The sequence below is a fragment of the Mesorhizobium sp. CNPSo 4661 genome, assembly GCF_057784215.1.
The window spans coordinates 54821-108543 of the sequence record NZ_JBWGIO010000013.1 but is presented as its reverse complement, the minus strand read 5'-3'; the positions used below and the strand labels follow the sequence as shown (position 1 = coordinate 108543).

Below are 53723 nucleotides of genomic sequence, written 5' to 3'. Positions count from 1 at the left end.
CGATCATAGAGAGCTTCCCGGTCCCAGGTCTTGCTGCCCATATCTCCCGCCGCCTCGCGCGCAAGCCTCAGCAGCGCCTGCCGCGCCTCGTCCTTCGCCTGGCGTTTCGCCGCCACCTCGGCAAAAAACTCCCGCACCATACCGTTGACCGTCGTCCGCTGTTCGGCGGCCGTCAGCTTGACCTGCTCCAGGATGACTTCCTCGACCGCCAGGGTGATATTCTTCATGTCACTTTCTCCTGCAATTCCACACAGTATATGTGTGACTGTGTGGTCATCGCAAGTTACAGCCGCTTCAAATCGGTAACGGTGAGGTCACTCTTGGCGTTGCCGGTGTTCAAGGTCGTCGCCGGCTCGAACATCAACACCACGGGCTCCGGCGTCAGCGAGCGCGGCCGGTGCTCGACGCCACGTGGCACGACGATGAAATCGCCCTCGCCGAGCTCGACCGGCCCGTCGCGGAAGTCGATGGCGATCCTGCCGCGCAGCACCAGGAAAGCCTCGTCCTCATTGTCGTGCGCGTGCCAGTCGAAGGCCTCGCCGAACTTGGCGACCTTGGCCTGGCTGTCATTGACGTCGCCGGCGATGTGCGGATCGAACACCTTGGTGATCGTCCGATCAGCCGCCTCGACCAGGTTTATCTTGCGCGGAGGCATCCGCTCAGCCCTTTACCGCCTTGACGATCTTCTTGGCCGCGTCGTCGAGGTCGTCGGCCGAGACGACGTTGAGGCCGCTGTCGTTGATGATCTTCTTGCCAAGCTCGGCATTGGTGCCTTCCAGACGCACGACCAGCGGCACCTTCAGGCCCACTTCCTTGACCGCGGCGATCACGCCCTCGGCGATGACATCGCACTTCATGATGCCGCCGAAGATGTTGATCAGGATGCCCTCGACCGCTGGATCCTTGGTGATGATCTTGAACGCTGCCGTGACCTTTTCCTTGGAGGCGCCACCGCCGACGTCGAGGAAGTTAGCCGGCTCAGCACCGTAGAGCTTGATGATGTCCATCGTCGCCATGGCAAGGCCGGCGCCGTTGACCATGCAGCCGATATTGCCGTCGAGCGCGACATAGGCGAGGTCGTATTTCGACGCCTCGATCTCCTTCTCGTCCTCTTCGGTGGTATCGCGCAGCTCCATCACGTCCGGGTGGCGGAACAGCGCGTTGTTGTCGAATGACACCTTCGCGTCGAGCACGCGCAGATGGCCGTCCTTCATGACGATCAGCGGATTGACCTCGAGCAGGCTCATGTCCTTCTCGACAAAGGCCTTGTAGAGGATCGGGAACAGCGTGCCGCCGTCCTTGGCGGCATCGCCGTCGAGCTTCAACGCGGCATTGAGCTTCTTAACGTCGTCGGCACTCACGCCCTTTTCCGGGTCGATGGCGACGGTGACGATCTTTTCCGGCGTGTCATGCGCAACCGTCTCGATGTCCATGCCGCCCTCGGTCGAGACGACGAAGGCGATGCGGCCGACCGAGCGATCGACCAGGATCGACAGATAGAGCTCGCGGGCGATGTCGGCGCCGTCTTCGATATAGAGGCGGTTGACCTGCTTGCCGGCGGGGCCCGTCTGCTTGGTGACCAGCGTGTGGCCGAGCATCTCGTTGGTGTTGGCGACCACTTCGGCCGCCGACTTCGCCAGCCGCACGCCGCCCTTGGCGTCGGGGCCGAGCTCCTTGAACTTGCCCTTGCCGCGGCCGCCGGCATGGATCTGGCTCTTCACGACATAGAGCGGGCCGGGCAACGCCTTGGCGGCCGCTTCCGCCTCGCTTGCCTTGAACACCGGAACGCCGCTTGCGACCGGCGCGCCGAATGTCTTCAGCAGCGCCTTGGCCTGATACTCATGGATGTTCATGCGCTTGGTCTCCGAGGAGGTCAATTACTTGCCGGCCAGATTATTTGCCGGCGAGGTGCGGGGCGATCTTGGTGCAGGCCTCGGTCAGGCCCTGGACGGCCGCGACCGAGGAATCGAACATCTTCTGCTCGGCCTTGGACAGGTCGATCTCGATGACGCGCTCGACGCCGCCGGCGCCGATCACCACTGGGACACCGACATAGGTGCCCTTGACGCCGTATTGGCCCGACAGATGCGCGGCGCAGGGCAGCACGCGCTTCTTGTCCTTGAGATAGGCTTCGGCCATCGAAATCGCCGACGCTGCCGGGGCGTAATAGGCCGAACCGGTCTTCAGCAGACCGACGATCTCGGCGCCGCCGTCGCGGGTGCGCTGCACAATCTGGTCGAGCTTTTCCTTCGAGGTCCAACCCATCTTGACGAGGTCGGGCAGCGGAATGCCGGCCACCGTCGAATAGCGGATCATCGGCACCATGGAATCGCCGTGGCCGCCGAGCACGAAAGCGGTGACGTCCTCGACCGAAACCTTGAACTCCTCGGCCAGGAAGTAGCGGAAACGCGAGGAGTCGAGCACGCCGGCCATGCCGACGACATGGCTGGTCGGCAGGCCGGAGAACTTCTGCAGCGCCCAGACCATCGCGTCGAGCGGGTTGGTGATGCAGATGACGAAAGCCTTGGGCGCATACTTCTTCAGGCCGGCGCCGACCTGTTCCATTACCTTGAGGTTGATGCCGAGAAGGTCGTCGCGGCTCATGCCGGGCTTGCGCGGCACGCCGGCTGTCACGATGCACACATCCGCGCCCTCGATGCCGGCATAGTCGTTGACGCCGGTCAGCCTGGAGTCGAACCCATCGACGGGGGAAGACTGCGCGATGTCGAGGCCCTTGCCCTGCGGAATGCCCTCGGCGATATCGAACAGCACCACGTCGCCGAGATCCTTGAGGCCGATCATATGGGCGAGCGTGCCGCCGATCATGCCCGAGCCGATGAGCGCTATCTTGTTGCGTGCCATGTGAGGATGTTTTCCTTTGTCTGTGACGAGGTCGTGACGGGGCCGGGAGGCCGAAAGGATGCGAGAAACCGCGAGATTTAGCCGCACCGAATAACTCCGGTGCAAGTGAAATTCAAACGATTATTTTGGGTCCAACATTTTCAATCGGTTAGATGCATCGGGAATTACGTAAACGTCAAAGTTTGTGAACCGACTGAGGGGAATTTACACAATGAACGTCGAAATCAGAAGGCTTCATCCCGGCGATGACGCCCTTGTGATGCGAGGACCCGAAAGGGGGAGATGCTCGGCAGGCCAGAGGGGGGCGCTGTCCCGCCGACCCTTCCTTCGTCATTCTAGGGCGAAGCAAGGAGCGAAGCGACGCGCGTAGACCCTAGAATCCATGCCGTGACAGTTGAGCGCCGCCACGGTGCAGAACGTTCACCAGCCAATACCGCGAAACAGCTCGAACCAGTCTGGATTGGTCTTCTCGATCAAATCAATCTTCCATTGCGTGGCCAGCGCTTCAATGACGTCTCACGCTGGATGGCGTCGGTGATGTCGACATACTCCTCATACCAGACCAGACGCTTGGCCTGTCTTGTTCTCGGGCATCCGGCGAGCAAGGTCGTTGGTGACACCGATATCGATCGTGCCGCCTTTCTGGCTTGCGGTCATGTAGACGTAGCCTGTCATGTGGCGATCTCAGTTGGCACCATTGCCAACGGCTATTCTCAACCGTTGCATTCTACGGCCTGCGTCACGGCATGGATTCTAGGGTCTTCGCGCGTCGCTTCGCTCCTTGCTTCGCCCTAGAATGACGAAGAATACGCCGCCGCTTCACGCTGTCGCGCTGGATTTCGCCAACCTCCCACGATGCAAAGGGAGTGGCGACACAATATCCTACCCTACCCTACCCTACCCCTATCTCTGCGCCTGCCTCGCCTCCGCGGCCGGCGCATTCGGCTCCCGCCGCTCCGCCCAGTCGTCCAGCCAGTCGCGGCTTTGCATCTCGACCAGACGCGAGGCGGTGCGCTCGAATTCGAACACTTCCGTACCGCGCTTGGCGGTATAGAGCCCTTCGGGCGGCGCCGCGGCGCTCATCACCAGCCGCATGCGGCGGTCATAGAGCGTGTCGATCAAAAGGATGAAGCGCTTGGCCTCGTTGCGCTTGCCTTCGCCCAGCACCGGCACATGGTCGATGAAGACGGTCGAGAAACGGCCGGCGATCGCCAGATAGTCGCGTGCGCCGAGCGGCTTTTCGCAGAGATCGGCAAAGGAAAAGCGCGCGGCGTCGCCGGCCGCGCGCGGCACGACGAGATGGCGGCCTTTCAGAGTCAGCGTTACCTCGCTGGTCGGCTGGCCGTGGGTCATCGCCTCCCAGGCATCGTCCAGCGCGCGGTCGGCCGCGGCATCGTCGGGCGTGACATAGACCGGCTGACGGTTGAGCTTTTCCTGCCGGTAGTCCTTGTCGGCATCAAGCGTCATCACATGGGCATTGCGCTCGAGCAGCGAGATGAACGGCAGGAAAAGCTGGCGGTTCAGCCCGTCGCGATAGAGGTTCTCCGGCGCCACGTTGGAGGTGGCGACCAGCACCACGCCGCTGGCGAACAGCGCCGAGAACAGGCGCGACAGGATCATCGCGTCGGCGATGTCGGTGACGGAGAACTCGTCGAAGCACAGCACCCAGGCTTCATCGGCCAGCGCCCGGGCCACCGGCGGGATCGGATCGTCTTCCTTGACGTCGCCATTCTTGCGCGCCTGCCGGTGCTTCTGGATGCGGTCCTGCACATCGGCCATGAAGTCGTTGAAATGCACGCGGCGCTTGCGACGGACCGGCAGCAGCTCGAAGAACACGTCCATCAGCATGGTCTTGCCGCGACCGACGCCGCCATGAATGTAGAGGCCCTTGACCGGCTCGCGCGGCTGCCGCTTGGCCGCGAACAGCCAGCCCAGCGCGCTCGATTTCTGCGCCAGTCTTTTTGCCGAGATCTCGTCGGTCAGCCGGTCGAGCGCGGCGACGATGCGCTCCTGCGCCGGGTCACGCGCGACCGCGCCGCTCTGGACGAGATGATCGTAGCGCTGCCTGACGGTCGCATGGGTCTGGATACCGTCGCGCAGATGCATGGATCACGTCATTTATATCGAGCAGAATGCTCTAAGAGGCACCAAGGGTATGCTGAGATTCAGGTCAGGCCGAGCCGAGAATGGTGGCTTACGAGAACCGGAGAGGAGCGTACTTGAAGTACGTGAGCACCGGCCTACGCCGGCCATAGCCTTAATTTCATTGCCATACCACTCCTTTGTGCTTCGGCCGGCGAAGGCCGGAAGCGCAGCAAGCCGCCGTTCGCAGACCGGCATCACCTGAATATCTGCATACCCTACCTTGTAAGCGAGATCGGCTGCCCGCTGGAAGTCTGGCCGTCGAACTTTTCGCCGCCCGACGAATAGAGCCTGGCCAGCGTGCCGCCGTTTTCGTCGTAAAGCGTCAGCTGCTTGCCGGCGACATTCCACGACTTGATGCCGTCGATCGGAGCCGGGCAGTGCAGCGGACCGGCGCGGTAGCCGGCGCCGAATTTGGTCTGCGGTGTCGCCACCTTGCAGCTCTGTCCGGAGACATTGACATTCCACACGCCAGCGACGCTGGCCGCGGTGAGGTCGGTGGCGCCGGCGGGCGGCGCGCCGCCCGGCGGCAGCGAGGCGACCTGGGTGTTCTTCGGCGCGGTCGGGAATTGCGACGGATCGGTGGTGCCCGGGGCTGCCGGCGGCGGCAGCTGATTCTGCGTCACCGTGCCGGAGGGCGCCGGCGTCAGCGGCGCCGGCTGCTGATCGTCCATCGACGAGAAGCGCGAGGTCGAGCAGCCGCTCGCAACCAGCGCGGCCAGCGATACGGCCAAAAGGCCAGTCCTTGAAAAATGCATCTTCAACCTCCGTCGGATCTGGCCGGGGGGAGCCATCCGCGTAATCTCCGCTCCACCAAGATGGCGAAGGTGGCAGAATTTCAACCCGATATGGTTAAAATAGGGTTTTCGAAGCGGCTGTTGCAAATTTATCGCAGCAAGGCGGCGGCACCGCGAAGATGCCAGAGACAACCTCTTAAGTTATTGAAATAACCATATTAAATCCGGGCGCTCGGCACGAACACATAACCGTCCGGGCCGGCGATGTAGCATTCGCGCAGGCCATGCGGCTTGTCGATCGAGCCGGCCAGCACGATGTGGCCGAGCGCCGCCGCCTTTTTCTCGATCGTATCGGGATCGGCGCCGTAAAGGGCAATTCGATTCCGGCTCCGCGCGTCTCGGCGCCCGCGGTGACGCCCGTCATTGGATTGTCGAGATAGGAATGGTCGGCATGCAGCATGAAGATCGAGCCCAGAAGCTCGATCGCAGCAAAGTCCTCGTCGGCATAGATGATCCGCGCGCCAAGCGCGTCACGACAGAAAGCCTCCATCGCCGCCATGTCGGTGACCAGAAGGTTGACGCCGACCCCGTGCGGCAGCGAGCGGCCGAAATCCTCGGCCTTCATCCAGGGTGTCTTGGTTCGCTTCATCGCCATGGTGGTCGTCCCCCTCCTGCGATCCTAAATGAAGCGGGCTTAGGCCATTGGCATTCGCGAGCAAAATGCTTGCACCAGGCAGGCGCGTCCTTATCTCAGGAAGGACCGAGCCGGCGGGAGACAGAATGGCCGCGAGAAGAAGAACCGCCAACCGCTATTACAGCGGCCCGCCCAGCGATCATTTCGACGGCGCCTTGTTCTTCAATCCCGGCGGCAAGCCGCCTGGGCGTTTCACCGATCTCCTCAAATGGCAGTTCGGCGGCGGGCGGGCGAAATGGCCGGCGGCCTTTCCGAGTCCCCATCCGCCGGCAAGACCGCACGTCCGGGTGGAAGGCGGCGCGCTCAGGCTCACCATGGTCGGCCATGCCTCGCTGCTCATCCAGACGGCGGGCCTGAACATCCTGACCGATCCCGGTCTGGTCGGAGCGCGCCTCGCCTTTCGCCTTTGCCGGCCCAAGAAGGATCAATGCGCCGGGGATTGCCTTTGCCGACCTGCCGCCGATCGATCTCGTGCTCGTCAGCCACAATCACTACGACCATCTCGACCTCGCCACGCTGAAGCGGCTGAAGGAGAGCCACGACCCTCTGGTGATCGCACCGCTCGGCAACGACGCCATCATCAACCGCGCGGCGCCCGGCATGCGGCTCGGCGTCCATGATTGGGGCGACAGGTTCAGCGTCGGCGCGGCTGCCATCCATGTCGAGCCGGCGCATCACTGGTCGGCGCGCGGCGGGCGCGACCGCCGCATGGCACTGTGGGCGGGCTTCGTCATCGAGACGGACGGCGGCAACATCTATTTCGCCGGCGACACCGGCTTCCATGACGGCATCAATTACCGGCTGATGGCGCAAAAGCATGGCGGTTTCCGCCTCGCCGTCCTGCCGATCGGCGCCTACGAGCCACGCTGGTTCATGGCGCCGCAGCACCAGAACCCGGAGGAAGCCGTGCAGGGCATGAAGCTGTGCAATGCCGCCTTCGCCGCCGGCTGCCATTGGGGCACGTTCCACCTCACCGACGAGCCGGTCGAGGAGCCGGCGCAGAAACTGGCCGAGGCGCTGCAGGCGCAAGACCTGCCGCCGGAGCGTTTTCGCGCGCTGAGGCCTGGCGAGGTATGGGACGTGCCCGACATCATCGTGTAGCAATAGGCTGTCGGGCCTGCGGGCGGACTTTCGACCACGATACCGAAGCAATATCCGGGAGAAGCACGATGAAGCCTTTTGCGATAGCCTTGGCTGCGCTCGCCTTGACGACGGCTACGGCCGCATCCGCAGGCGAAATCGGCGACAAGGCCGCCGAAGCGGAGAAAGCCCTCCAGTCCAACGATGCTGTAGGCGCGCTCAGCAAATTCCGCGATGCGGAGGAAGCGCTGTGGAAAGCAATGCCGCTTGCCGTGCTGAACGTGAAGCAGATCAGTTCGGCCAGCGGCTTCGGTGTCTACACGGAGCGCCCGGACCACATCTACAAACCGGGCGAAGAGATCGTGCTCTACATGGAACCGGTCGGTTATGGCTACGGCTCCGACGGGTTGGGCAACAACCAGATCGCGCTTTATGTCGACCTCACGGTGCTGACCCAGTCTGGCGAGAAGCTGGGCAGCTTCGAGAAGCTCGGCCGCGTCCAGCTCGCCTCGCGCTCGCACAACCGCGAAATGTTCTTCAAGCTGAACGTCTCCGTGGATGGATTGCCAGCCGGCAAATACCGCGCGGATTTCCTCATGCATGACGAGAACTCGCAGAAGACGGCGCCTTTCACGACCGACTTCGAGATCGCCCAATAGGATGTTTCGGCATCAGCCTCGCAACGACGGAACCAGAGTGCTGCGGACGCGTTCCTAAGTCGCTGCAAACACTGTCGATTTGCGAGGTTTTTCCATGATCAAGTGGATCATCATCCTTTTGATTGTCGCCGCTGCCGCGAGCCTGCTTGGCATGCCGGCGCTGGCCGGCGCCGCTGCCACCGGTGCGCGCGTCCTCATCGGCATCGTGCTGATCATCTTCCTGCTGATCGTGCTTGGGGTATTCGCCGTTACATAAGCGCGGCGTCTTCGCCGTCGCGGCGCGACCACTTGGTCGTCGCGGCGCGACCACTTGGTCGTCGCCAGAACCAGGCCGGACTGGTAATTCCTGCCCGTTTCCGCCATATAGCGGCCAAACGGATTGGAATGACCGCTTAGATGCCAGGCACGGCCCCCTTCGCCAAGATGAACGGCATCGGCAACGAGATCATCGTTGCCGATATGCGCGGCCGTGCCGACAAGGTGACGGCAACCGCGGCGATCGCCCTCAACGGCGACGTGGCGACCAAGTTCGACCAGATCATGGCGATCCATGATGCCCGCACACCGGGCACCGCCTATTATATCGACATCCTGAACTCGGATGGCACCAGCGCGCAGGCCTGCGGCAACGGCACGCGCTGTGTCGTCCAGGCTTTGGCCGCCGAGACCGGCCAGAAGAGCTTCACCTTCGAGACCCGCGCCGGCATCCTGAATGCCGAAGAGCATGCCGACGGCCTGATCTCGGTCGACATGGGCAAGCCGCGCTTCGGCTGGCAGGAGATCCCGCTGGCGGAAGAGTTCCGCGACACTCGTATGATCGAATTGCAGATCGGCCCGATCGACGCGCCGGTTCTCCATTCGCCCTCGGCGGTATCGATGGGCAACCCGCATGCGATCTTCTGGGTCGACAACGACGTCTGGTCCTACGAGCTCGACCGCTTCGGCCCGCTGCTCGAGAACCATCCGATCTTCCCCGAGCGCGCCAACATCACCATTGCCCAGGTCACATCGCCCGAAACCATGATCATCCGCACCTGGGAGCGCGGCGCCGGCCTTACCAAGGCCTGCGGCTCGGCCGCCTGCGCCGCCGTGGTCGCGGCCGCTCGCACCAGGCGCACCGGCCGCCGCGTCTCGCTGCTGACGCCTGGCGGCGGCGAGCTCAATGTCGAATGGCGCGATGACGATCACGTCATCCTGACGGGTGCTGCCGAATGGGAATTTTCCGGCAGCTTCGATCCCTCGACCGGCGCCTGGGCCCGCGACACCGAAAGCGCCGCCTGATGGCCGCCCTTGAAAAAGGCGCGGCCCAAGCCCTCACCGGCAAGGGTATCGACGTCGTCACCTTCGGCTGCCGCCTCAACACCTATGAATCGGAAGTGATGCGCCGCGAGGCGGAGAGCGCCGGCCTGGGCGCGCTGCAAGGCGGCGCCGTCATCTTCAACACCTGCGCCGTCACGGCCGAAGCCGTGCGCCAGGCCAAGCAGGCGATCCGCAAGGCGCGCCGTGAGAACCCTTCAGCCCGCATCATCGTCACCGGCTGCGCGGCACAGACCGAGCCGCAGAATTTCGCCGCCATGGACGAGGTCGACCTCGTGCTCGGCAATGAGGAGAAGCTCAAGGCCAACTCCTACCGCGCGCTGCCCGATTTCGGCGTGAACGACACCGAGAAGGCGCGCGTCAACGACATTTTCTCGGTGCGCGAGACAGCCGGCCACATGGTCGACGCCATCGAGGGCCGGGCGCGCGCCTTCGTGCAGGTGCAGAACGGCTGCGACCATCGCTGCACCTTCTGCATCATTCCTTACGGCCGCGGCAACTCGCGCTCCGTGCCGATGGGCGCGGTGGTCGAGCAGGTCAAGCGTCTGGCCGGCAACGGCTATGCCGAGATCGTTTTGACCGGCGTCGACATGACCAGCTTCGGCGCCGACCTGCCGGGCAGCCCGAAGCTTGGAAAGCTGGTGAAGACCATCCTGCGCCAGGCGCCGGACATGAAGCGGCTGCGGCTGTCGTCGATCGATTCCATCGAGGCCGACGACGACCTGCTCGACGCCATCGCCACCGAGCAGAGACTGATGCCGCATCTGCATCTGTCGCTGCAATCGGGCGACGACATGATCCTGAAGCGCATGAAGCGGAGGCATCTTCGCGACCAGTCGATCCGCTTCTGCGAGGACGTGCGCAAGCTGCGCCCCGGCATCGTCTTCGGTGCCGACATCATCGCCGGCTTCCCGACAGAGACCGAGGCGATGTTCGAGAATTCGGAAAGAATAGTCGAGGAATGCGGGCTGACGCATCTCCATGTCTTTCCGTTCAGCCCACGCGAAGGCACGCCCGCCGCGCGCATGCCGCAGGTTCGCCGCGATGTGGTGAAGGCGCGCGCCGCGAGGCTGCGCGCCGCCGGCGAGGCCGCCTATCGCCGTCATTTGTCGTCGCTGCCCGGCACGCGGCAGTCGATCCTGATCGAGCGCGACGGGCTCGGCCGCACCGAGGGTTTCACACTGGCCGCGATCGACGCCGGCGCGCCCGGCGAGATCGTCGAGGCCGTGATCGCCGGCCATGACGGTGCCCGACTGATTGCGGCTCCGCTTGCCGCGCAAGCCGCCTGAGACTGCGAGACGCATGGCTGGTTTTTTCAAGAAGATATTTTCGTTCGGCAAGAAAGAGGTCGTCGAGGAGCGCGTCGACGAGACCGCCCCGCTGCCGCCGATCAAATGGGATCAGCTGGACGCGCTGAAGCCGGAGGCCGATCAGGCCGCGCCGGAAGTTTTGGCGCGCGACGAACAGCAATCTGTGGCGGAGGCCGCGCCGGCGAGAGAACCGGCTCTTGAGCTTGCCCCCGCTCCGCTGCCCGAAGAGCCTACGCCCGCGCCGGCGCCGACGATCCCGCCGGAGCCCGAGCCGATCGTTCCCACCGAGCCGGAACCGCTGCCGCAGCCCGAAGAAGAACCGCAACCGGCGCCTGAGCCTGAGCCGCCGGCACCGGAGGAAGTGCCGCCGGCGCAACCTGGGCCTTCACCCGCGCCGGAACCAGCGCCTGAGCCTGTCCCGCAGGAGGTGCCCGCGCCCGCGCCGGCTGAGCCGGAGATCGCGCCTTCCCGCCCTGAACCGCAGCCCGAGCCGGCACCGGCCGAAGTGCCGACACCGCCGAGTGAGGTTCCAGCCGAGACACCTGTACCAATCGAGGTGCCGCCGGCGGAGACGCCTTCTGTAGAACCATCCGCCGAAGCGGAAATCGCGCCCCCTATTCGACAGCCCGCGCCTGTCGAGCCGCAGCCCATCCTTGCCGAGATCGCACCCGAACCGGACGCCCTGCCGTCGCCGCCAAATCCGGCCCCCGCCGCCGGCAAGGTCACGGTCTCGAAAAAGGTCGAGCAGAAGGCCGAGCCGGTGAAAGCGCCGGAGCCGGCGCCGCGGCGTTCCTGGTTCCAGCGCATGCGCGAAGGGCTCGCCCGCTCCTCGCGCGAGCTCACCGGCAACATTGCCGGCGTCTTCACCAAGCGCAAGCTGGACGAGGAGACGCTGCAAGACCTGGAGGACGTGCTGATCCGCGCCGATCTTGGCGTCGAGACGGCGCTTCGCGTCACCGATTCGCTCGCCTCCAGCCGCTATGGCCGCGACGTCTCCGACGCGGAAGTCCGCGCCGTGATGGCGGCGGAGGTGGAGAAGGTGCTGGCGCCGGTCGCCAGGCCGCTCGAGCTCGACCTTAGCCACAAGCCGCATGTCGTCCTGGTCGTCGGCGTCAACGGTACCGGCAAGACCACCACCATCGGCAAACTCGCCGCCAAGCTCACCGATGGCGGCCTGAAAGTGATGCTGGCGGCTGGCGACACGTTCCGCGCCGCCGCGATCGAGCAGCTCAAGATCTGGGGCGAGCGCACGAAATCGCCGGTCATCGCCACCAAGCTCGGCGCCGATGCGGCGGGCCTCGCCTATGACGCCTTCGAGAAGGCGAAGGAGGCCGGCTCCGACGTGCTGATCATCGACACGGCCGGGCGCCTGCAGAACAAGACCGAGCTGATGGCCGAACTGGAAAAGATCGTGCGCGTGCTGGGCAAGCTCGATCCGGAAGCGCCGCACACCGTGCTGCAGACGGTCGACGCCACCACCGGGCAGAACGCGCTGAACCAGGTCGAGATCTTCCGCAATGTCGCCGGCGTTAACGGCCTTGTGATGACCAAGCTGGACGGCACGGCGCGCGGCGGTATTCTGGTGGCGATCGCCGCCAAGCACCGGCTGCCGGTCTATTTCATCGGCGTCGGCGAGCAGGTCGACGACCTCGAACCGTTTTCCGCCAGCGAATTCGCGAGGGCGATCGCCGGCGTGGCTTGAACAAAGGCATGATCTTGGAAGGGCCGCCTGCTTTTTGGCCAGATCATGCGCAAGAAGGACTTTTATGAACATCATCGAACGCGACCCGTCCGATCCACGCCGCAAGCCGATGAATCCCGGCTTGAAGTTTCTGCTCGAGCTTGGCCCTGGCCTGGTGTTCTTCTTCACCACCATCCGCGGCGAGTGGCTGGCCGAGAAATTCCCGGTGCTCACCCATCTCGGCGAGCCGATCCTGATCGCCACCGCCTTCTTCATGGTCGCGACCGCGCTTTCGCTGAGCGCTTCCTGGCTGCTGACGCGCAGCCTGCCGCTGATGCCGCTGGTCTCGGCGATCGTCGTCTTCGTCTTCGGCGCGTTGGCGCTTTACCTGCAGGACAAGACCTTTGCCTTCATGAAGCCGACCATCATCAACTCGCTGTTCGGCGTCACGCTTCTCGGCGGACTGCTGTTCGGCCGCTCGCTGCTCGGCTACGTCTTCGATTCCGCGTTCCAGCTCGATGCCGAAGGCTGGCGCAAGCTGACCTTCCGCTGGGGCCTGTTCTTCCTGTTCCTGGCCGTGCTCAACGAAGTCATGTGGCGCAACTTCTCGGAAGCGACCTGGCTATATTTCAAGGTCTGGGGCACGATCCCGATCACCTTGCTGTTCACCTTCAGCCAGATGCCGCTGATCATGCGCCACTCGCTGGAGGAAAAGCCCAAGGAAGAGAAGGCCGGCAACTAAGGGCAAAGATTTAGACGAGATTTTAGGGGACGGCATGGAATTCCTCGCCACGCATGACGAGCTGAGGACGATCTACAAGACGCCCCGGCCGACCGACGGCTCGATTCGCAAGGAACTCAAAGCCCTCGACGGCCATTGCCGCTCCTTCATCGGCAAGAGCCCCTTCGTGCTGATCGGCTCCTCCGACGGCGCCGGCAACGCCGACGTGACGCCCAAGGGCGACAAGCCCGGCTTCACCGCCATCCTCGACAACTCCACCATCGCCATTCCCGACCGCCCCGGCAACAACCGGCTGGACACGCTGGAAAACATCATCCGCAACCCGTCGGTCGGGCTGCTCTTCCTTATTCCCGGCATGAACGAGACGCTGCGCGTCAATGGCGATGCGCGCATCACCCTCGACCCTACCTTGCGCGAACGCCTGGCTGTCGACGGCAAGGAGCCGCTGAGCGTGATCGTGGTGACGGTCAAGGCCGCCTATATGCACTGCGCCAAGGCCTTCATGCGCTCCGATCTGTGGAAGCCGGAGACCTGGTACGACCGCGCGACCCTGCCGACGCTCGGCCAGATCATCCGCGACCAGCTGGCGCTGAGCGAAAGCGCCGGCGAGATCGACCGCGAGCTGGACGACGATTACCGGCAGACCATGTGGTAGGCTTGTCGGACGACTCACCCTTCGTCCGGCTCTCTCCCTTGATCGAGATCATCGCCATATCGGGCAGCCTGCGCGCCGCCTCGACCAACGCGGCCCTGCTTGCCGCTTTGGCCGCCAACGCCCCCGCGGACTGCCGCATCCATATCTATGACGGCCTGGGCCGGTTGCCGATCTTCAACCCCGACGACGAGGGCGAGCACACGCCGCACGAAACGGCGCGCCTGATCGAGGCGGTGACCCGCGCCGACGGCGTCATCATCTCTTGCCCGGAATATGCGCATGGCGTGCCCGGCGGCATGAAGAACGCGCTGGACTGGCTGGTCTCCCGCGACGCCGCGGTGGGCAAGCCGGCGATGCTGGTGCATGCCTCGCCCCGCTCACTCTATGCGCGGGCGGCGTTGGCCGAGATCATGCGCACGATGTCGTTCGCGCTGTATGAGGAGACGCTGGAGATCGGGCTGCTGGGCAAGAAGCCGGCGGAGATGGAAGCGATCCTGGCGGAGGATGCGAGCCGCAAGGCGATGCGTGAGGCGGTGCGGGGTTTCACGGATTTTATTCGCGGACAATGAGCAGTCTTCCCTTCTCCCCTTGTGGGGTGAGAAGCGGTCCGCGTCAGCGGACGAAAAGCCAATTGCTTGGCTTTTCGAGCTTCGAACGCCCTGAGCCTGCGAAGGGCCGGGTGGTGGCCGATCCACCCCCGGCCGGGTCCCCGCTGCTCCGCAGCGTCCCGGCGTTCGCCGGCCTTTCATCGTGCCACTGGCACGATGAATTCACCTTCGGTGAACCGGCTGCTCACCCCACAAGGGGAGAAGGGAAAGAGCTACCCCTTCCTTAGCGTCTCGACGTCGGTCTTGCCGACATACCAGTCGCGCGCGTTGACCTCCTCGAACACCACCCAGACATCGTTATTGGTAAGCCCCGTGGCCTCCATGATGGCCGAGGTCACTTTCTTGGCGATGTCAGCCTTCTTGCCGGCCGGATCGGCGGCGATCACTTCCTTGACGATGCGGATGTTGACGAATGGCATGATGTCCTCCCCTTGAGTTCTGCCGGTCGGCTTCAGGCGACGGTTTCGCAATTCGCTCCGGCAAAGCGGATAGCGGCGGTTGCGGGAACCGCAGCGCGGCGGGCGCTGCGGGGATGCGCAGAAAGGCTAGCAAGGGCCAGAAAAGCGCCTGCAGCAGCTTCAAAATGTTTTCGCCCCGTTCACCATGAGCCGCACCATGTAGAGCGAGGTGGTGCCGGCGATGTAGAGGCAGTTGAGCTTGTTGCCGCCGAAGACGCAGTTGGCGGTCACTTCCGGCACCTTGACCTTGCCGATCAGCGTGCCGTCGGGGTCGTAGCAATGGATGCCGTCGGCAGCACTTGTCCAGATGCGTCCGTCGGAATCGAGCCGGAAACCATCGAACAGGCCGGCGGTGCAGTCGGCGAACACCTTGCCGCCGGAAACCTTCTTGCCGTGCTTGCCGATAGTGAAGACGCGCATATGCGCCGGGTTCTTCTCGCCATGCGTGCGGCCGGTGTCTACGACATAGAGCAGGCTTTCGTCGAGCGAGAAGGCGAGACCGTTCGGCCGCACCATATCGGTGATGACGGCCTCGACATCGCCTGTCTCCGGATCGACGCGATAGACGTTGCAGGCGCCGATCTCGCTTTCGGCCTTGTCGCCCTCATAGTCGGTGTCGATGCCGTAGCTCGGATCGGTGAACCAGATCGAACCGTCGGAGCGTACGACCACATCGTTGGGCGAGTTCAGCCGCTTGCCCTTCCACTTCTCTGCGATGGTGGTGATAGAGCCGTCGAATTCGGTGCGGCTGACGCGGCGGCCGGAATGCTCGCAGGTCACCAGCCGGCCCTGCCGGTCGACCGTGTTGCCGTTGGAGTTGCCGGACGGCTGCCGGAACACGCTGACGCTTCCGTCGGTCTCGTCATAGCGCAGCATCCGATTGTTCGGGATGTCCGACCAGACGACATAGCGGCCGGCGGCGAACCAGGCCGGCCCTTCCGCCCAGCGGCAGCCGGTGAACAGCTTTTCCACCTGCGCGCTGCCGTTGAAAAGGCGCGCGAAGCGCGGATCGAGAACTTCGTAATAGTCTGCGGCCGCCATGCATTCTCCTCCCGGCATTCATGTGACGGGCAAATCAAGCCAGCCCGAAGGCGATCTGGCAAGACGGCAGGCCAGGATTTGTATGACAAAACGGATGAGAACTGCGTGAAGCGGGCCGGTCATGAGATGCCGCGCCGGACGCATAGCCTGTTAGCCCGCGATTAACTGGCTATGCGCTGGTTGCAATGGTGCATTGCAACATCTTTCTTTTGCAACGCACCATTCCTATGTCATCATTGCAATCGTCAGGGAGGAAACACCGGCCGCGTGTACGCGGCATAGAAGGAACCCTGTCATGTTCGACAATTTTGTCTCCCGCGCCCGCGCCAGCATGGCCAAGCGCCGCCACTACAACCGCCTCGTCGCCGAAATCGAGAACCTGTCCAGCCGCGATCTCGCCGATCTGCGCGCCGACCGTTCCGAGATGCTCTACCAGGTCCACAAGCAGATCTACGGTTGAGCGGCAGGCCGATCGCCCGGCCACTTCGTCATTCTCGGGCTTGACCCGAGAATCCATTCCGTGACTTTCGAGCGTCGCAGCGATGCGGAACGCGCGCTGCACAAGCGCCAATTCTAGACCGCCGTGCTCCACGATCAGCGTCACGGAATGGATTCTAGGGTCTGCGCCGCGTCGCTTCGCTCCTTGCTTCGCCCTAGAATGACGACGCAAGGATTCGTCTTGACCTGGGGGCGCCTCAACCCGGCGCCGCCAGCGCTTTCTCGATCTGCGGCAGCAGCAGGTCCCGCGCCGATTCCGGCGTCAGCGGCCCGACATGCTTGTAGGCGATCTTGCCGTCCTTGCCGATGACGAAGGTCTCCGGCACGCCATAGACGCCCCAGTCGATCGCCGCGCGCCCGGCCGGATCGACGCCGATCGCCTGATAGGGATTGCCGAGATCGCCAAGGAAGCGGCGGGCGTTTTCCGGCTGGTCCTTGTAGTTCAGCGCGGCAAGCGTGAAGCGCTTGTCCTGCGACAGGCCGAGCAGCACCGGGTGCTCTTCCCGGCACGGCGCGCACCAGGATGCGAACACGTTGACCAGCGTCACCTTGCCGGCAAAGTCTTTTGACTCAAGCCCCGGCAGGCTCATCCCTTCGAGCGGCGGCAGGCTGGTCTGCGGCGCCGGCAGCCCGATCAGCGCCGAGGGGATTTCCGAGGTGTCGCGGCCCGAAAGCAACTGCGACAGGAACAGCCCCGCCAGTCCCAGGAACACCAGCAGCGGCAAAAGCACGAACAAGCGGCGGCGCGGCGCCGAAGCTTCGGTCTCGCTGTTCACGGTTTTGCCGCCCCGGATTTGTCGGAGCGCCGCCGCACGCCGGCCGCCTCCAGCGCCGCGAGCTCACGTTTGCGCCCCCGCTGGTCGAGCAGGATCCAGCCGATCAGCCCGGCGAGCACGACGGCCGTGATGGCATAGGCGGCGGTGACGAACAGGGCGTGAGCGCTCATGTCGGCCGCACCCCACTATCCGTCATGCCAATCGTTGCGATCATGTCTTCCCCTGGAGCGTTTCACCGTCTCCACTGAGACAGCGATCCGCCGTATTTCCTTGTCTTTGCGCAATTGCGCGCGGGAAATCGCCCGCACTTTCATGGAATTGCTCTACCCCCAGCGCGCCCGCCCCGCAATTTGTCGCGGTGCCGCAGTGAAAAACAACGTCTTCGTCGTCTCAATCCGTCCCGTGCCGCAACGCCAATGCCGCCGCCAAGGGGCCAATCACCGCAAGAAACAGCGTCAGCGCGGCGAGAATGAGGAAAGGCTGCAGGAACGGCGCCGGATCGGCGACGGCGCCATAGCTTGCCGAAACACCGAAGATCAGCACCGGGATGGTCAAGGGCAGCACCAGCACCGAAATCAGCAATCCGCCGCGCGGCAGCGCCACCGCCACGGCAGCCCCCGCGGCGCCGATGAAAGTGATGGCCGGCGTGCCGATGAGAAGGGTGAGCGCCGTGGCGCCGATGCCCAGCGGCTCCATGTTCATGAACAGGCCGAGCAAGGGAGCCGCGACCACCAGCGGCAGCACGCTGCCCGCCCAGTGCGCCAGGCATTTCGTCAGCACCGTCAGCGCCAGCATATGACGGTCGCCGTTCAACACCAGCAGGTCGAGCGAGCCGTCCTCGCGATCGGCCTGGAAGAGGCGATCGAGCCCGAGCAGGCAGGCGAGCAATGCGGCGATCCACAGGATCGCCGGGCCGATGCGCGACAGGAGATTGAGATCGGGGCCGACGCCGAACGGGATGGTGACGATGACCGCGAGGAAGAAGATGACGCCGATCAGCGCCCCGCCGCCGGCGCGGATGGAGAGGCGAATGTCGCGCAGGAAGAGAGCTAGCATTGGCGAAGCGCCTCTCTGGCACGATCGCCCTCTTTGCGAACGTCGCGTTCCTTCACACCCCCCTCTGGCCTGCCGGCCATCTCCCCCGCAAGGGGGGAGATCGAATATCGCGTAGGTTTTCGCCAATCACCAACGTCGAAAAGGAGATGCCGGCGCCGAAGCTGCCAATCTCCCCCCTTGCGGGGGAGATGCCCGGCAGGGCAGAGGGGGGTGCCTCGCGCCACCATCAAACGGTCTCCCCCATCCCCAACACCTTCGCCCCTTCCAACCCCAACGGCAGATGCGTGGCTGCGACCAGAATCCCACCTTCGCCGAGATGCCCCCGCATCAGCCCCGCGAACCGCTCCTCCGAGGCCTTGTCCAGCCCCGCCGTCGGCTCGTCGAGCAGCCAGACCGGCCGCCGACTGACCAGAAGCTTGGCGATCGAAGCCCGTCGTCTCTGCCCGGTCGACAGATAGCCGAAGGGCAGATGGCCGAGCCCGCCGAGCGCCACCGTCTCCAGCGCCTCCTCGACCCCCAGTCCGGGCTCGCCCTGAAACGCGCGCCAGAAGCCGAGATTCTCCTCGACGCTGAGCGCCGTCTTCATCGCGTTGAGATGACCAAGGTAATGCGAGGCCGAGGCGACGGTCGGGAAAGCCTCGCCGCCACCTTCGACAAGCACTTTGCCCGCGGCGGCTGGCAGCAGGCCGGCGACTACCCTCAGCAGCGTCGATTTGCCCGACCCGTTCGGACCGGTGACGATAAGCGCCTCGCCCTTGTCGAGCGCGAAGCCGATGTTGGAAAAAACCGTCTCGCCGCCGCGCTCGCCGCCCAGATTTTCGGCGATCAGCCGCATTCTTTGCCCGTCCCGAAAGCACCGTTTCGCGGCCGCCGCCGCATCGCACAAATTTGCCTTTCGACTGTCTAGAACTATTCAAGGAAATTCTCTATATGCGGTTCATCCGTGCCAGCGGTCGGCGCGGGAACAGAATTTGCGCCGAACCAGCGCACGCGCCGCCTTGAACGGCTCGGGTTGCTTGGGAGCGGACAGCGGAAATGGCCGTACCCGCACCTTTGCGCGTGATTGCATGCCATCGGCGTCCGTTCCCTTTCAGGCTGAACAGACAAGGACGGATCGCACGTGTCAAAATCCCTCGACAGCTTCAATTGCCGCCGCACCCTGACCGTGGGTGGCGCGGACTATGTTTACTTCAACCTCGTCGAGGCCGAGAAGAACGGCCTCACCGGCATCGCCCAGCTGCCTTATTCGATGAAGGTGCTGCTGGAGAACCTGCTGCGTAACGAGGACGGCCGCTCGGTCACCAAGGAATCGATCCAGGCCGTGGCCGCCTGGCTGACCGACAAGGGCACCGCCGGCGTCGAGATCGCCTATCGCCCGGCTCGCGTCTTGATGCAGGATTTCACCGGCGTTCCGGCGGTGGTCGACCTGGCGGCGATGCGCGACGGCATCAAGGCGCTCGGCGGCGACCCGGAGAAGATCAACCCGCTGGTGCCGGTCGACCTCGTCATCGACCACTCCGTCATCGTCGACGAGTTCGGCACGCCGATGGCCTTCGCCCGCAATGTCGAGCTCGAATATGAGCGCAACGAGGAACGCTACAAGTTCCTGAAATGGGGCCAGCAGGCCTTCCGCAACTTCCGCGTCGTGCCGCCCGGCACCGGCATCTGCCACCAGGTCAACCTCGAATATCTGGGACAGGTGGTGTGGACCAATAGCGAGGACGGCGAGACCACCGCGTATCCGGACACCTGCGTCGGCACCGATTCGCACACCACCATGATCAACGGTCTTGGCGTGCTCGGCTGGGGCGTCGGCGGCATCGAGGCCGAGGCCGCGATGCTCGGCCAGCCGGTCTCCATGCTTTTGCCCGAAGTCATCGGCTTCCGCCTCACCGGGAAGCTCAAGGAAGGCGTCACCGCCACCGACCTGGTGCTCACGGTCACCCAGATGCTGCGCAAGAAGGGCGTCGTCGGCAAGTTCGTCGAGTTCTTCGGCCCCGGCCTCTCCAACATGACGTTGGCCGACCGCGCCACCATCGGCAACATGGCGCCGGAATATGGCGCCACCTGCGGCTTCTTCCCGGTCGACTCGGAAACCATCCGCTACCTGACCATGTCCGGCCGCGAGGAGAACCGCATCGCGCTGGTCGAGGCCTATTCGAAGGCGCAAGGCATGTGGCGCGACACGGGCTCCGCCGATCCGGTCTTCACCGACCTGCTCGAGCTCGACCTCGGCGACGTCGTGCCGTCCATGGCCGGCCCGAAGCGCCCCGAGGGCCGCGTTCCTCTGGAAGGCATCCCCGCCGGCTTCGCCAAGGCGATGGAGACCGAATACAAGAAGGCCGCCGAGATCTCGAAACGCTACGCTGTCGAAGGCACCGACCACGATCTCGGCCATGGCGACGTCGTCATCGCCGCCATCACGTCGTGCACCAACACCTCCAACCCGAGCGTGCTGATCGGCGCAGGGCTGCTCGCCCGCAACGCCAACCGCCGTGGCCTGAAGCAGAAGCCGTGGGTGAAAACCTCGCTCGCCCCCGGCAGCCAGGTGGTGGCCGAATATCTCGAGAAGTCCGGCCTGCAGAAGGAGCTCGACCAGATCGGCTTCAACCTGGTCGGCTTCGGCTGCACCACCTGCATCGGCAATTCCGGCCCGCTGCCGGCGCCGATCTCGAAGACCATCAACGACAAGGGCCTGATCGCCGCCGCGGTCTTGTCCGGCAACCGCAACTTCGAAGGCCGCGTCTCTCCGGACGTGCAGGCGAACTACCTCGCCTCGCCGCCGCTGGTGGTCGCGCACGCGCTGGCCGGCACCGTCACCAGGGACCTGACCACCGAGCCGCTCGGCGAGGGCAGCGACGGCAAGCCGGTCTATCTCAAGGACATCTGGCCGACCTCGGCCGAGATCCAGGAGTTCATCGAGAAGAACGTCACCCGCGAGCTGTTCGCCCGCAAATATGCCGACGTCTTCAAGGGCGACGCCTACTGGCAGAAGGTCAAGGCGCCGGAAGGCCAGACCTATGCCTGGGACGACCACTCGACCTATGTGCAGAACCCGCCCTATTTCGCCGGCATGGGCCGCTCCTTCGGCAAGGTCGGAGACATCAAGGGCGCGCGCGTTCTGGGTCTCTTCGGCGACAAGATCACCACCGACCACATCTCGCCGGCGGGTTCGATCAAGGCTGCATCGCCCGCCGGCAAGTATCTCACCGAGCATGGCGTCGGCGTCGCCGACTTCAACCAGTATGGCACGCGGCGCGGCAATCACGAGGTGATGATGCGCGGCACCTTCGCCAACATCCGCATCCGCAACCACATGCTGGGCGAGAACGGTCGCGAGGGCGGCTACACGATCCACTATCCCTCGAAGGAGGAGATGTCGATCTACGACGCGGCGATGGAATACAAGCGGGATGGCGTGCCGCTGGTGATCTTCGCCGGCGTCGAATACGGCAACGGCTCGTCGCGCGACTGGGCGGCCAAGGGCACCAACCTGCTCGGCGTTCGCGCGGTCATCGCCCAGTCCTTCGAGCGCATCCATCGCTCCAACCTGGTCGGCATGGGCGTCATCCCGTTCGTCTTCGAGGACGGCACCTCATGGGCCTCGCTCAATTTGAAGGGCGACGAGCTGGTCGAGATCGACGGCCTGGACGCCATCAAGCCGCGCCAGAAGATGGTGGCCAAGGTCACCTATGGCGACGACACGGTGAAGAACGTGCCGATCGTCTGCCGCATCGATACGCTGGATGAGCTCGACTACTTCAAGAACGGCGGCATCCTGCAATACGTGCTGCGCGATTTGGCTGCTTAGCAGCAGTAAGGGAGTAGGGGAGTAAGGGAATAGGGCAGTAGGGAAAAGTCACCCTGCCGCAGTCTTCTTCCCCCTACTCCCCTACTCCCTTACTCCCCTACTCCCTTAGCTTTCCCGAACCGCGCCGTCGCCGCCAGCAGCACGGCCAGCATCAGCCCGTTGAAGATGTGCCAGAGGAAGTGCGTGCCAAGCGGAAAGCTCGGGCAGACCAGCGGATCGATCATGCGGCAGATCACCGAGACGACGAAGATCGCCGATCCGGTCAGATTGTACCAGCCGGCCCGGTTGCCGATGGCCGCCACCCACGCCCCGAAGAAGGCGAGCGCCAGGAAGGGCGGCAGGTAGCCCGTGGTGCCGTTCGAGGCCTGGCGCAGCCAGTCCGGCACGGCATAGGCGATCAGGCCAGCCACGACATAGAAGGCGACGAAGACGAGGATCGCCTTGCCCCAGTCCATGCCGAGGAAACGCCTCAGGTTGAACAGCGTGTAGGCGAGCGTGAAGCCGGCGATCGGCAGGATGTCGGGCCAGATCGTGCCTTTGCTGGCGAAGGTGTGGAACAAGGTCGAGCCGATGCCGATCGCCACCACCCACCAGGCCAGCACTTCGGCGAAGATGCCGGCCTTGTGTCGCCGCACCTGCTGGGCACCCCAAAGTCCCGCGGCAATGAAAGCCAGGTTGGTCAAAGCATTAGCCGGCTCGGCCCAAAGTCCAGGACCCGTCCGTTCGCAATAGAGATCGACGGGGGTCAGGAGAGTTTGCCACACGGTGAGGGTTGCTGCTCCCGAATCGAACCGCGCCTTGAAATGCAATGGCCTCTCCTATTGCGGCCTTACCTGCGGTTGCAACAGCAAAATTTCACTGCAACGTGACTTCCCGTTGACTGGCGCTTCTGCCACATATTTTAGCAATCAGAACAAGGCCGGCGTCACCGGCGGGAATTGGAAAAGTCATGGCATTTCAAGGACGATTGCGGCTTGCGGCAGTAGCGCTGGCCCTTACGGCGTTGGGCGGCGTGGCCCTGGCAGCCGAACCCGAGAAGGCCGCGACCGGCAAGCCTCAAGCCGACAAGCCCTTGGGCGTGGTCGAATTGTTCACCAGCCAGGGCTGCAGTTCCTGTCCGCCGGCCGACGAGTTCTTCGCTGAGCTCGCCGGCAAGGACGACATCGTCGCGCTCGCCTACCACGTCAATTACTGGGACTATCTCGGTTGGCAGGACACGCTGAGCACCAAGGAGAACACCGAGCGCCAGTATGACTATATGCGCGCCTTCGGCAACCGCTCGGTCTACACGCCGCAAGCCGTCATCAATGGCCGCAGCCACGTCAACGGCGCCAGCCGCAAGGATGTCGACGGCGCCCTGGCGCGCATGGACAGGACCGGCGAGGGCATGCGTGTCGCCGTCAAGGTGAGCCGCACCAGCGATCGTGTCATGATCGACGCGGGCGATGCCGGCAACGGCCCGGCCGACGCGCATGTGGTGATCGTCTATTTCAATCCGCCGCAGATGGTGAAGATCGGCCAGGGCGAGAACAGCGGCCGCAGCCTGACCTACTGGAACGCCGTTTCCGACATCCAGACCGCCGGCATGTGGCACGGCAAGGCGCAGCGCTACGAATTGCCGATGACCGAGATCGCCAAGAAGGGCGGCTGCGCGGTGCTGCTGCAGTCGGTCGGCAAGGACGGCATGCCCGGGCCGATCCTCGGCGCCGCCTTCATCCGCAAGCCGGATCGGCTTTAGCGCCTTCTTCCTTCTCCCCTGTGGGAGAAGGTGTCGCCGAAGGCGACGGATGAGGGGTGTTCCAGTGAACACCCACGTCTCACTCCGCTGGAACACCCCCTCATCCGTCTCGGCGCTACGCGCCGATCCACCTTCTCCCACAAGGGGAGAAGGGAAAATCCACGCAATAAAAAACCGGCGTCAGCTTGCTTCTGACGCCGGTCATTCAGGTTTTGGGATCGTCGCACCTGATTTTTCCAAGGAAAAACCGAGGTTGGTTCGATCCGACGCTGACCCGTGGGCGGGGGGCTTGGGGTTTACGAGCCGGTGCCGGACCGAACCGTCTCAGGCAACGCCGGTAAATTCGTCGGACATTGGGGCATGAGCGCGGATTATTTGTGGCGAGATTGTGGCGAAGCATCACCAATTCCAACATGTGTTTCGCAAACGTGACTGGACGTTTGGGAAACCGCGTGACCGCGCGCGTGCTTGCCCGGCCCTTGCAATTCGACCGCGCCCTTGCAATTCCATCGTGAAAGCGCGAACCTTGGCCGGCGCATGATTCAATCGAAGGATCGAGGCATGACCGATCACAGCAGCGGGACGGAGGATGGGGAAGCATCCGGAATATTGATCCCGTTGCACGAGGCGCGCAACGCACGCCTCGACCAGCCGGTGCGGTTTGACCGGCGCGAGCTCGACCAGATCCTGAGGCTTTACGGACGCATGGTGGCGGCCAATGAATGGCGCGACTACGCGATCGACCACCTCACTGATCGCGCTGTCTTTTCCGTCTTCCGCCGGGCCAGCGAAGTGCCGCTGTTCCAGATCGTCAAGGACCCCAGGCTGGCGCGCCGCCAAGGCGCTTTCGCCGTCATCGCCGCCGGTGGCCGCATCCTGAAGCGCGGCCAGGAACTCGGCCGCGTGCTCGGGGTTTTCGATGCGAAGCTGAAGGTTGTCGAAGCGTAGTCCGGAAAGAGGAATTGAAGAACTGAAGAATTGAGGAACTGGAGAAAAAAGGAAGGAGGCGACCCAGTCGGCTCTGAATGTTTTTCTTCAGTTCCCCAATTCCTCAGTTCCATTCCCCGCGAAACTTCCGTTCGGGCAGCGAATTGCGGTCCGGCGGCAGCGACGCGCCACCATTCAGCGAAAGCTGCATGAACACCGTGTCCAGCCAGCGCCCGTGTTTGTAGCCCGATCCTTCCAGGCGACCGGAATGGCGGAAGCCGAGCTTCTCGTGCAGCCGCACCGAAGCGCTGTCCGCGTGGCCGTCGCCGATCACCGCGATGATCTGGCGGAAGCCCGCCGCGCGCGCCGTCTCGATCAAGGCCTGCATCAGCAGCGAGCCCACGCCTTGCCCCTTCGCCTCGGGCGCGACATAGACCGAATCCTCGATGACGAATCGGTAGGCGGGGCGCGGCCGGAACGGCCCGGCATAGGCATAGCCGAGCACGGCGCCGTCCTTCTCCGCCACCAGATAGGGGAAGCCGCCCGATGCCAGGCTGTCGAACCGGTTGCCCATTTCGGCACGGCTGGGCGGCTCCAGCTCGTAGCTCGCCGTGCCATGCGCGACCGCATCGGCATAGATTTCCGTGATTCGGTCGAGGTCGGCCGGGACGGCGGCCCTGATCGCAATAGTGCTCATAATTTGTGCAGCTCTCTTTCCTGCCTCGATAACAGCAAAGGACTGCGCAAAAAGAAAGGGCGGCCGTTGGGCCGCCCTTCGCAAAGTCTATGGTCCACTGAGACCGGGCAGCTGCCCTTAGCGGCGGTCGCCCATGAACTGCAGCAGGAACATGAACAGGTTGATGAAGTCGAGATAGAGGCGCAGCGCGCCCATGATCGCCTTGCGGCCGGCCACGTCGGCGACGTCGCCCTCGAAATACATCTCCTTGATCTTCTGCGTGTCATAGGCGGTGAGGCCGGCGAACACCAGCACGCCGATCGCCGAGATCGCGAAGCCAAGCGCCGACGACTGCAGGAAGATGTTGATCAGCATCGCGATCAGCAGGCCGATCACGCCCATGATCAGGAACGAGCCGAACGCCGACAGGTCGCGCCTGGTGGTGTAGCCGTAGAGCGACAGGCCGCCGAAGGCCGCGGCCGTGGCGAAGAAGGTCTGGGTGATGCTCGTGCCGGTGTAGACGAGGAAGACCGTCGACAGCGACAGGCCGACAAGGCCGGCATAGACCCAGAACGTGGTCTGCGCCGCCCCTACGCTCATCGACTGGATGCGGAACGACAGGAACATCACGGCCGCGAGCGGCGCCAGGATCACGACCCAGCGGAACGCGCTTGCATAGATGAGCTGGCCGAAAGCGGTCAGCTGGCCATCGCCGGTGACGGCGAGGTGGAAGGCGCCCCAGGCGGCAAGGCCGGTAATGAGCAGGCCAAGCCCCATGAGGTTGTAGACTTTGATCATATAGGCGCGCAGGCCCTGATCGATATCGACGCGCGCGCCGGGGGCGGCGGACGTCTGGTAGTTGCGAATGGGATCAGCCATTGGAAATCCTCTGTTGCTTCTGCCCCGTCCGGTGACAGGCCCTCTCGGAGAGACCCCAGGGGCCAGGCGCCGCTGGCGGAGCTCCAGCATGCCTAGCGCGAAATATGATGGTTCTTGACGTCAAGAACAAGACGGTAACGGGGCGTAACGCTTTGTGAGAAGGCAAAAGGCCTCTTTTCGGGCGCTCCAGCCGGCATTCTTACAAAGATTTAACCGGGCGGGGCGCCGGAAGCCCGCCGTCAGAGGTTGCGCAGCACCGGCGCCGCCTTGTGGCCGAGCACCCGCCAGGTGCCGGCGAGGCCGATGCCGACGGTGACCGTCAGCGAGACCAGGATCGTCGCCACCGCGACCTCCGGCATGAAATGCGACGGCAGCGTCATGATATGCGCGACCACGAACCAGGCGGCGATGCCGCCGGCGGCAAGCGCGAACAGCGCGGTCGCAAGCCCGATCAGCACATATTCCAGCGAGAAGGCGGCGATCAGCGTCCTGCGCGTCGCGCCGAGCGTCTTCAGCACCACCGCGTCGTGGATGCGCGCCCGGTTGCCGGCGGCCAAGGCGCCGGAGAGCACCAGCACCGAGGCGATCAGCGCCACGCCCGCGGCGGCGCGGATCGCTGTGCCCAATTGCGCGACCAGCCGGTTGACGATGTCGAGCGCGTCCTTGACGCGCACCGTCGTCACCGCCGGAAACGCGCGGGTGACGGCGTTAAGCAGCCTTGCGTCGTCGGCCGCGGTGGCCTGTTTGTCGACCAGTGTCGCCAGCCAGCCATGCGGCGCCCCGGCAAAGGTGTTGGGCGAGAAATCCATGACGAAGTTGATGCCCATCGTCTCCCATTGCACCTGACGGAAATTGGCAATCTTCGCCGTCACGTTGCGGCCGAGCACATTGACGGTCACGGTGTCGCCGAGCTTCAGCCCGATCGCCTTGCCCTCCTCGGCCGAGAACGAGACCAGCGGCTCGCCGGAATAATCCTGCGGCCACCACGTGCCTTCGGTCAGCGTCGCATTTTCCGGCTGTTTCGCGTCATAAGTCAGGCCGCGGTCGCCGCGCAGCACCCAGGCGCCATCGGCCGGGATCTTCACCTTGTCGACGTCGACGCCATTGAGCGCCATGATGCGCCCGCGCAGCATCGGCACCTTGACCAGCGTTCCTCGCGGCGCCTCCTTGCCGACGAGACCGGCGAAGGCATCGACGTCGCTGCTCTGGATGTCGACGAAGAAGAAGTTCGGCGCCCGTTCCGGCAGGCTGCCGGAGATTTGCCGCCTGAGATTCCCGTCGATCAGCGCAAGCGTCACCAGAAGCGTCAGCCCAAGTCCGAGCGACAGCACCACCGAAGGCGTCAGCGCGCCGGGACGGTGGATGTTGCCGAGCGCCAGCCGCAGCGACACGAAACGCACGCGCGGGCTCTTTTTCGCCGCCCACTGCACCAGCACCGCCACCAGCCGCAGCACCAGGAAGGCAAAGACTGTGGCGCCGACGAAGATCGAGGCGATGCGGGTGTCGTTGGCCGAAAGGATCGCCAGCGCCGCCAGCGCGACGACGATTGCAAGTGCTGCGCCCGTATAGGGCAGGCGCGGCAGGCCTCGGCTCTCGAATCCCATTTCGCGGAACAGCGCGGTTGCCGGCACGTCGCGAGCGCGGCCGAGCGGCAAGAGCGCGAAGGCCAGCGTCACCAGAAGGCCGAAGAGCGCGGCCATGGCAAGCGGGCCGGGGTAGAGGCCGCCTTCCGCCGGCACCGGGATCACCGACTGCAGGAGCGCGCTCGCCACGAAGGGCATCGCCGCGCCCAGGATCAGCCCGAGCACGATGCCAAGGCCCGAGATCAACAGGATCTGCACGAGATAGACGGTGAAGACGAAGCCGCCCGAGGCGCCGAGGCTCTTGAAGGTGGCGATGACGCCGCGCTTGCCGTCGAGATAAGCGCGCACGGCGTTCGCCACGCCGACGCCGCCGACCACCAGCGCCGTCAGCCCGACCAGGGTCAGGAACTGCGAGAAGCGCTCGATGTTGGCGGAGAGCGCGGGGGCCGCATTGCCGCGCGTGCGGATCGACCAGCCGGCCTGCGGGAAATCCTTCGCGGCTTCGGCCTGGATGTCCTTGATCCGCGCCTCGGACGTGCCGTCGGGCAGCCTCACCTTATAGGCGTTCTCGACCAGGCTGCCCGGCTGCACCAGGCCGGATGCCCCCAGGCCCACGCGCGAGATCATCAGCCGCGGCGCGAAGCCAAAACCGTCCGACACCGCATCCGGCTCGCTGACCAGCCTGGCCCGCAGCTCGAAAACGGCGCTGCCGAGCTTCAGCCTGTCGCCGATATGAAGGTTGAGCCGGTCGAACAACAGGTCGGGCGCAGCGGCGCCGAACACGCCGGACCTTTCGCCGAACAATTGCTCTCTCGGCAGCGCCGGATCGGTTTCCAGCGCGCCGTAGAGCGGATAGGCGTCGTCGACGGCCTTTGCCTCGACCAGCGCCTGGTCGGAGCCGTCCTCCAGCCGCGCCATCGAGCGCATGCCGGAAGTCTGCGAGACGGTGCCGAGACTCCTGATGAAACCGAGCTCGGCGTCCGAAGCGCTGCGCTGGTTGACCTGGAAGCGCAGATCGCCGCCAAGCAGCGTCTGGCCCTGATCGGCGACGCCGGCGCTGATCGCCTGCGCCACCGAATTGACGCCGCCGATCGCCGCGACGCCGAGCGCGATGCAGGCAAGGAAGATCATGAAGCCGGACAGGCCGCCGCGCATCTCGCGCAAAGAGAAGCGGATGGCGAGCTTCAATGTCCGCATCAGGCCGGCACCTTCACTGGCTTCGGCGTATCCTCGATCCGCCCTGAGCGCATCGAGACCTGGCGCGCGCAACGCGCGGCAAGCACTGGATCATGTGTGACCAGCACCAGCGTCATGCCGCGCTCCGCCGCCTTGGCGAACAGAAGGTCGGCGATCTGCTTTCCCGTGGCCTGGTCGAGATTGCCCGTCGGCTCGTCGGCGATGAGGATGCGCGGCGTCGGCGCCAGCGCCCGGGCGATCGCCACGCGCTGCTGCTCGCCGCCGGAGAGCTCGCCCGGATAGTGCGTCACACGGTCGCTCAGGCCGACGGCGGCGAGCTCGCGCGCGGCAACGCCGAACGGGTCAGCATGGCCGGCAAGCTCGAGCGGCACCGCGACGTTCTCGAGCGCCGTCATGTTGGGAATGAGATGGAAGGACTGGAAGACAATGCCAATGTTTCGCCCACGAAACGATGCGACCTCGTCCTCGCTTTTGTCGTTGATGAGCTCGCCGGCAATTCGTACCGTTCCCGAATCGACCCTTTCCAGGCCGGCAAGTACCATGAGCAAAGTGGACTTGCCGGAGCCCGACGGCCCGACGATGCCGGTGGCTTCGCCGGCCGCCACATCGAGGCTCACGCCCTTCAGCACATGGACCAAGGACGCGCCCTCGCCGAGCGTCAGCGATACGTCCCTCAGCGCGATGACGGCTTCTGTCACAATGAAAGCGCCCTATATGTGGAAAAAGGAGACGGCCCGTGTCTCCTCCCTTGGATTGTTCCGGTCATATGGGGCTCGCCGCATGGCTTTCAAACACCGTTTTGCCGCAGCCCTCATCCTTTTCCTCGCTCTTTGCGGCGCCATCTCGGCGGCGCGCGCCGCCACCTTCACCATCGTCGGCTTCGGCGACAGCCTGATGGCGGGCTACAGCCTCGGCCCGGGCCAGGGTTTTACCGACAGGCTGCAGGCTGCCTTGAAAGCAAAAGGCCTCGACGTCACCGTCGCCAATGCCGGCGTGTCGGGCGACACCTCGAGCGGCGGGCTGGCGCGGCTCGACTGGTCGGTGCCGGACGGCACAAGGCTGGTGATCCTCGAGCTCGGCGCCAACGACATGCTGCGCGGCGTTTCGCCCGAGATCGCCGAGAAGAACCTCGACGCCATGCTCGGCAAGCTGAAGCAACGCAAGATTCCCGCGCTTCTGGCTGGCATGCGCGCCGCACCCAATCTCGGCGCCGACTATCAGAGGGCCTTCGACGCCATCTATCCGCGGCTCGCCGAAAAATACGGCGTTCCGCTCTATCCGTTCTTCCTCGACGGCGTCGCCGGTCACCCGGATCTGCAGCTGGAGGACGGCCTGCACCCCAATCCCAAGGGGGTCGACGCCATGGTCGAGCGCATCCTTCCCGTGGTCGAGAAGGCGATCGCCGCCAATGGGGGGCCGTCATAAAGGGGGGAGGGTCGTGAGGCCGGAATGCCACGCTTTCCGCTGGGGAAACATTGTGGACAACAAACCGCTTGCCCCGCGCTTATATCGATGATTCGCTAGGGGCGAGAGTTCGATTCGAGGACAGGAGGCTTCACATGCCACGTCTTTTCACCGCCCTCGAAATCCCGCGTGATGCTGCTCTCTCCTTATCCCTGCTCCGGGGCGGACTGCCCGGAGCGCGCTGGATCGACGTCGAAAACTATCATCTGACGCTGCGTTTCATCGGCGATGTCGAGGGTCATGTCGCCGACGAGATCGCCAACGCCCTCGATCGGGTCGATCGCCCCTCTTTCCAGATGGCGCTCTCCGGCGTCGGCGCCTTTGGCGGCAAGAAGCCGCATGCGGTGTGGGCCGGCGTGTCGGCCACGCCGGACCTGACGGCGCTGCAGGGCGAGATCGACCGCATCTGCCAGCGGCTCGGGCTTCCCGCTGATCCACGCAAATTCACGCCGCATGTGACGCTGGCGCGGCTGCGCAATGCGAGCCCGCTCGACGTCGCGCAATATCTGTCGGCGCGGGGCAATTTTTCGACGCTGCCATTCCGCGTCGGCCGCTTCGTGTTGATGTCGTCGCGCGATTCGGTCGGCGGCGGGCCTTACATCGTCGAGGAAGCCTGGCCGCTGGTCGGCGAAGCGCTGGCCTCGAGCCGCTTCGCCAGCGCCTCCGATGCTTCGCGGATCATGCGGTAGACCGAAGCGAAGGCCTCCGCGCCGTCGTAATAGGGATCCGGCACATCGCGTGCCTTCCCCGTCGCAAAGTCCAGATAGAGATGGATGCGGTCGCTCACGGCCGGCGGCGCCAGCGCCTTGAGGTCGCGAACATTCGCCTTGTCCATGCCGAGGATCAGGTCAAAACGCGAAAAATCCTCCGGCAGCACCTTGCGCGCCCTCTGCCCGGAAATGTCGACGCCGTGCTTCGCGGCCACCGCGATCGAGCGCCGGTCCGGTTCTTCGCCGGCATGCCAGCCGCCGGTCCCGGCCGAATCGAGCGCGATATCGTGACCCATTCTGCGATCGGTAAGGACAGCGCCAAGCACACCCTCGGCCAAGGGTGACCGGCAGATGTTGCCGAGGCAGACGAACAGAATGGATTTTATGGGCTTTGCGCTCATCGATGTGGCGGTTGCTCCATGTATGTCGTCATCCCAAAACCGCTGCGCACTTTTGGGCGACATGCACTATGGTGCGGGTCATTTTTCCCGAATAGCACAGGAAACCGACATGACCAGGGAGAAACTCAGCAAGGACGCGATCGCCACGGCTCTGGCCGAGCTCGGCGGCTGGTCGCTCGCCGCCGACGGCGCGTCCATCAAGCGCAGCTTCGTCTTCAAGAATTTCTCCGAGGCCTTCGCCTTCATGACGCGCGTGGCGCTGGCCGCCGAAAAGATGGATCATCACCCGGACTGGTCGAATGTCTACAAGACCGTCGACGTGACGCTGAACACGCATGACGCGGGCGGCGTTACGGCGCTGGATATCGAGCTTGCGAAGAAGATGAACCGGTATTTCGGGTAGCACAGCCTCGCCTTTAAGGGCGGTCGTTTGAGTTCGTCATTCCAGGGCGGAGCAAGAAGCGAAGCGACGCGCGCAGACCCTGGAATCCATGCCGTGACCTACGGGCGTCGCGTCGGTGCAGGCGTTGCGAACGTTCGCGGTTGGCCGAAGCTTGCGAACTTCGTCATCCACGGGCGGAGCGACGCGAAGCGGCGCGCAGACCCGAGGATCCATTCCGTGACCTTGGCCGAGGAATGCAGCGGAGCAGAATTCTGCGCGGTTGCAGCTCTCGAAAGTAATGGCATGGATTCTATGGTCTGCGCGCGTCGCTTCGCTCCTTGCTCCGCCATAGAATGACGATGGGAAGCACATTCCGGCCAATCTCCGACGTAAGCGGTTGCCAACTCAGCTTCCCCGCTGCCAGCATCGCCGTTTTCCGATTTTCCAGGCGATTGACCGCCGAACTCTTGCAGCAGCCCACCGCTTTCACCACATTTTCCCGCGGCGGGCCGGCGCGCAATGATGCGCGCGACTGCCAGGAGCGAATTGATGGCGCAACAACCCGGTTTCGATTTCTTCGGCTTCGGCGACAAGCTTGCCGGCGAGGGCGAAGTCCGCGAGAAATTCTGGCGCACCGCCAAGAAGGCGGCGCGGCAAATTCCGTTCATGGACGAGGTTGTCGCCGCCTATTATTGCGCGATGGACAAGGACACGCCGCTGCGCGCCAAGGCCACCCTGTTTGGCGCGCTCGGCTATTTCGTCCTGCCGTTCGATTTCATCCCCGATTTCGTCGTCGGCCTCGGCTACACCGACGACCTTGCCGTGCTGACCGCCGCGATCGCCGCCGTCAGCGCGCATATCACCCCTGCCCACAGGCAGGCCGCCAGGGACGCGCTGGCCGACAAAATGTGACAGCGGTTCGTTTCAGGCCCGCAAATCAGCGCGTGCGAAAAGACAAACTCTTGCCGTTTTCGTGGCCTCCAACTCCGCGCCGGGACGTCGCGGCCGCCTCAATCGACAGGGACGGCGCGACTGCATGTCGCCCAAAAAGTGCGTAGCGGTTTTGGGATGACGACATGCACAAAAAAAGAAACCAAAGCACGTCGCTCGAACCCTTCGGCGTGATGTGCTTTGGGCGGGCGGTTTCCTGGGGTGAGTTCCTTTTCTTGAGGACAATTCACCGTTTGGTAACCCTGATTAAATCAAAATGAGGCGACGGCAGGACGCCATGCGGCCCGCCTCCGCACCATTTGGAATACGGGAAGAACGATGCGCGGATTGATTGCTACAGTTTCCAGCCTGGTCCTGGTGGCCGCCTTCGCCGCGCCGGCGCTGGCGCAGCAGGCGACGAAGATCGGCCAGCACAATGCGTGGGGCACCTACAGCTATCAGTCGAAGGCCGGCAAGGTCTGCTATGTGCTGACCGTGCCCACCGACAAGCAGCCCCCGTCGCTCGATCATGGCGACATGTTCTTCTTCGTCAGCCAGCGTCCGGGGCAGCAGGTCTCCTACGAGCCGCAGTTCATCGCCGGCTACAACTTCCAGGAAGGCTCGAAGGCCACCGTCACCATCGACAAGAAGTCCTTCTCGATGTTCACCCGCGGCAAGTCGGCCTGGGTCGAGAACGCCGCCGAAGAGCCGGTGCTGATCGCCGCCATGAAGACCGGCACCGACATGAAGGTGCAGGCCAAGTCCGGCCGCGGCAACCCCACCTCCTACGTCTTCTCGCTGAAGGGCATCTCGGCCGCGCTGTCCTCCATCGCCAAGTGTAAATAAGCCAAACGGCATCTGAGTCCTGCGCAAGGCCGGGCATCAAGTCCGGCCTTTTGTTTTGGACGGCGCGTTTCAGCCTCGCGCGGGCTCCGTCTCCGCGCGCCGCCGCCGGATTGCCTCGGCGATGAAGACGCGCGACAGCGCGTGGTAGAGCGGCTCGTTTGAGACGAGCCTCGCCGTACCGTAGCCCAGCACCGCCGCGCACATCAGCGCGATCACATTGTCGTGGTTGCCGGTCATTTCGAGGATGATGACGAAGGCGGTCATCGGCGCCTGCACCACGCCGGCGAAATAGCCGGCCATGCCAAGCAGCGCCGCGGTTCCCGTGGCCGCGCCGAAGATCAGGCCGAGCGTGCTGCCCAGCCCCGCGCCCACCGCCAGCGACGGCGCGAAGATGCCGCCCGGAATGCCCGACACCATCGACAAAAGGCCGGCGGCGAATTTCTCGACGAAGAACAAGGCCGGCAGCGGCGCGCCTTCGATCGCGCCGCGCGCCTGGGTGTAGCCGGTGCCGAAGGTCAAACCGCCCGAAGCGATGCCGATCGCGGCCACGGCCAGCCCGCAGACAGCCGCCACGACCAGCGTGCGCGGCAGCGGCTGCAGCGCGTTCCAGCGCCGGATGCGGCGCATGACCTTCAGCGCCGAGAGCGAGAACAGCGCGCCGGCACTGCCGCCTATGATGCCGCAGGCCAGCACCAGCGGCCAGTCGGCGGCGAAGGCGACCGTGTCCCTGGCGACGCCGAAATAGGTATAGTTGCCGAGCAGCCCGAGCGAGGCGAGGCCGGCCAGGATCACCGCCGTCAGCACCAGCCCGTTGGTGCGCGCCTCATAGGCGCGGCCCATTTCCTCGATAGCGAAGACGATGCCGGCAAGCGGCGTGTTGAAGGCGGCGGCGATTCCGGCGGCGGAGCCCGCCAGGATCAGCCCGCGCGCCTGCGCCATGCCGCCCCAGCGCGCCGCCTGCAGCATCAGTGAAGCGCCGACCTGCACCGTCGGGCCTTCGCGGCCGATCGAGGCGCCGCAGGCGAGGCCGACGATGGTGAGCGCGATCTTGCCCACCACCAGCCTGAGCGACAGGATGTGGCTGCGGTCGTCCTCGTCGCGCAGATGCCGCGCCGCGATCGCCTGCGGAATGCCGCTGCCTTGCGATCCCGGGAAGAAGGAATGCGCAAGCCAGGCGCAAAGGACGAAACCGAGCGGCGTCACGACCAGGGGCAGATAGAAGCGCCAGCCGCCGTCATTGCCCGTCACGGCGTGAAACAGGGCCTGCGCGCGGTCGGCGAGCAGCGCGAACAAAACGCTGATCAGGCCGATCGAGATGGCGCCGGCCCAGAAGACGAGGCGCGGCTGCCAGACGCGCCGCGATACCCACATGGCGTGTGAACGCCGCAGCATGCGGTATTTTCGCGATATGCCGGCCATGACCGTCCCTTGATGGTCATCCGCCCTAGCACACTGGCCCGGGCGATCAACCCGCGAGGCGGGCCGGCGCTATGCCGGCACCGTCGAGGATCGGTGCTCAAGGGAATGTTGCCTGCCGGCGAATAGCCCGCCGGCATACCAGCCGGCGGGGAGGTCGGCATGCAGGATCGGCGAGGTCACATCGCCATTTTTTCACATTCGGCCTGGGCCTTCTTGGTCGAGGTGTCGATCATGTAGGCTTTGCCCTTGGCGTCGGTGATCATCATCATGCAGTGCTTGATCGGCTTGGCCATCTTCATCATGTCGGCGCTCATCTTGGCATCCGGCATCATGGTGCCCATGTGGCCGTCCGGCATGATCGCGGTGACCTGCCCGCCCTTCATCATGGTCATGGCGCCCATCGTGTCCTCGGCAAGGGCCTGCGAGGCGGAAAGACCGACGAGGCCGGCGATAAGAACGAACTTGATCGAGTGCATCGGAACAACTCCCATTGTTGAGGGGCATGGTCGCCCCTTTCAGGTTCGCGGATGCGTTTCGATTGGTTACACCAACACGAACATGTGATCGATTTTCGACCGACGATAGCGGTAGCCGATCGCGTTCCGCCCCTGGCACAGGCGGACGGGGCTCAAGATTTGTTGACCTCAGTGCCAGCCGAAATCGCTATCGCTTCGCATCGATCGGGGCATAAAGCAGTCCGGTGCGGGTGGGGGGCCAAGCCGGCTGGGCCGCGCGACATCGACGGCGGACCAGTTCCATTGGGCGTTCCTGCTGACGGTGGTGATCCCGCTGCTTTCCATTCCGGGGTTCTTCTTCCCGCAGCCGGAAGGCGGCCAGCAGGTCAGCGGCCATCGCCGGCGGACGGATACTGATGAGTAAGGGCCGGCGCTATCTTCCCCTTCTCCCCTTGTGGGAGAAGGTGGCCTCGCGAAGCGAGGTCGGATGAGGGGTGTTCCAGCGGAATGAGGCGCTGGCTTTCCCTGGAGCACCCCTCAACCGTCTCGGCGCCGCGCGCCGATCCACCTTCTCCCACAGGGGGAGAAGGAAAGGGCGCCGCATGACTCCGCCGCCGAGCTGTGCTATGCGCCGCGCTTCCTGTTCGGCCGATGCTGAAATCGGCCGCAAATCGCTTATATTGGCGCCACCATGACCGTTTCGCTTGATCTTACCGCCGAAGGCGCCCGTGACGCCTTGCGCGCCCGCTCCACCGAGAAGCCGTCGCTGATCGGCTTGACCCGCGTCGAGCTCGGCGAAGCGCTGGTCGGCGCCGGCATCGTGCCGGAGCGCCAGGCGAAAATGCGCGCCCAGCAGCTCTGGCACTGGATGTATGTGCGCGGCGTCTCCGACTTCGCGCATATGTTCAACATCTCCAAGGATCTGCGCGCCGAGCTCGACAAGCATTTCACCGTCGCCCGGCCGGAGATCGTCGAGGAGCAGATCTCCGCCGACGGCACACGCAAATGGCTGTTCCGCTTCCCGCCGCGCGGCGCCGGCCGCCCCGTCGAGATCGAGACCGTCTACATCCCCGAGGAAGGTCGTGGCACGCTCTGCATTTCCTCGCAGGTCGGCTGCACGCTGACCTGCTCCTTCTGCCACACCGGCACGCAGAAGCTGGTGCGCAACCTCACCGCCGAGGAGATCCTGGCGCAGTTGCTCACCGCGCGCGACCGGCTCGGCGACTTCCCCGACCGCGACACGCCGGACGGCGCCATCGTACCGGCCGAGGGCAGAAAAGTTTCCAACATCGTCATGATGGGCATGGGCGAGCCGCTCTATAATTTCGAGGCGGTGAAGAAGGCGTTGCTGATCGCTTCGGACGGCGACGGCCTGTCGCTGTCGAAGCGACGCATCACGCTGTCGACTTCCGGCGTGGTGCCGGAGATCGCCCGCACCGGCGAGGAGATCGGCGTCATGCTGGCGATCTCGCTGCACGCCACCAATGACGATCTGCGCGACCTGCTTGTGCCGATCAACAAGAAGTTCCCGTTGAAGGAGCTTATCGCCGCCTGCAAGGCCTATCCGGGCCTCTCCAATGCCAAGCGGATCACCTTCGAATATGTGATGCTGAAGGACGTCAACGATTCCCTCGACGACGCCAAGGCGCTGGTCAAGCTGCTCAAGGGCATTCCGGCAAAGATCAATTTGATCCCGTTCAACCCCTGGCCCGGCACCAACTACCAGTGCTCGGACTGGGAGACGATCGAGAAATTCGCCGACTACATAAACAATGCCGGCTACGCCTCGCCGATCCGCACACCGCGCGGCCGCGACATCCTCGCCGCCTGCGGCCAGCTCAAGTCGGAGTCCGAGCGCATGCGCAAGGTCGACCGCCTGGCGCTGGAAGCCATGATGATCGCGGGACACGGCGAGGCGTGAGGCGCATCATCGCCTACCTCATCCGCTTTGCCGCCATCCTGGTCGGCTATATCGTCGCCTCGCTGGCGGCGAGCGCCTTCCTCAACATCCTGGTCCTGGCGCATCTGGGCTACACGCCGGCCAACCCCGAGCCGACGGCCACCGCCTCGCTCTATGTCTCGGTGCCTTTCGTGGCGCTGTTCGTCGCCTATTTCGCCTTCATGCCGACGGCAGTCGTCATTTTGATCGCTGAGCTGCTCGGCCGCCGCGACTGGCTGTTCTACGCGCTCGGCGGCGCTGTCATAGCCGTCGTCTTTCTCGGCTTCGTGCATATTGTCGGCGATGCCAATTTCGACGTCACCGAAACCAATGCCAGGCTGGCCGTGATCGGCTCCGGCATGGTCGGCGGCATCTTCTACTGGCTCTCCGCCGGCCGCTGGGCCGGAAGCTGGCGCCGCGCGCCGCTGCTCGATGCGGAGCCCTGAGCGCTACTTCGCCTGCGCCGTCAGGATCTTGAGCGCGAAGGCCGAAAACACGCCGGCGAACAGATAATCGACCACGCGCGTGACGCGCGGACTTGCCTTCATCGCCGCAGAAAACTTCTCCGCAGCCAGCACCATCGGCACCGTCACCGGTATCGACAGCACGATGAACATCATGCCGAGGAAGAACAGTTTTCCGGACGCGTTCGGATCGTGCGCGGAAACGAATTGCGGCAGGAAGGTCATGAAGAACAGGATGATCTTGGGGTTGAGCAGGTTGACGCCAAGCCCCGCCATCCAGCTGCGGAACAGGGAGACTTGCGGTCCGGTCCTCTTCTCCGGCGAGAAGGCCGAGCCCTTCGTCACGGCCTGAAAGGCGAGGAACACCAGATAGCCGGCGCCGAATATCTTCAGGACGAAGAAGGCCATCGGCGAAGCCACGATCAGCGCCGAGATGCCGACCACCACCAGCGTGGTGTGGATCAGCGTGCCGGTAAGCGCGCCGGCCATCGAAGCAAAGCCGGTGGCGCGACCCTGGCTCAGCGTGCGCGAGACGAACAGCGTCATGTCCGGCCCAGGCGTGATCGCCAGGATCACCGTGGCGATGGCGAACTGGATGAGCGTCGAAGTATCGGGAATGAAGGACATGCGCGCGGCCCTGGCGGAGATAGCGCAGCCTATAACGCGACCATTTTTGCTTCGCCAGCGTCTGCCTGGGCAAACATGTGGCCCAGCCTGTGCCGCCGTCAGGCATCCGTTCGTCTCTTGCGCCGCCCGGAAAGGCCGTGATACCTCGCCCGCGAAGCTATTTTCCCGCGGAACCGCCAAAAATGTCCAAGATCAAGAACGTCAAGAAAGTTGTGCTCGCCTATTCCGGCGGCCTCGACACCTCCATCATCCTGAAATGGCTGCAGACCGAGCTCGGCGCCGAAGTCGTCACCTTCACCGCCGATCTCGGCCAGGGCGGCGAGCTGGAGCCGGCCCGTAAGAAGGCCGAGATGATGGGCATCAAGGACATCCGCATCGTCGACGTGCGCGAGGAATTCGTCGCCGACTTCGTCTTCCCGATGTTCCGCGCCAATGCCGTCTATGAAGGCACGTATCTGCTCGGCACGTCGATCGCCCGGCCACTGATCTCCAAGCATCTGGTCGAGATCGCCAAGGAAACCGGCGCCGACGCCATCGCGCATGGCGCCACCGGCAAGGGCAACGACCAGGTCCGCTTCGAGCTCTCGGCCTATGCTCTCAACCCCGATATCAAGGTCATCGCGCCGTGGCGCGACTGGTCGTTCAAGTCGCGCACCGATCTGATCAACTTCGCCGAGCAGCACCAGATCCCGGTGGCGAAGGACAAGCGCGGCGAAGCGCCCTTCTCGGTCGACGCCAACCTTTTGCACTCCTCTTCCGAGGGCAAGGTGCTGGAGGATCCGTGGAGCGAGCCGCCGGAATTCGTGCATCAGCGCACCGTCTCGCCGATGGACGCGCCCGACGCCGTCACCGAGATCGAGATCGAGTTCCTGAAAGGCGATCCGATCGCCCTCAACGGCAAGAAATTGTCGCCGGCCACCATGCTGGCGACGCTGAACGACCTCGGCCGCGACAACGGCATCGGCCGCCTCGACCTGGTCGAGAACCGCTTCGTCGGCATGAAGTCGCGCGGTGTCTACGAGACCCCCGGCGGCACCATCCTGATCGCCGCCCACCGCGCGATCGAATCGATCACGCTCGACCGGGGCGCCGCGCACCTCAAGGACGAGTTCATGCCGCGCTACGCCGAGCTGATCTACAACGGCTTCTGGTTCTCGCCCGAGCGCGTCATGCTGCAGGCGATGATCGACAAGAGCCAGGAAGACGTCGAAGGCACGGTGCGGCTGAAGCTCTATAAGGGCAATGTCATCGTCACCGGCCGCAAGTCTAAGAAGACGCTTTATTCCGATGCGCTGGTCACCTTCGAGGACGATCGCGGCGCCTACGACCAGAAGGACGCCGAGGGCTTTATCCGCCTCAACGGATTGCGGCTCAGGACGCTCGCGGCAAGGAACCGCCGCTGAAGCTGCCAATCTCCCCCCTTGAGGGGGGATGTCCGGCAGGACAGAGAGGGGGGCCTCGCGCCAGCGTATCCCTCGTCATTCTAGGGTCTGCGCGCGTCGCTTCGCTCCTTGCTCCGCCCTAGAATGACGAAGGAAGGGCGACATCTCTCAATCAAGGGGGAGATCCCTACTTTCCCGGCCTTCGCCAATCCCCAAGCCCCCAACAAAAAAGCCCGGCGCATGGCCGGGCTTCTCGGTGGAACCAAGTCTTAATCCGATCAATCCGCGTCGATCGCCTCGGCGATTTGGGCAATGGCCTGCTGATAGACGCTGGCCGAATTCCAGCCGGCGATCGCGCCCATATTGGCCTCATAGCTCGCGCCCGCGTGCCAGCCATGGCCCTTGAGGAAGTTGGCGGTCGAGGCGAGCGCCGTGTTGCGGTCGCGCAGGTTTCTGCTGCCGACGCCGTACTTCATGACATTTCCGGGCAGGAACTGGGTGTGGCCGATCTCGCCATGCATGGCGCCGACCGACGAGGCGCTCAGCGCGCCGCTATCGACCAGCTTGAGTGCCGCGATGGCATGCGGGGTGAAATAGTCCGGACGGCGACAGTCGTAGGCGAGCGTCAGGATGGCCGACACCGTGTTCTGGTTGCCCATCGAGGCGCCGAAGCCGGTTTCCATCCCCCAGATGGCGAGCAGTACGCCCGGCGGCACGCCATAGGTGCGCTCGATATTGTCGAACATCGCCGCGTTCGCTTTCTTCAGCGCGCGGCCCCGGGAGATGATTGCCGAGGCGCCGCGGCGCTTCATGAACGCTTCCACCGAGCCGCTGAAGGCCTTGTGGATCGCCCGGTCGGCGGCGATCGTCCTGGTCGCGTAGGTGGCACCCGCCAGCGCCGACAGCCCCTTCTGCCCAACCCCGTTGGCCTTGGCCTCGGCAGCGAAATCCTGCTTCCAGGCGTCGAAGCCGGCGCCATTCTTGCCGCAACTGGCTGCGGCCTCGGCCCCTGTCGCCAGCCCAAGCACCGCCACCACCGCCGCGGCGGCTACGAAAATCCGTCCTTTGGCAAAAAATGCCATATCCTTCTCCTGGTTGCCTTGAATCACGTCCCGGTTGCGAATTTGCCAGCGAAACGCCTGGTTGTCACCGCCCCCGCGGGGGACGTGGCACCCGACACTGGCGAAAGAAGGGCAATTTGCCTACGATCCGCCGTCATGTGTGGCGGGCTTGCCTCATGAAAGACGTTGATGTCGTGATCAACGGCGCCGGTCCGGCGGGCCTTGCCGCGGCAAAGACGGCTTCGAACGGCCGGGCTCTCCTTTGTTCTTCCGGAGGCGATGGACCGCATCGGCGGCCGCGCCTGGACCAGCGATCGCCATTTCGGCGTGCCCTTCGACATTGGCTGCGATTTCGCGTCTCTCTGCCGGTCGAACTGTCAACGCCAAACTCGCGGCGAGATAGCCCGAATGCCCACAGAACACGGGCGCGGCTGGCATCCGCTCACGGCCTTTTTGAGCGATCCGGCGAAAAACCCTGGAACAATTCGTGAGCGCGCGACGGGCACTTTAGCCGGAACGCATAAGCTACTCTTTCGTTTCCGACCCCGAGGGAGCGTTGAAAAACGGAGAGAAAAATCATGAAACGCGTGTTGTTTCCGGTGCTTGCCGGTGCCCTGCTCACCATCTCGGGCGCGGCTTTCGCCGATACGCCTGTCCAGGCGGTGGCCGACTTGAACGTCCGCGCCGGCCCCGGTCCGCAATATCCGGTGATCGGCGTGCTGGCGGCCGGCCAGTCGGCCACGCTTCGCGGCTGCATCGAAGGCAGCAAGTGGTGCACGATTGCCGAAGCCGGCGGCAAGGGCTGGGTCTATTCCGATTATGTGACGGGCGATTTCGGCGGCAGCCGCGTCGTCGTGACCCGCCGCCCGGCCGATGCCGGCATCGCGCTTGTGGCGCCGCCGACCGATGACGTCTACACCAACGACACCTACACCGGCGCCATCGTCTCCAACGGCGACGCCATCGAGTCGATCGGCAGGCCGCCGGCCGAGGTCGGCACCTATGTCACCACGCACCGGGTCGATCCGGTCTATCTCGACGGCGAGGTGGTGACCGGCGCCACGCTGCCCGACACGGTCGAGCGGCGCGAGATCCCCGACTACCAGTATCGTTATGTCTATGTGAACAACCAGCCGGCGCTGGTCGACCCCGGCACGCGGCGCATCGTCTATGTGATGCGCTGATCGGCCTTTATCATTGTCGCAAGAGCGGCCGCCGGCGATGGCGGCCGTTTTGCTTGCGTGCTGACCGAAACTCAGGCGGCTTGCATCTGCTCGATCGACGCGATTTCGGCCTTCTTTGCCTCGCCTTCCACCGCGAGATCGTAGCTGGCCTGCATGTTCGTCCAGAACCGGGGCGTCGTGCCGAAGAACTTCGCAAGGCGAAGCGCCGTATCTGGTGTTACGGGCGTGGTTTCGCTCACCAGGCGCTCGATGCGCGTGCGGGGAACATGCAGCTTCTTGGCCAGCGTATATGGTTTCAGCCCAAGCGGGACCAGATACTCCTCGCGGAGAATTTCGCCCGGATGGATCGGCGCGAAGATGCCGGTAGCCATCTTCATTTCCTTTCTGGTTGCGGGCGTGGACCCGGGCTTCGTCATTCCAGGGCGGAGCAGGAGCGAAGCTCCGTCGCGAAGACCCTGGAATGCGCTTGAAGCGATCCATTCAGCCCGGAACTTGATGACGTAATTGCACGGTAACCGCCGATCCCATAGATCATGCGACCCGAAAGCTTTCGGCAGGGGAGCCGCGTGACGATCGAAAATGCCGCCTTCGAGCGCTATCGCCGCTCGCCGAACGAAAAGACCACCTTGCTCCGCCTGCTCTTCGGGACGGCGATCGTCATCGCCTTCTGGATGGCAATGACGGCTCTGGTGCTGTTTGCCGGCACCTACGTCTACATCGTCTGGCGCCTGCCCGGCCCCTCGACCGGCCGCTACATGCAGGACTTCCTGGCATCGCCCACCGGCATCCTGAGCGCGCTGACCTCGTTTGCCGGCATCTGGATCGGGCTCTGGGTGGCGATGCGCTTCGTGCATGGCGAGCCGCTGGCGGCCCTTTTCGGCGTCACGCGCCGGGTTGCGGGCGGGGATTTCCTCAAGGGCCTGGTCGCTGTGCTGATCACCTCGCTCTTTTCCGAGGTGCTGCTCTATTGGCTGCAGCCGGAGATCGCGCGCGGACCGATCGCCCTTTCGTCCTGGCTGCTCTTCCTGGCGCCGATCGTGCTGCTCGCCTTCCTGCAGACCTCGTCGGAGGAAATGCTGTTTCGCGGCTATCTGTTGCGCGGCCTCGCCTGCCGCTTCAGGAGCCCGCTCGTCTGGGCACTGCTGCCGGGGCTGCTGTTCACGTCGCTGCACTGGAATTCGGCCTCGACTTTGGCCATCAATGCCTGCGTGCTGGTCTCGATCGGCACCTTTGCCCTGCTGCTCACGCTGCTCGTCTATGTCACCGGCAATCTCGGCGCCGGTTTCGGCGCCCATCTCGGCAACAACCTGACCGGCTTCCTGCTGATCTCGCACCAGGAAGGCTATAATGGCTTTGCCCTGCTCAACGCCAAGCCGCTCGAAGGCCCCGGCTGGACCAATCTGGACGCCGTCCTCATCGCCGCGATCGGCATCGTCAGCACGCTTTTGACGATGCTGCTGCTTTTGCATCGGCGTTCGCCGCTGCGGGTTGGAGCCAACAGCCAAAACCCGCTGTGAGGTAATCACGGCGTTTTGGCCTGATTCCGGCATTGTTTTTTGATGCATGTCGTTGCCGCAAAACCGCGGCCCACTTTTGCACGACATGCATCAGCCTTGACTCCGCGGCGGATTTCCTGTCTAGAGCCGCTGAATTCCGCGACGAGTTTTCTTTCGCGAAAGCCGACCAGGACGCCGAAGCCTCTTTGAGGCGGGTGCTGTAAAGAGATCCTGGAGGCCAACACCCGGCAGCGCAATGCGCCCCCGGGTGCTTTTTGGCTTTGCGCTTTTGCTTGGCGACCCGGCGCGAACGCACTACCTCTCGGGCATCCGCAGGTGCCAGGGAAAAGGAAGAAGAATGTTTGAATCACTCCAGGAACGCCTTGGTTCGATCCTGAACGGCCTGACCGGCCGCGGCGCGTTGTCCGAGGCGGATGTCTCGGCGGCGCTGCGCGAGGTGCGCCGTGCGTTGCTCGAGGCCGACGTCGCGCTCGAAGTGGTTCGCTCCTTCACCGACAAGGTCCGCGAGAAAGCGGTCGGCGCCGCGGTGCTGAAGTCGATCAAGCCCGGGCAGATGGTCGTCAAGATCGTCCATGACGAGCTGGTCGACATGCTTGGCGCCGAAGGCGTCGCCATCGACCTCAACGCGCCGGCGCCCGTCGTCGTCATGATGGTCGGCCTGCAGGGCTCCGGCAAGACGACCACCTCGGCCAAGATCGCCAAGCGGCTGACCGAGCGTCAAAACAAGAAGGTCCTGATGGCCTCGCTCGACACGCGGCGTCCCGCCGCGCAGGAGCAGCTGCGCCAGCTCGGCGAGCAGACCAAGGTCGCGACGTTGCCGATCATCGCCGGCCAGAGCCCGGTCGACATCGCCAAACGCGCCGTGCAGGCGGCAAAACTCGGCGGCCACGACGTCGTCATCCTCGATACTGCAGGCCGCACCCATATCGACGAGCCGCTGATGGTCGAGATGGCCGACATAAAGAAGGTGTCGAGCCCGCACGAGATCCTGCTGGTCGCCGACTCGCTGACCGGCCAGGACGCCGTCAATCTGGCGAAAAGCTTCGACGAACGCGTTGGCATCACCGGCCTTGTGCTCACCCGCATGGACGGCGACGGCCGTGGCGGCGCCGCACTTTCGATGCGCGCCGTCACCGGCAAGCCGATCAAGCTCATCGGCACCGGCGAAAAGATGGACGGGCTGGAGGAATTCCACCCCAAGCGCATCGCCGACCGCATCCTCGGCATGGGCGACATCGTCTCGCTCGTCGAGAAGGCCGCCGAGACCATCGACGCCGAGCAGGCGGCGGCGATGGCCAGGAAGATGCAGTCGGGCAAGTTCGACCTGAACGACCTCGCCCAGCAGCTTCAGCAGATGTCGAAGATGGGTGGCATGGGCGGCATCATGGGCATGATGCCCGGCATGGGCAAGATGAAGGACCAGCTGGCCGCCGCCGGCCTCGACGACAAGATGTTCGGCCGCCAGCTCGCCATCATCTCCTCGATGACCAAGGCCGAGCGCGCCAACCCCGATCTTCTGAAGCACTCGCGCAAGAAGCGCATCGCCGCCGGCTCCGGCACCGACGCGGCCGAAATCAACAAGCTCTTGAAGATGCATCGCGGCATGGCCGACATGATGAAGGCGATGGGCGGCAAGGGCAAAGGCGGCGGCCTCATGCGCGGCATGATGGGCGGCCTCGCCTCGAAAATGGGCCTTGGCGGCATGATGCCCGGCGGCGGCATGCCCGATCTTTCCAAGATGGATCCCAAGCAGCTCGAGGCCTTGCAGAAGCAGGCGCAGGCCGCCGGTCTCGGCAAGGGCTTGCCCGGCGGGCTTCCTGGTGGCGGCGGACTGCCGGGCCTGCCCGGCGGCATGAAGCTTCCGGGTCTCGGCGGCGGTGGACTGCCCGGCCTTGGGAAAAAGAAATGAGGGGGCGATGAACGAGGAGAAAGACATGGCCGACGCACGCGCCATCCTGGCTGGCTACCGCGCTTCGATCGACAACATCGACGCCGCCCTCATCCATATGCTCGCCGAGCGCTTCCGCTGCACCAAGGCGGTCGGCGTCCTGAAGGCAGAGCATGGCCTGCCGCCGGCCGACCCGGCGCGCGAGCAGCAGCAGATCGCCCGTCTTCGCCAGCTGGCGCATGACGCGCATCTCGACCCCGATTTCGCGGAGAAATTCCTCAACTTCGTCGTCCGCGAAGTGATCCGGCACCACGAACAGATCGCCGCTGCGAACGGCGTGACGAAAACAGGCTGAGACATTCAGTTGAAATCCAATCAAACCAAATCAGAGCTTTTAGGAGAAAAGAAATGGCACTGAAGATCAGACTGGCCCGTGCGGGCTCGAAGAAGCGTCCCTACTACCACGTCGTCGTCGCCGACGCCCGTTCGCCGCGCGACGGCCGTTTCATCGAGTCGCTGGGCTCGTGGAACCCGCTGCTGCCGAAGGACGGCGAACGCGTCAAGGTCGACGCCGAGCGCGTCAAGCATTGGCTGTCGCATGGCGCCCAGCCGACGGACCGCGTGCTGCGCTTCCTCGACGAGGCCGGTCTCGCCAAGCGCGAAGCCCGCTCGAACCCGAACAAGGCCCTGCCCGGCAAGAAGGCGCAGGAACGCGCCGCCCTGCTGAAGAAGGCCCAGGAAGATGCAGCCGCTGCCGCGGCGACCGCCGCGCCGGCCGAGGCTGAGGCCGCGACCGCCGAGTAATCACGGCCTTTCGCTTACAAAACAGCGGACCTAAAAGCATGTCTCCCGAAAGTGGGCCCGGTTTCGGGACAAAGACATGCTTAGAATCAAAACTTAAAGCAGGTCGCGTGAATCCCTTTTCACGCGACCTTCTTTAACCCCGCCGTTTTCGTTTGGTCCGCCTGATGTCTCAATAGCCGGACGGGCAGCGCGCCACATAGACGCGCCCGTAGCGGTCGCGATAGCGGCACTGGCCGCTTTCGCTGGCATGACCGATCAGCGCACCGGCGACTGCGCCGACCGCGCCGCCGACCACCGCACCCTGCACCGGATCATTTGCCACCGCGGCACCGACCGCCGCGCCGCCCAGACCACCGATCGCAGCGCCCTTTTCCGTTTGCGAACAGGCGCCCAAGGCCATGGTCAGCACCAGAATGGTAATTGCTTTCTTCATTGCTGTTCCTCTCTCAAGCGCCGTCCTCGCCGCCATGGCCTAAACTCACGAACAGCTGAATTGATCCCGGCGAGGATGAAAATTGGCCGGCTACGTGCCGGCCGGATTTATGGTTCTGGACGCCAACCCATTGAAACCTAGCGGTTTTCACCGCTCGGCGAGACGCCTCAAATTGCTGAGTCCGGCCTCGAAATCCTTGCCGATCAGCGTGTCGAAATTCATGAACAGGCCCATCAGCTTGGCGACAAAGGGCCTCGCGCCGCGCATCGCCCAGATGACGGTCGTGCCCTCGCCGGACGGCGAAAGCGAGAAGTCGACGGTGTTGTTGGCCCTGAACGGCTTCTCGAAGTCGAGCTTCAGCGCGACCAGCAACGACGGCACCGAATTTGTGATCTCCATGCGGCCCTTGCCGGCCTTGGAATTGCCTTCCCAGGCATAGGCCGCGCCCTTGCCGCTTTCAGCGCCGGACAAAGTGCGCTTCATGCCGGGGTCGAGTTTTTCGAAGGGCGACCATTCCGACCAGCGCCGGAAATCGTCGATCAGCGGGAAGATCGTCTCGGCCGGCGCCTTGATGCTGATCGAGCGCGTAACGACGAAATCGTTCGGCCGGGTCGCGGCGTAGATCAGCATGGCGGCGATGATGACGACGAGGAGGATGAGGATGATGGCAAACATGTCTTGTCCTCCCTTACCGCGAGAACGGGATCAGCGCGCGCACCCTTGCGTCGCGCAGATAAAGCCCGCCCCACAGGATAATGCCGAGATAGACGCCGAACAGCGTGTGCGAGAACAGCGGGTTGCCGATCCGCACATGGGTCGAAATCGCGCCGCCCATATAGGCGGTGAGCAGGATGGCGCCGAGCACCGAGCTGCGCGGCAGCGCATAGAGTGCCGTCGAGATCAGCCCGATGACGCCGAGCAGCCGCGCGACATTGGCGTCGGCCGGCCAGCCTAGCTCCGTCATCGTCTGGGTGACGATATCCAGCGGCGGTAGCTTGATGACGCCGTCGAAGATCATGAACAGGACGACGACGGCGCTGAGCGCGCGCCCGGCCCACAAAGCGCCTCTTGAAGCAGGCGCGGCTTCGGAAATGCTCATGGATGTTCCCTCCAAGGTTTCGAATGCCGGCCATTTGCCGGTTTCGATCCAAGGACGGGCGAACATGCCGCGATCCTACACGCCTTCGTCATACTCGGGCTTGACCCGAGTATCCATGCCGTGAGGTCGAACGAAGAATGCAGCGTTCTAGAATGAAGCTCAGCCAGACGATCCTAATTTCTGGTCCGACTGCGCCCGGGACCAACATCACGGCATGGATTCTAGGGTCTGCGCGCGTCGCTTCGCTCCTTGCTCCGCCCTGGGATGACGAAGTTGCCTGTGGTCACGAAAAATAGAACTTGTCGGCCGCGATCATCTTCGGCGGCGTCTCGTCCAGCGCCTCGAACACGGAGATCTCGCAGACGCGGCAGAGGCCGTCGAGCGCCAAGTCGTTGGCCTCGATGCCGAACGGATCCTCGAGCTCTTCCGACAGCGCATCGAGGCCGAAGAACGTGTAGGCGATCAGCGCCGTGAACAGCGGCGTCGCCCAGCCCGTGGTCGAGATCAGCCCGATCGGCAGGAGCAGGCAGACGACATAGGCCGTGCGATGCACCAGGAGCGTATAGGCGAACGGCAGAGGCGTGCCGGCGATCCGCTCGCAGCCGGCCTGGATGGCGGCGATCGCGGCCAGCCTTTCATCGAGGATGCGGAAGCCGATCGGGTCGAGCGCGCCCGCCTCGCGCCGCGCATTGGCGCGCCGGCCCATGCGGCGGACCATGTCGTCGGCCGGGTTGGTGCGGGCGGCTGCCTTGTCCACCTCGTCGCCGATGAAGGCGCGGGCGTCCTCTCTGCTGTCGATTTTGCGCAATTGCCCGCGCAGCAGGTGGCAGAAGGCAAGCGCGTCCATCAGCAGCGCCCGCTGCTCCGTCCGGTCGCCGATCAGGCTGGTGGTGGCGCGCGCCAGGTTGCGGATCTCGAAAACCAGCGCGCCCCAGAGCTTGCGCGCCTCCCACCAGCGGTCGTAGGCGGCGTTGTTGCGGAACGACAGGTAGATCGACAGCGTCACGCCAACGAGCCCGAAAGGCGTGATGTTGAAGGCGCTGAGGTCGAGATGGAATTGCCGCGCCAGAAGCAGGACGACCGCCGAATAGATGGCGAAGCCGAAAATCTGCGGCAGGATGCGCTGCACCACCGAGCCGCGCATGATGAAGAACAGCTGTAGGAATGTCGGGCGCGGGCGGACGATCATGTGGGAGACCTTTGCGAACCGTTATGTCTCTACGGCAATAACGAGCCTGCGGCTCAACCGCCAGCGACATCGCGGCGTCGTCCACGCGGCTGCAGGCCGGGCTGTTGACGTTTCAGTCGAGACTGCGGAGAACGTCGCCCGGAGCAATTCCAGGAAGAGTGCGTGTCCGGAATTGCGTCAGGACAAGAAAACAGCGCCACGCGCATCCCGGGGAAGGACAACATGAGCGGCGAGACAGACCTGCAAAAGCTGCTGGCATCGATGACGCCGCGGCTCTACCCGGAAGCCTATGTCTTCGCGACCTTGCCGCCCGGCGCACCCTTGCCGGAAGGCCTGGAGCCGGTCATGCGCTTCATCGAGCGCGAGGGCGCGACGCTGATCCTGGCCGAGAGCCAGGCGAAAGCGGCCGGCCTCGCCGGCACGTTCCGCTGCCGGATGATCACGCTCGACATCCATTCCTCGCTGGAAGCCGTCGGCTTCCTCGCCGCCATCACGACGCGGCTGGCGGCGGCCGGCATTGGCGTCAATCCGGTCTCGGCCTTCTATCACGACCATCTGTTCGTGCCGGCCGAGCGGGCGGAGGAGGCGCTGGCGATATTGCTAGAATTGGCCGGGCAATCATTCGCGACCAAAGATTTGACGAACGAAGAAATTGCGGTCATCGCGAAGGGCCGCATGTCACCAGAACACGATCATCTCGATGCCCTGCTGATTCCCAAGCAGCCCGACACTCCCGAAGATTGAACTAGTTCCTTAACACAGAAGTTTTGACCGGTTGGCTATGTGTGCGTTGGCAAATCCCATGCCTTGGCGATTGGCCGAGACGCCTATCGCGATCGTCATCCACGGGCGGAGCAAGGAGCGAAGCGACGCGCGCAGACCCGAGGATCCATGCCGTGACTTGGAAGCCCCGCGGCGGTCCAGAATTCTGCACCGTTGCACACTTCAGTCCAGGTAACGGCATGGATTCCAGGGTCTGCGCGCGTCGCTTCGCTCCTTGCTCCGCCCTGGAATGACGAGATTCAGAGCCCTTCAGCTCACCACCAGCGTTTGCGCTGACTATCCCAGCGGACGTTGATAGCCTTGCCCAACAAGTCTGCAATCTTTCAAAATCACTGTTTAGAGGAACTCAGCGCCTGAGCACATAAAGGATATCCGGCAGGCCTTCCTCGTTGGCGGAGCCGTCGCCGAAGGCTTCGGCGCGAAAACCGTGGCGTTCGTAGAAGCGCCGCGCGCCGGTATTGGCCTGGAAGCAATGGAGCTTGACTACAGGCGTGCCGGCGGTGGCTTGGGCAAGCAGCCGGCTGCCGATGCCTTGCCCTGTCCAGGCCGGATCGAGATAGAGCTGCTCGACCCACTCGCCGCTGACGGCGATGAAACCGACGATCCGGCCGCTGGTTTCGGCAACCGCCACCTGCTGACTGGGCATCAGGATGTCGCGGATGAAGGACAGGTCCTCCTCCGGCGTGTGCAGCACCGGCATCCAGTCGAAGGCGTTGAGCGACGCGCGCATCATCGTCGCGATGGCGGCGGCGTCGGATGCCGCGGCTGGGCGCAGGACGACATCAGCAGGCTGAACGCCAATCATGAAATACACTCTACCTGAAACGGCACTGCTCCAGGGGAATGCCAGCGTCTCACTCCGCTGGAGCACCCCTCATCCGTCTCGGCGCTATCGCGCCGATCCACCTTCTCCCACAAGGGGAGAAGGAAGAAGCTCCCCCGGCCGAAGGCCGAGCCCGCGACCGCGGGCCGCCGGTCGTCCGGCGCCCCCGCGCAGGGCCCGCCGCGGCAGCGGCGATACGGCCCGTGAGCGAAAACAAAACGGCCCGAAGGCCGAGCCTGCGACTGCAGGCCGCCGGTCGTCCGGCGCCCCCGCGGAGGGCCCGCCGCGGCAGCGGCGATACGGCCCGTGAGCGAAAGCAAACTGCCGTCAGGCCGCCTTCTTCTTCGGCTGGATCAGGCCGCGTTCGACCAGGAGCTCGGCGATCTGCACGGCGTTCAGCGCCGCGCCCTTGCGCAGATTGTCGGAAACGACCCACATCGACAGGCCGTTGTCGACGGTCGAATCCTCGCGGATGCGCGAGATGAACGTGGCGTCCTCGCCGGCCGATTCCAGCGGCGTGATGTAGCCGCCGTTCTCGCGCTTATCGAGCACCTGGCAGCCGGGCGCCTCGCGCAGGATCTCGCGCGCCTCGTCCGCCGTGATCGGCTTTTCGAACTCGATGTTGACCGCTTCCGAATGGCCGATGAACACTGGCACCCGCACGCAGGTCGCCGTCAGCTTGATCTTGGGGTCGAGCATCTTCTTGGTCTCGGCGACCATCTTCCACTCTTCCTTGGTGAAGCCGTCGTCGAGGAAGACGTCGATATGCGGGATGACGTTGAAGGCGATGCGCTTGGTAAACTTCTTGACGTCGACCTGGTCGGCGACGAAGACCGCGCGGGTCTGCGTGAAGAGCTCGTCCATGCCTTCCTTGCCGGCGCCCGACACCGATTGGTAGGTGGCGACGACGACGCGCTTGATGGTGGCGGCGTCATGCAGTGGCTTCAGCGCCACGACCAGCTGCGCGGTCGAGCAGTTCGGATTGGCGATGATGTTCTTGCGGGTAAACAGCGAGATCGCGTCCGGGTTCACTTCCGGCACGATCAGCGGCACGTCCTGGTCGTAGCGGAAGGCCGACGAATTATCGATGACGACGCAGCCCTGCTTGCCGATCTTCGGCGACCATTCCTTCGACACATTGCCGCCCGCCGACATGATGCAGATGTCGGTGTCGGAAAAATCGTACTGGTCGAGCGCCTTGACCTTCAGCGTGCGGTCGCCGAAGGACACTTCCGTGCCCTGGCTGCGCCGCGACGCCAGCGCCACCACTTCGCTCACCGGAAAGCCGCGCTCGTCTAGAATGTTGAGCATTTCGCGGCCCACATTGCCCGTGGCGCCGACTACCGCAACCTTGAAACTCATCTCATATCTCCTGTCCCTCTCCGCTTGGCTGTTGTTGGAGAAAACCCGCTGGCCTGGTGCGGGTTTCGTCCCCCGGGCCGGACCCGGGAGAGGGTGGTTAGGCCAAGGGAATCACACCGTTTTGGTGGTGGTTTTGCTGGTTTTCTTGGCCAAGAATGGGGTTTTGCTGGAACGGACGGACGCGCCGACGCGCCCGGCCCAATGGTTCGCATTGAGGCTGGGGGCATCGAATGCAAGAAGAGCCATCAAAAGGCCGCGCATCGAAAAACGATCCCGTTCGACGCGGGCTTTTACGCGGTTTGGGAAAAGAGTCAATCGGCGGGACCTTCCCTTCTCCCCCTGTGGGAGAAGGTGGATCGGCGCGTCAGCGCCGAGACGGATGAGGGGTGTTCCAGCGGAGTGAGACGCTGGCTTTCCCTGGAGCACCCCTCATCCGGCCGCTTCGCGGCCACCTTCTCCCACAAGGGGAGAAGGAAAGGCGGTGCCGCCTGCTCTGTACAATGACGGCCGCAAGAAGTACGAACGCCCAAATTTCGTTTGGCCGGCGCAGTGCCGGTCCGTGCTCGACCACGAGCGCAGAACTCCGAATTCCGAAAGAACAAGATGTCCAGTTTCGAAACCATCGTGCCTGCGCTCGCAGAGGCGCTGCGAAATCGCGGTTATGCCACGCTGACGCCGGTCCAGAAGGCGGTGCTGGAGCCTGAGCTCGGCGAGGCCGATGCGCTGGTGTCGGCGCAGACCGGCTCCGGCAAGACCGTCGCCTTCGGCCTTGCCGTGGCGCCGACCGTGCTTGGCGGCGCTGAGCGTTTCGCCGCTGCCGGCGCGCCGCTGGGACTGGTCGTGGCGCCGACGCGCGAGCTGGCGCTGCAGGTGCGGCGCGAGCTGGAATGGCTCTATGAGCTGACCGGCGCGCATATTGCTTCCTGCGTCGGCGGCATGGACATGCGCACCGAGCGGCGCGCGCTGGAGCGCGGCGCCCACATCGTCGTCGGCACGCCCGGCCGGCTGCGCGACCACATCACGCGCGGCGCGCTCGACATGTCGGCGCTGAAGACGGTGGTGCTGGACGAGGCCGACGAGATGCTCGACCTCGGTTTCCGCGAGGACCTCGAATTCATCCTCGATGCCGCGCCCGCCGAACGTCGTACGCTGATGTTTTCCGCCACCGTGCCGCGCTCCATCGCCACGCTGGCGCAGGGCTATCAGCGCGACGCCGTGCGCATTACGGCCGGCGGCGAGGAGAAGCAGCATCTCGACATCGAGTATCGGGCGCTTTCGGTCGCGCCTGCCGATCGCGAGAACGCCATCATCAACGTGCTGCGCTATTACGAGGCGGCGAATGCGATGGTGTTCTGCAACACGCGCGCCGCCGTCAACCATCTCACCGCGCGCTTCAACAACCGCAATTTTTCCGTCGTGGCGCTGTCCGGCGAG

Annotated in this window: 59 protein-coding genes and 3 pseudogenes (3 of these 62 only partly in view); 29 read left to right on the top strand and 33 right to left on the bottom strand. The window is 64.3% G+C overall.

Annotated elements, in window-relative coordinates; all coding sequences use genetic code 11:
• Positions 1–7, bottom strand: the start of a protein-coding gene (locus AC0YKC_RS20690) for a PIN domain-containing protein (RefSeq protein ID WP_488512353.1). 413 nt of this gene lie to the left of the window's left edge; only the first 7 of its 420 coding nucleotides appear in the window; the start codon lies at positions 5–7; its stop codon lies beyond the left edge, outside the window.
• A protein-coding gene (locus tag AC0YKC_RS20685) for a hypothetical protein (RefSeq protein ID WP_320298104.1) crosses the window boundary here: on the bottom strand, positions 1–227 show its 5' portion. 4 nt of this gene lie to the left of the window's left edge; only the first 227 of its 231 coding nucleotides appear in the window; the start codon lies at positions 225–227; its stop codon lies off the left edge, out of view. Before AC0YKC_RS20685 ends, AC0YKC_RS20690 begins: the two co-directional genes overlap by 11 nt.
• Before the next feature lie 56 nt (positions 228–283).
• Positions 284–655, bottom strand: a complete 372-nt coding sequence (locus AC0YKC_RS20680) for a cupin domain-containing protein (RefSeq protein WP_320298105.1) — start codon at positions 653–655, stop codon at positions 284–286.
• Positions 656–659: 4 nt separating this feature from the next.
• A complete protein-coding gene (gene sucC, locus AC0YKC_RS20675) occupies positions 660–1853 on the bottom strand; it encodes an ADP-forming succinate--CoA ligase subunit beta (RefSeq protein ID WP_320298106.1) in 1194 nt (397 codons plus the stop codon).
• 40 nt (positions 1854–1893) lie between these two features.
• On the bottom strand, positions 1894–2862 hold the full coding sequence (gene mdh / locus AC0YKC_RS20670; protein ID WP_112100953.1) for a malate dehydrogenase: 969 nt from the start codon (positions 2860–2862) through the stop codon (positions 1894–1896).
• 420 nt (positions 2863–3282) lie between these two features.
• Positions 3283–3537 (bottom strand): annotated as a pseudogene (locus tag AC0YKC_RS20665) (GIY-YIG nuclease family protein).
• 228 nt (positions 3538–3765) lie between these two features.
• On the bottom strand, positions 3766–4968 hold the full coding sequence (gene zapE, locus AC0YKC_RS20660; protein WP_488512352.1) for a cell division protein ZapE: 1203 nt from the start codon (positions 4966–4968) through the stop codon (positions 3766–3768).
• Between the two features lie 254 nt (positions 4969–5222).
• The gene (locus AC0YKC_RS20655; protein ID WP_488512351.1) at positions 5223–5762 is read right to left on the bottom strand and encodes a protease inhibitor Inh/omp19 family protein; all 540 of its coding nucleotides are present in this window, start codon (positions 5760–5762) and stop codon (positions 5223–5225) included.
• 175 nt (positions 5763–5937) lie between these two features.
• A complete protein-coding gene (locus AC0YKC_RS20650) occupies positions 5938–6396 on the bottom strand; it encodes a hypothetical protein (RefSeq protein ID WP_488512350.1) in 459 nt (152 codons plus the stop codon).
• 125 nt (positions 6397–6521) lie between these two features.
• Here AC0YKC_RS20650 and AC0YKC_RS20645 point away from each other — a divergent pair.
• The 9 genes and pseudogenes from AC0YKC_RS20645 to AC0YKC_RS20605 all read left to right on the top strand — a co-directional run bounded on the left by AC0YKC_RS20645 (position 6522) and on the right by AC0YKC_RS20605 (position 14448).
• Positions 6522–7536, top strand: a pseudogene (locus tag AC0YKC_RS20645) (MBL fold metallo-hydrolase).
• A gap of 68 nt (positions 7537–7604) precedes the next feature.
• Positions 7605–8174: a hypothetical protein gene (locus AC0YKC_RS20640; RefSeq protein WP_488512349.1), complete on the top strand. Its 570-nt coding sequence runs from the start codon at positions 7605–7607 to the stop codon at positions 8172–8174.
• Positions 8175–8268: 94 nt separating this feature from the next.
• Positions 8269–8430, top strand: coding sequence for a DUF1328 domain-containing protein (locus tag AC0YKC_RS20635; protein WP_320298112.1), 162 nt, complete (start codon positions 8269–8271; stop codon positions 8428–8430).
• Between the two features lie 140 nt (positions 8431–8570).
• Positions 8571–9455: a diaminopimelate epimerase gene (gene dapF, locus AC0YKC_RS20630; RefSeq protein ID WP_488512348.1), complete on the top strand. Its 885-nt coding sequence runs from the start codon at positions 8571–8573 to the stop codon at positions 9453–9455.
• On the top strand, positions 9455–10780 hold the full coding sequence (mtaB, locus tag AC0YKC_RS20625; protein WP_488512347.1) for a tRNA (N(6)-L-threonylcarbamoyladenosine(37)-C(2))-methylthiotransferase MtaB: 1326 nt from the start codon (positions 9455–9457) through the stop codon (positions 10778–10780). Before dapF ends, mtaB begins: the two co-directional genes overlap by 1 nt.
• A 13-nt stretch (positions 10781–10793) precedes the next feature.
• Complete coding sequence (ftsY, locus tag AC0YKC_RS20620) at positions 10794–12503, top strand: signal recognition particle-docking protein FtsY (protein ID WP_488512345.1); 1710 nt, start codon at positions 10794–10796, stop codon at positions 12501–12503.
• Between the two features lie 64 nt (positions 12504–12567).
• Positions 12568–13224, top strand: a complete 657-nt coding sequence (locus AC0YKC_RS20615) for a septation protein A (RefSeq protein WP_320298116.1) — start codon at positions 12568–12570, stop codon at positions 13222–13224.
• 34 nt (positions 13225–13258) lie between these two features.
• Positions 13259–13879, top strand: coding sequence for a pyridoxamine 5'-phosphate oxidase family protein (locus AC0YKC_RS20610; protein WP_434724535.1), 621 nt, complete (start codon positions 13259–13261; stop codon positions 13877–13879).
• Between the two features lie 38 nt (positions 13880–13917).
• Positions 13918–14448: an NADPH-dependent FMN reductase gene (locus AC0YKC_RS20605; RefSeq protein ID WP_488512344.1), complete on the top strand. Its 531-nt coding sequence runs from the start codon at positions 13918–13920 to the stop codon at positions 14446–14448.
• 251 nt (positions 14449–14699) lie between these two features.
• Here AC0YKC_RS20605 and AC0YKC_RS20600 read toward each other — a convergent pair whose 3' ends face one another.
• Positions 14700–14906, bottom strand: a complete 207-nt coding sequence (locus tag AC0YKC_RS20600; protein ID WP_320298119.1) for a tautomerase family protein — start codon at positions 14904–14906, stop codon at positions 14700–14702.
• Between the two features lie 159 nt (positions 14907–15065).
• On the bottom strand, positions 15066–15986 hold the full coding sequence (locus tag AC0YKC_RS20595; RefSeq protein WP_320298120.1) for an SMP-30/gluconolactonase/LRE family protein: 921 nt from the start codon (positions 15984–15986) through the stop codon (positions 15066–15068).
• Between the two features lie 295 nt (positions 15987–16281).
• Here AC0YKC_RS20595 and AC0YKC_RS20590 point away from each other — a divergent pair, with 295 nt between their 5' ends.
• On the top strand, positions 16282–16446 hold the full coding sequence (locus AC0YKC_RS20590) for a hypothetical protein (protein WP_320298121.1): 165 nt from the start codon (positions 16282–16284) through the stop codon (positions 16444–16446).
• Between the two features lie 235 nt (positions 16447–16681).
• Here the strand turns inward: AC0YKC_RS20590 and AC0YKC_RS20585 are convergent, their stop codons facing one another.
• From AC0YKC_RS20585 to ccmA, 4 genes are all read right to left on the bottom strand, one after another.
• Positions 16682–17260, bottom strand: coding sequence for a DsbE family thiol:disulfide interchange protein (locus tag AC0YKC_RS20585; RefSeq protein WP_320298122.1), 579 nt, complete (start codon positions 17258–17260; stop codon positions 16682–16684).
• Positions 17257–17430 carry a heme exporter protein CcmD gene (gene ccmD / locus AC0YKC_RS20580; protein ID WP_320298123.1) on the bottom strand — a complete coding sequence of 58 codons (174 nt, stop codon included), beginning with the start codon at positions 17428–17430 and terminating at the stop codon, positions 17257–17259. Before ccmD ends, AC0YKC_RS20585 begins: the two co-directional genes overlap by 4 nt.
• Positions 17431–17650: 220 nt before the next feature.
• A complete protein-coding gene (gene ccmB / locus AC0YKC_RS20575; RefSeq protein ID WP_488512343.1) occupies positions 17651–18316 on the bottom strand; it encodes a heme exporter protein CcmB in 666 nt (221 codons plus the stop codon).
• Positions 18317–18542: 226 nt separating this feature from the next.
• The gene (gene ccmA, locus AC0YKC_RS20570; protein WP_488512342.1) at positions 18543–19151 is read right to left on the bottom strand and encodes a heme ABC exporter ATP-binding protein CcmA; all 609 of its coding nucleotides are present in this window, start codon (positions 19149–19151) and stop codon (positions 18543–18545) included.
• A gap of 285 nt (positions 19152–19436) precedes the next feature.
• On the opposite strand from ccmA, the gene acnA reads away from it, so the two are divergent.
• A complete protein-coding gene (gene acnA, locus AC0YKC_RS20565; protein WP_488512341.1) occupies positions 19437–22127 on the top strand; it encodes an aconitate hydratase AcnA in 2691 nt (896 codons plus the stop codon).
• An 89-nt stretch (positions 22128–22216) separates the two neighbouring features.
• Here the strand turns inward: acnA and AC0YKC_RS20560 are convergent, their stop codons facing one another.
• A complete protein-coding gene (locus AC0YKC_RS20560; RefSeq protein WP_488512436.1) occupies positions 22217–22891 on the bottom strand; it encodes a ceramidase domain-containing protein in 675 nt (224 codons plus the stop codon).
• A gap of 185 nt (positions 22892–23076) precedes the next feature.
• Here AC0YKC_RS20560 and AC0YKC_RS20555 point away from each other — a divergent pair, with 185 nt between their 5' ends.
• Both AC0YKC_RS20555 and AC0YKC_RS20550 read left to right on the top strand, forming a co-directional pair.
• Positions 23077–23865 carry a DUF1223 domain-containing protein gene (locus AC0YKC_RS20555; RefSeq protein WP_320298128.1) on the top strand — a complete coding sequence of 263 codons (789 nt, stop codon included), beginning with the start codon at positions 23077–23079 and terminating at the stop codon, positions 23863–23865.
• Between the two features lie 561 nt (positions 23866–24426).
• Positions 24427–24813 carry a DUF2794 domain-containing protein gene (locus AC0YKC_RS20550; RefSeq protein ID WP_320298129.1) on the top strand — a complete coding sequence of 129 codons (387 nt, stop codon included), beginning with the start codon at positions 24427–24429 and terminating at the stop codon, positions 24811–24813.
• A gap of 103 nt (positions 24814–24916) precedes the next feature.
• On the opposite strand, the gene AC0YKC_RS20545 is transcribed toward AC0YKC_RS20550, so the two are convergent.
• The 4 genes from AC0YKC_RS20545 to AC0YKC_RS20530 all read right to left on the bottom strand — a co-directional run bounded on the left by AC0YKC_RS20545 (position 24917) and on the right by AC0YKC_RS20530 (position 29825).
• Positions 24917–25489 (bottom strand): GNAT family N-acetyltransferase, encoded by a 573-nt coding sequence (locus AC0YKC_RS20545; RefSeq protein ID WP_488512339.1) that lies wholly within the window; start codon positions 25487–25489, stop codon positions 24917–24919.
• 117 nt (positions 25490–25606) lie between these two features.
• Positions 25607–26347 carry a Bax inhibitor-1/YccA family protein gene (locus AC0YKC_RS20540; protein WP_320298131.1) on the bottom strand — a complete coding sequence of 247 codons (741 nt, stop codon included), beginning with the start codon at positions 26345–26347 and terminating at the stop codon, positions 25607–25609.
• A gap of 239 nt (positions 26348–26586) precedes the next feature.
• Positions 26587–29127, bottom strand: coding sequence for an ABC transporter permease (locus AC0YKC_RS20535; RefSeq protein WP_488512338.1), 2541 nt, complete (start codon positions 29125–29127; stop codon positions 26587–26589).
• Positions 29127–29825 (bottom strand): ABC transporter ATP-binding protein, encoded by a 699-nt coding sequence (locus AC0YKC_RS20530; protein WP_488512337.1) that lies wholly within the window; start codon positions 29823–29825, stop codon positions 29127–29129. The genes AC0YKC_RS20535 and AC0YKC_RS20530 overlap by 1 nt, the downstream gene beginning before the upstream one ends.
• A gap of 82 nt (positions 29826–29907) precedes the next feature.
• On the opposite strand from AC0YKC_RS20530, the gene AC0YKC_RS20525 reads away from it, so the two are divergent.
• A complete protein-coding gene (locus AC0YKC_RS20525; RefSeq protein ID WP_488512336.1) occupies positions 29908–30552 on the top strand; it encodes an arylesterase in 645 nt (214 codons plus the stop codon).
• 134 nt (positions 30553–30686) lie between these two features.
• Positions 30687–31280 carry an RNA 2',3'-cyclic phosphodiesterase gene (gene thpR / locus AC0YKC_RS20520; RefSeq protein WP_320298135.1) on the top strand — a complete coding sequence of 198 codons (594 nt, stop codon included), beginning with the start codon at positions 30687–30689 and terminating at the stop codon, positions 31278–31280.
• On the opposite strand, the gene AC0YKC_RS20515 is transcribed toward thpR, so the two are convergent.
• Complete coding sequence (locus tag AC0YKC_RS20515; protein WP_488512335.1) at positions 31187–31702, bottom strand: low molecular weight protein-tyrosine-phosphatase; 516 nt, start codon at positions 31700–31702, stop codon at positions 31187–31189. The genes thpR and AC0YKC_RS20515 overlap by 94 nt on opposite strands.
• A gap of 109 nt (positions 31703–31811) precedes the next feature.
• Here AC0YKC_RS20515 and AC0YKC_RS20510 point away from each other — a divergent pair, with 109 nt between their 5' ends.
• The 3 genes from AC0YKC_RS20510 (at position 31812) to AC0YKC_RS20500 (ending at position 33860) form a co-directional block, all read left to right on the top strand.
• Positions 31812–32105, top strand: a complete 294-nt coding sequence (locus tag AC0YKC_RS20510; protein WP_320298137.1) for a 4a-hydroxytetrahydrobiopterin dehydratase — start codon at positions 31812–31814, stop codon at positions 32103–32105.
• Between the two features lie 528 nt (positions 32106–32633).
• Positions 32634–32996, top strand: a complete 363-nt coding sequence (locus AC0YKC_RS20505) for a YkvA family protein (protein ID WP_434724545.1) — start codon at positions 32634–32636, stop codon at positions 32994–32996.
• 357 nt (positions 32997–33353) lie between these two features.
• Positions 33354–33860, top strand: a complete 507-nt coding sequence (locus tag AC0YKC_RS20500) for an invasion associated locus B family protein (protein ID WP_127229107.1) — start codon at positions 33354–33356, stop codon at positions 33858–33860.
• A gap of 69 nt (positions 33861–33929) precedes the next feature.
• On the opposite strand, the gene AC0YKC_RS20495 is transcribed toward AC0YKC_RS20500, so the two are convergent.
• Together AC0YKC_RS20495 and AC0YKC_RS20490 are read right to left on the bottom strand one after the other, a co-directional pair.
• The gene (locus AC0YKC_RS20495; RefSeq protein ID WP_488512334.1) at positions 33930–35279 is read right to left on the bottom strand and encodes a chloride channel protein; all 1350 of its coding nucleotides are present in this window, start codon (positions 35277–35279) and stop codon (positions 33930–33932) included.
• Between the two features lie 176 nt (positions 35280–35455).
• Complete coding sequence (locus AC0YKC_RS20490) at positions 35456–35755, bottom strand: hypothetical protein (RefSeq protein ID WP_320298140.1); 300 nt, start codon at positions 35753–35755, stop codon at positions 35456–35458.
• 670 nt (positions 35756–36425) lie between these two features.
• Here AC0YKC_RS20490 and rlmN point away from each other — a divergent pair.
• Positions 36426–37655 (top strand): dual-specificity RNA methyltransferase RlmN, encoded by a 1230-nt coding sequence (rlmN, locus tag AC0YKC_RS20485; RefSeq protein WP_488512333.1) that lies wholly within the window; start codon positions 36426–36428, stop codon positions 37653–37655.
• Positions 37652–38119: a hypothetical protein gene (locus tag AC0YKC_RS20480; protein ID WP_488512331.1), complete on the top strand. Its 468-nt coding sequence runs from the start codon at positions 37652–37654 to the stop codon at positions 38117–38119. Before rlmN ends, AC0YKC_RS20480 begins: the two co-directional genes overlap by 4 nt.
• A 3-nt stretch (positions 38120–38122) precedes the next feature.
• Here AC0YKC_RS20480 and AC0YKC_RS20475 read toward each other — a convergent pair whose 3' ends face one another.
• Positions 38123–38764, bottom strand: a complete 642-nt coding sequence (locus tag AC0YKC_RS20475) for a LysE family translocator (protein WP_488512330.1) — start codon at positions 38762–38764, stop codon at positions 38123–38125.
• Positions 38765–38946: 182 nt separating this feature from the next.
• Between AC0YKC_RS20475 and AC0YKC_RS20470 the strand changes: the two genes are divergently transcribed.
• Entirely contained in the window at positions 38947–40167 is a 1221-nt protein-coding gene (locus AC0YKC_RS20470) for an argininosuccinate synthase (protein ID WP_320298144.1), read from the top strand.
• 257 nt (positions 40168–40424) lie between these two features.
• Here AC0YKC_RS20470 and AC0YKC_RS20465 read toward each other — a convergent pair whose 3' ends face one another.
• Positions 40425–41228, bottom strand: a complete 804-nt coding sequence (locus AC0YKC_RS20465) for a lytic murein transglycosylase (protein WP_320298145.1) — start codon at positions 41226–41228, stop codon at positions 40425–40427.
• A 258-nt stretch (positions 41229–41486) separates the two neighbouring features.
• On the opposite strand from AC0YKC_RS20465, the gene AC0YKC_RS20460 reads away from it, so the two are divergent.
• Together AC0YKC_RS20460 and AC0YKC_RS20455 are read left to right on the top strand one after the other, a co-directional pair.
• Entirely contained in the window at positions 41487–41789 is a 303-nt protein-coding gene (locus AC0YKC_RS20460; RefSeq protein ID WP_430699295.1) for a hypothetical protein, read from the top strand.
• Complete coding sequence (locus tag AC0YKC_RS20455; protein ID WP_488512329.1) at positions 41786–42391, top strand: DUF1236 domain-containing protein; 606 nt, start codon at positions 41786–41788, stop codon at positions 42389–42391. The genes AC0YKC_RS20460 and AC0YKC_RS20455 overlap by 4 nt, the downstream gene beginning before the upstream one ends.
• 71 nt (positions 42392–42462) lie before the next feature.
• Here the strand turns inward: AC0YKC_RS20455 and AC0YKC_RS20450 are convergent, their stop codons facing one another.
• Positions 42463–42762, bottom strand: a complete 300-nt coding sequence (locus AC0YKC_RS20450; protein WP_320298147.1) for a HigA family addiction module antitoxin — start codon at positions 42760–42762, stop codon at positions 42463–42465.
• A 195-nt stretch (positions 42763–42957) separates the two neighbouring features.
• On the opposite strand from AC0YKC_RS20450, the gene AC0YKC_RS20445 reads away from it, so the two are divergent.
• From AC0YKC_RS20445 to rpsP, 4 genes are all read left to right on the top strand, one after another.
• Entirely contained in the window at positions 42958–43908 is a 951-nt protein-coding gene (locus AC0YKC_RS20445; protein ID WP_488512328.1) for a CPBP family intramembrane glutamic endopeptidase, read from the top strand.
• Positions 43909–44245: 337 nt separating this feature from the next.
• Positions 44246–45817 (top strand): signal recognition particle protein, encoded by a 1572-nt coding sequence (ffh, locus tag AC0YKC_RS20440; protein ID WP_488512327.1) that lies wholly within the window; start codon positions 44246–44248, stop codon positions 45815–45817.
• 7 nt (positions 45818–45824) lie between these two features.
• The gene (locus AC0YKC_RS20435) at positions 45825–46151 is read left to right on the top strand and encodes a chorismate mutase (RefSeq protein ID WP_320298150.1); all 327 of its coding nucleotides are present in this window, start codon (positions 45825–45827) and stop codon (positions 46149–46151) included.
• 53 nt (positions 46152–46204) lie between these two features.
• On the top strand, positions 46205–46600 hold the full coding sequence (gene rpsP / locus AC0YKC_RS20430; RefSeq protein ID WP_320298151.1) for a 30S ribosomal protein S16: 396 nt from the start codon (positions 46205–46207) through the stop codon (positions 46598–46600).
• A 169-nt stretch (positions 46601–46769) separates the two neighbouring features.
• Here rpsP and AC0YKC_RS20425 read toward each other — a convergent pair whose 3' ends face one another.
• The 4 genes from AC0YKC_RS20425 to AC0YKC_RS20410 all read right to left on the bottom strand — a co-directional run bounded on the left by AC0YKC_RS20425 (position 46770) and on the right by AC0YKC_RS20410 (position 49321).
• Positions 46770–47033: a YMGG-like glycine zipper-containing protein gene (locus tag AC0YKC_RS20425; RefSeq protein ID WP_320298152.1), complete on the bottom strand. Its 264-nt coding sequence runs from the start codon at positions 47031–47033 to the stop codon at positions 46770–46772.
• A gap of 147 nt (positions 47034–47180) precedes the next feature.
• Positions 47181–47708: an SRPBCC family protein gene (locus AC0YKC_RS20420; RefSeq protein WP_488512326.1), complete on the bottom strand. Its 528-nt coding sequence runs from the start codon at positions 47706–47708 to the stop codon at positions 47181–47183.
• A 13-nt stretch (positions 47709–47721) separates the two neighbouring features.
• Positions 47722–48132 (bottom strand): DoxX family protein, encoded by a 411-nt coding sequence (locus tag AC0YKC_RS20415; RefSeq protein WP_320298154.1) that lies wholly within the window; start codon positions 48130–48132, stop codon positions 47722–47724.
• 283 nt (positions 48133–48415) lie between these two features.
• Positions 48416–49321 carry a bestrophin family protein gene (locus AC0YKC_RS20410; RefSeq protein ID WP_488512325.1) on the bottom strand — a complete coding sequence of 302 codons (906 nt, stop codon included), beginning with the start codon at positions 49319–49321 and terminating at the stop codon, positions 48416–48418.
• 222 nt (positions 49322–49543) lie between these two features.
• On the opposite strand from AC0YKC_RS20410, the pseudogene AC0YKC_RS20405 reads away from it, so the two are divergent.
• Positions 49544–49942: pseudogene (locus AC0YKC_RS20405) on the top strand (ACT domain-containing protein); the annotation flags it as partial.
• Between the two features lie 508 nt (positions 49943–50450).
• On the opposite strand, the gene AC0YKC_RS20400 reads toward AC0YKC_RS20405, so the two are convergent.
• The 3 genes from AC0YKC_RS20400 to AC0YKC_RS20390 form a co-directional block, all read right to left on the bottom strand.
• Complete coding sequence (locus tag AC0YKC_RS20400) at positions 50451–50909, bottom strand: GNAT family N-acetyltransferase (protein WP_488512324.1); 459 nt, start codon at positions 50907–50909, stop codon at positions 50451–50453.
• 345 nt (positions 50910–51254) lie between these two features.
• A complete protein-coding gene (locus tag AC0YKC_RS20395) occupies positions 51255–52289 on the bottom strand; it encodes an aspartate-semialdehyde dehydrogenase (protein WP_488512323.1) in 1035 nt (344 codons plus the stop codon).
• Positions 52290–52400: 111 nt separating this feature from the next.
• The gene (locus AC0YKC_RS20390) at positions 52401–52604 is read right to left on the bottom strand and encodes a hypothetical protein (RefSeq protein WP_488512321.1); all 204 of its coding nucleotides are present in this window, start codon (positions 52602–52604) and stop codon (positions 52401–52403) included.
• A 288-nt stretch (positions 52605–52892) separates the two neighbouring features.
• Between AC0YKC_RS20390 and AC0YKC_RS20385 the strand changes: the two genes are divergently transcribed.
• Positions 52893–53723 carry the beginning of a DEAD/DEAH box helicase gene (locus AC0YKC_RS20385; RefSeq protein ID WP_488512320.1) on the top strand. It continues 1041 nt past the right edge of the window, so only the first 831 of its 1872 coding nucleotides appear in the window; it begins with the start codon at positions 52893–52895; its stop codon lies beyond the right edge, outside the window.

Excerpts from the sequence above, each read along its gene's own strand:
- AC0YKC_RS20455 (WP_488512329.1), top strand. The coding sequence starts at position 41,786 with ATGAAACGCGTGTTGTTTCCGGTGCTTGCCGGTGCCCTGCTCACCATC.
- AC0YKC_RS20590 (WP_320298121.1), top strand. The coding sequence starts at position 16,282 with ATGTTCGACAATTTTGTCTCCCGCGCCCGCGCCAGCATGGCCAAGCGC.
- rpsP (WP_320298151.1), top strand. The coding sequence starts at position 46,205 with ATGGCACTGAAGATCAGACTGGCCCGTGCGGGCTCGAAGAAGCGTCCC.
- AC0YKC_RS20640 (WP_488512349.1), top strand. The coding sequence starts at position 7,605 with ATGAAGCCTTTTGCGATAGCCTTGGCTGCGCTCGCCTTGACGACGGCT.
- AC0YKC_RS20460 (WP_430699295.1), top strand. The coding sequence starts at position 41,487 with ATGGACCGCATCGGCGGCCGCGCCTGGACCAGCGATCGCCATTTCGGC.
- thpR (WP_320298135.1), top strand. The coding sequence starts at position 30,687 with ATGCCACGTCTTTTCACCGCCCTCGAAATCCCGCGTGATGCTGCTCTC.
- AC0YKC_RS20555 (WP_320298128.1), top strand. The coding sequence starts at position 23,077 with ATGGCATTTCAAGGACGATTGCGGCTTGCGGCAGTAGCGCTGGCCCTT.
- AC0YKC_RS20500 (WP_127229107.1), top strand. The coding sequence starts at position 33,354 with ATGCGCGGATTGATTGCTACAGTTTCCAGCCTGGTCCTGGTGGCCGCC.
- dapF (WP_488512348.1), top strand. The coding sequence starts at position 8,571 with ATGCCAGGCACGGCCCCCTTCGCCAAGATGAACGGCATCGGCAACGAG.
- AC0YKC_RS20600 (WP_320298119.1), bottom strand. The coding sequence starts at position 14,906 with ATGCCATTCGTCAACATCCGCATCGTCAAGGAAGTGATCGCCGCCGAT.
- AC0YKC_RS20595 (WP_320298120.1), bottom strand. The coding sequence starts at position 15,986 with ATGGCGGCCGCAGACTATTACGAAGTTCTCGATCCGCGCTTCGCGCGC.
- mtaB (WP_488512347.1), top strand. The coding sequence starts at position 9,455 with ATGGCCGCCCTTGAAAAAGGCGCGGCCCAAGCCCTCACCGGCAAGGGT.
- AC0YKC_RS20395 (WP_488512323.1), bottom strand. The coding sequence starts at position 52,289 with ATGAGTTTCAAGGTTGCGGTAGTCGGCGCCACGGGCAATGTGGGCCGC.
- AC0YKC_RS20450 (WP_320298147.1), bottom strand. The coding sequence starts at position 42,762 with ATGGCTACCGGCATCTTCGCGCCGATCCATCCGGGCGAAATTCTCCGC.
- ccmB (WP_488512343.1), bottom strand. The coding sequence starts at position 18,316 with ATGCTAGCTCTCTTCCTGCGCGACATTCGCCTCTCCATCCGCGCCGGC.
- AC0YKC_RS20435 (WP_320298150.1), top strand. The coding sequence starts at position 45,825 with ATGAACGAGGAGAAAGACATGGCCGACGCACGCGCCATCCTGGCTGGC.
- ftsY (WP_488512345.1), top strand. The coding sequence starts at position 10,794 with ATGGCTGGTTTTTTCAAGAAGATATTTTCGTTCGGCAAGAAAGAGGTC.
- ccmA (WP_488512342.1), bottom strand. The coding sequence starts at position 19,151 with ATGCGGCTGATCGCCGAAAATCTGGGCGGCGAGCGCGGCGGCGAGACG.
- AC0YKC_RS20410 (WP_488512325.1), bottom strand. The coding sequence starts at position 49,321 with ATGATCGTCCGCCCGCGCCCGACATTCCTACAGCTGTTCTTCATCATG.
- AC0YKC_RS20425 (WP_320298152.1), bottom strand. The coding sequence starts at position 47,033 with ATGAAGAAAGCAATTACCATTCTGGTGCTGACCATGGCCTTGGGCGCC.
- AC0YKC_RS20540 (WP_320298131.1), bottom strand. The coding sequence starts at position 26,347 with ATGGCTGATCCCATTCGCAACTACCAGACGTCCGCCGCCCCCGGCGCG.
- AC0YKC_RS20550 (WP_320298129.1), top strand. The coding sequence starts at position 24,427 with ATGACCGATCACAGCAGCGGGACGGAGGATGGGGAAGCATCCGGAATA.
- AC0YKC_RS20680 (WP_320298105.1), bottom strand. The coding sequence starts at position 655 with ATGCCTCCGCGCAAGATAAACCTGGTCGAGGCGGCTGATCGGACGATC.
- zapE (WP_488512352.1), bottom strand. The coding sequence starts at position 4,968 with ATGCATCTGCGCGACGGTATCCAGACCCATGCGACCGTCAGGCAGCGC.
- AC0YKC_RS20525 (WP_488512336.1), top strand. The coding sequence starts at position 29,908 with ATGGCTTTCAAACACCGTTTTGCCGCAGCCCTCATCCTTTTCCTCGCT.
- AC0YKC_RS20515 (WP_488512335.1), bottom strand. The coding sequence starts at position 31,702 with ATGAGCGCAAAGCCCATAAAATCCATTCTGTTCGTCTGCCTCGGCAAC.
- AC0YKC_RS20400 (WP_488512324.1), bottom strand. The coding sequence starts at position 50,909 with ATGATTGGCGTTCAGCCTGCTGATGTCGTCCTGCGCCCAGCCGCGGCA.
- AC0YKC_RS20505 (WP_434724545.1), top strand. The coding sequence starts at position 32,634 with ATGGCGCAACAACCCGGTTTCGATTTCTTCGGCTTCGGCGACAAGCTT.
- AC0YKC_RS20655 (WP_488512351.1), bottom strand. The coding sequence starts at position 5,762 with ATGCATTTTTCAAGGACTGGCCTTTTGGCCGTATCGCTGGCCGCGCTG.
- AC0YKC_RS20535 (WP_488512338.1), bottom strand. The coding sequence starts at position 29,127 with ATGCGGACATTGAAGCTCGCCATCCGCTTCTCTTTGCGCGAGATGCGC.
- sucC (WP_320298106.1), bottom strand. The coding sequence starts at position 1,853 with ATGAACATCCATGAGTATCAGGCCAAGGCGCTGCTGAAGACATTCGGC.
- AC0YKC_RS20470 (WP_320298144.1), top strand. The coding sequence starts at position 38,947 with ATGTCCAAGATCAAGAACGTCAAGAAAGTTGTGCTCGCCTATTCCGGC.
- AC0YKC_RS20545 (WP_488512339.1), bottom strand. The coding sequence starts at position 25,489 with ATGAGCACTATTGCGATCAGGGCCGCCGTCCCGGCCGACCTCGACCGA.
- ccmD (WP_320298123.1), bottom strand. The coding sequence starts at position 17,430 with ATGAGCGCTCACGCCCTGTTCGTCACCGCCGCCTATGCCATCACGGCC.
- AC0YKC_RS20510 (WP_320298137.1), top strand. The coding sequence starts at position 31,812 with ATGACCAGGGAGAAACTCAGCAAGGACGCGATCGCCACGGCTCTGGCC.
- mdh (WP_112100953.1), bottom strand. The coding sequence starts at position 2,862 with ATGGCACGCAACAAGATAGCGCTCATCGGCTCGGGCATGATCGGCGGC.
- AC0YKC_RS20415 (WP_320298154.1), bottom strand. The coding sequence starts at position 48,132 with ATGAGCATTTCCGAAGCCGCGCCTGCTTCAAGAGGCGCTTTGTGGGCC.
- AC0YKC_RS20475 (WP_488512330.1), bottom strand. The coding sequence starts at position 38,764 with ATGTCCTTCATTCCCGATACTTCGACGCTCATCCAGTTCGCCATCGCC.
- AC0YKC_RS20495 (WP_488512334.1), bottom strand. The coding sequence starts at position 35,279 with ATGGCCGGCATATCGCGAAAATACCGCATGCTGCGGCGTTCACACGCC.
- AC0YKC_RS20635 (WP_320298112.1), top strand. The coding sequence starts at position 8,269 with ATGATCAAGTGGATCATCATCCTTTTGATTGTCGCCGCTGCCGCGAGC.
- rlmN (WP_488512333.1), top strand. The coding sequence starts at position 36,426 with ATGACCGTTTCGCTTGATCTTACCGCCGAAGGCGCCCGTGACGCCTTG.
- AC0YKC_RS20420 (WP_488512326.1), bottom strand. The coding sequence starts at position 47,708 with ATGTTTGCCATCATCCTCATCCTCCTCGTCGTCATCATCGCCGCCATG.
- AC0YKC_RS20650 (WP_488512350.1), bottom strand. The coding sequence starts at position 6,396 with ATGGCGATGAAGCGAACCAAGACACCCTGGATGAAGGCCGAGGATTTC.
- AC0YKC_RS20465 (WP_320298145.1), bottom strand. The coding sequence starts at position 41,228 with ATGGCATTTTTTGCCAAAGGACGGATTTTCGTAGCCGCCGCGGCGGTG.
- ffh (WP_488512327.1), top strand. The coding sequence starts at position 44,246 with ATGTTTGAATCACTCCAGGAACGCCTTGGTTCGATCCTGAACGGCCTG.
- AC0YKC_RS20610 (WP_434724535.1), top strand. The coding sequence starts at position 13,259 with ATGGAATTCCTCGCCACGCATGACGAGCTGAGGACGATCTACAAGACG.
- AC0YKC_RS20615 (WP_320298116.1), top strand. The coding sequence starts at position 12,568 with ATGAACATCATCGAACGCGACCCGTCCGATCCACGCCGCAAGCCGATG.
- AC0YKC_RS20490 (WP_320298140.1), bottom strand. The coding sequence starts at position 35,755 with ATGCACTCGATCAAGTTCGTTCTTATCGCCGGCCTCGTCGGTCTTTCC.